We start from the raw sequence: 57,671 nt of genomic DNA, 5'->3' as shown, positions 1-57,671 counted from the left end.
TTGGCCTTGCTGGTCACCGGATTGGGGTACGGGTACACGTTGGAGATTTGCGAGGCATTCACCACCACAAATTTCACCTGGTAGTCCTGGGTACCGGCGCTGGCATTGGAGGCATCGCGGCCCTGCACGCGCAGGGTGTAGGTGCCATCCGAGAGGGGACCGTTGAGGCCGGGCTGGTATTCGAGCCGCGCTAGGCTGCCCGCCGTGTTGTCGACGGTGAAGCGCATCTGCGCCCCATTAACATCAACGGGCACGGGAGCCTGGTTATCCTTTTGCAGAAACACAGTAAAATACGACGCATTCTTAATAAGCCGCAGCCGGTCCTCATCCCGAAGCTGAATGGCAATAACCGGGCTCGGAGCCACTAGCTCGCCATCCAGGATGTGGCGGCCGTCGATGGCTACGTCCAGCGTGGGCGGCACGTTGTTGTCGCGCACCGTAAACGCATCCGTAATTAGCTCATTATTAAAGTAATACAGCTCGGGCTGCACTCGGGGGTTAACCATCACCCGCACGTAAAACTTGCCAAAGGTGCCGGTTACGTCGAGCCGCACGTTCACGGTGAGCACGCTGTCGTTGGCGGGTAGCTCGCGCGGGGCGGTGAGCGTGGCGGTTTTAACAGCCAAGCCGGTGTTTACGTTAATGAGCTGCACCTGCACTTGCAGGCGGCCGGTAAAAGCCTCCTGCGAGATGTTGTCGAACTTCACCGGGAAGGTGAGGAAGCCGGCATTAACCGCCTGGTTTTTGAGGCTGGTTGAGTCATACTTAGTCGTGGCTACCAGGTCGCGGCGCACCACGCCTTCGGGCAGGCCCTTGTAGGTGAGCAGCCACTGCTTAAGCTGCGGCGGCGTGCGGTTTACCGAGTCGCGCAGCACCAGCTGAAGCTGCATATACGGGTAGGTAGTGGCCGAGTACGCGCTCATATCCAAGTTCTTAGTCCGGATATCCGGGTTCAGCACCGTCGCCTTGTTGCTGGTATCGAGGCCCACCAGCGCCAGCCGGTAGCTGGAGGTGGGCGTTTCGGGCCGAATAACGTCGAACAGCGTGCGCCACTGCTGGGCCGGGCCGATGAGCGTGCTCGTGACGGTACCCGCCTGGCCGGGCGTGGCCAGGGCGTAGATGAGCACAACGGTCTGGCTGGCCGGCGAAGGCTGGCTGCGGTCGGGGCCGGTTTCGGCCAGGGCCAGGCCGCCAGCGGCCTTCTTCTGGGCCACCAGGGCCCAGGGCTCGCCGTTTTTGAGATTAGCTACTACCTTGCTGCCCAGCAAGGTAGCTACCTGCCGCATGGTAGCGGCCACGTTGGGGTCGGCAAAGCGCAGGCGGTTGGCGCTCACCAGGGCCACGTAGCTACCGTCGGGCACCTTGCCCAAAAAGTCGAGCAGCTCTGCCCGGCGCGTGGCGCTGTTGTTGAGGTTATCGAGCGTGTCGGCGTCTGCGGCAAAGTGATAGAACATCTGCCCGGGCTGCCCGCAGGTGGAGTAGGTGCCCGGTATCGCCACGCGCTGCAGCGAATATTGGTCAAATACCGCGAGCACCAGATTGGGGGCCTTTACGGCGCAGGTGCCAATGTTGGGCACCTGGCTGCCCGTGGCAATGCCGAAGCCGCTCACCCCAAAGGTGAAGGGGCTACCCGGCGCGCCGCCACCCGCCGTGCGCAGGGTAAGGGCCTGTTTTTGGGGCGCAAAACTCCAGCGGTTGCTGGGGGCCGCCACGGCCACGCCCGCCAGCTGGTCGCGGTTGAACTGCCCGCTGTGGCTCTGCGACCAGCCCCCACTCAGGGCAGTCGGTATCACGCGGAAAGAGCTGACCTGCCAGCCGGCATCTTCGGTGCCCACCGGGCTGGTGAAGCGCACGCGCCAGTACCACACCGTGGAGTCACGCTTGGCGAGCAGCGCCTTGGGGGGCGTCCAGCTGGCGATTACGCCCGCCGAAATGGTTTGGGCCTGCAAGCCGCCGGGGCTGTCGAACGTGGCCACCGAATCGACCTGAAAGTCGTAGCTGCGCACTGGCCCGCTGGCGTCGTTGCTTTGGGCCGTGAGGCGGGGCCGGTTGCTGGGGATAATGGCAAATTCGGTAGGCGTGAGCAGCGTAATGCCGCGCTTCAGGAAAGAATAGTTGAGCGTAGCCGTGTTGTTGGTTTCGTCCAGCTCAGCAATCTTGTTGCGGTAGTCCAGCTCCACGGTAAACTTGTTGTCGCCGCTCACATCCAGCGTGCTGGGGTTGGGGATAACAATGGCGTACGTGGTATCGCGCTGAAATGCTTGAGGGAAGGGCTTTTGCAGCTGACCCAGACTATTCAGCTGATTGTTAAATACATACGTAATCGAAGGCCGCGGGGCGGGGAAGCTGCGCGTCACCCGAATCTCGACCGAATCGCGCGTAATGCGCAGCGGGTTACTGACCCCAATATTGAGCGTAAACTGCGTAGAGGCCGCCGAAATAGCCGCGTCGGGCGCAATGGGGCTTAGCGAGAGCGTGGCGTTGCTCACCACCAGGTCGGGCTTGGCCGGGGCGTACATGCGCAGCGCCGGGTCGCCCTGCCAGATGGTACATAGCAGCTGCTCGGTGCCCTGGGGGTTTTTGGCAAAGGCAGTGCTGGGCCCCAAGCGGCGCACTACCTCGCGGCGCACCTCAGCAATGGGGCGCCCAAACCACTGGGGGTCGTTGAAAAGCAGCCGGTACGTAAGTTCCTGCGCGGGGTCGAGCAGGTTTTCATATGAGAGGCCGCTCTCGGCCATCATGCCAATCGAGCCCTTGTTGGCCGCAAATATCCAGTCGGTAGCAAAGGTGGCTGTATTAGTAAATGCATTGCCCGCCGAGCAGCCGTTATACATCATTACCGGGTACTTTTTGGCGTTGGCGTAGCCCGTGGTCGGGTCGTTGATATCGCCCAGGTTCAGGTCAAACACCGTGGTAGAGCCGTGGCCGAAATAGGTAATCAGGGCCAGACCGGCATTCAGCTCATTGGGGATGTAGCTCGTCACCGGCAGCTCATCGCCCGTGTAGGCGCGTTGCGTAGTAGCCACCTTGCCGCCGAATAGTGGCCGCTCGGCCAGGCGCTTATACGCATCGAGGTGGGCCCGAAAAGCGGGGATTTCCGTGATGGTGTGGCCGCCGCTTATGTGCTGAATGTTTTTGTGCCAAGGCTCGGGGTTGAGCTGACCAGGGTTGATTTGAGCCTCGTATTCCTGGAGCTTGGTGAGGTACACCAAAGCTTCCTGAGGTGTAATAGCCACTACCCGGCCCGTAGCCAGGGCGGGCGTGTAATTATCATGCGGCCAGTCACTCGACAGAAATATATCGGACGTAGAGCGCGTCGAAACGGGCACCAAATCCAGCCCATTTTCACCTAATATCCGTCCTAAATAACCTACACTAGCGCCCTGCCGGTTATCCGGGGCTGCATCGGGCACGGGCGTGGCCGTTACCTGGGCCCCAGGGGCAATACCTTTACCCAGCAGTAGCAGGTATTTAGACTGCGCGGCCGGCGACTTGGCGGCCAGCCACAGCGCAAAGTGGCGCAAGGCAATAACTGAGCGCTCGCCGTAGTGAAACTGGTCGTAGAGCTGCGGCGCGGTCACCATTAGTGTATCATACGCCCCACCAGCCGCAGAGGCGCGGTAATTGGCGTAGGCGCGGGCCACATTGGGTACCGTGCCCGCCGCCTGCATCAGCTTTGGGTGGGTGATGACGATGAAATTAGGCTTGGCCGGGTCGATGGCCCGGAAGGTTACCCGGCGGGCGGGCGGCGGCACCACGCCCCGCGCTTCATCGGCAAGCAGCAGGTGGCGCGCCTGCTGGGTAGTAGCGTTGGCAAACACGTAGCGCCGGCCAGTGCTGCCCAGTGTGGGGGCCGCGGTGGGCTCTACGCGCTGCACATTCCAGGGGTCTTCAATATCGAAGCCCCGTACTGTAGCCGGCAGGTTATCAACCTCATAGGTGGCTGGACCACTCAGCAGCGAGTCGTTCTGGAAGAATACTTGCTGCCGGTCAGCAAACCACACGTTTTGCTGCGGGGCCGTAACGCGCCACCATGACTGCCGGTAATAATCGGTTCCCCCCGGCGAGCTAAAGCTAGTTTCGACCTGGCCACTACTACCAATATCACTTGCAAGCAAGGAATAGCGGCCACGTGCAATGTCAAACTCGTTGTAAGCCAACACTCCCAGAGTACGGGCAGTAGCCCCCGCCGAGGGTGGAATAACCTGAATACTTGTGCGGTGCACACTGCGGAAGCCGCCTATTACCCTCGTTTCCAGGGTGGGCGCGGGCGCGCCGGGGGCCGTGGCTACCGCCCGCAGGGCCGAGTCGAGGGGCGCGTGGGTCTGGTAGTTATACCAGCCCTGAAAGAAGCCTTCCCCCTTTTCCAGCCACGGCATAAAAATGTCTTTTCCCGAAGCGCCGCCTTCGGCATAGTTGGCTACTCTGAGCACCAGCGACGACTGGATGCGCCAGCCATGAGGGGCACCACCCGCGACCACGGGCTGGGCCATACGCTTGCCGGCCCGGTTGCCCCAGGTTACAAAATAGGCCGCCGTATCGGTGTAGAAGCTGTAATGGGGGTTAGCCTGGTCGAGCGGGTTCTTGTAGAACTCCCGGTCCAGCACGCCATCGTTGCGCTGGCCGTAGAACTCCAAAAAGGTCGAGTTGTCGAGTGTGGCCGAGTTGCCGCCCTGGTACACGGCCAGCTCTTTGCCGCGCCGCCACACTTGCAGCTGCGTGGGGGCCACGCCCCCCGCGCCCAGCCGGGCCAGGTAAGCCTGGTCGAGGCGATAAAGACCATCCTTCCAGACTTTTATCTTGTAATAAGGCTGGCCCTGCACTATCCACTCGTTGCCGAAGGCACCCGACTGCGCCTGCGCGGCCGTGATGGCCAGCGCCAGCAGTACGAGCAGCAGGCCCAGCGCGCGCCCGCGCAGCGTGTACACCCAACTGCGGAGGTAATATTTATCCATAGTGTTGACAGTCAATAAGTTAGCAACTAATGCTTTGGTAACCTAGTTTATGGAGGGCAGCCCGCCGGAGCGGCTCCCCAGGCCGTAGCCCAGGCTCACGATGAGCGAGTTGGTTTGCGAGGAGTTCCCCAGCTTCTCCACGGCCAGGCGCGAGAGGGCCAGGTCGACGCGCAGGCCATTGATGGCCACGCCTGCGCCCAGGCTATACTGGCCTTTCCACTCGCTCTTGGTTAGCGGATTGGCCGCGGTAGAACCTTCAGCAAAAGTGGTTAGCTGCTGAATATTGCCCACGCCACCCCGCAAAAAGGCTAGCTTCCGGTAGTTAATCTCAACTCCCAGCCGGGGGTCTATGCTCACGGGGCGGGCCGAAATTACCGTATTGCGCTTGCCATCGGTAGTCATTTCGAGGTCGGCAGCCACTAAAGCGCCAAATTGCCCTGGGAGCGTAAACTGCCGGCCCGCGCCCAGCACCAGGCGGGGCAGCGATATCTCGGTGCTGTTGGTAGGAATGGCCTCGCCGGGTATCGTATTGGCCTTAAACTTGTCGGCGTCGATGCTCCAGGCGTTGAAGGTGGTGGTGATGTCGCGGGCCATCAGGCCCAGGCGCCAGCCGCTGTGGTTGTATTGCAGGCCCAGGTCGATGCCGAAGCCGTAGGCGTTGGCAAACGTGCCCACGTTGCGGTAGATGAGCTTGCCGCTGCCGCCCACGCTCAGGCCCGCCGGGCCCAGCTTGCGGGCATAGGAAAGCAGCAGCGCGTAGTCGGCCACCGAGAAATACGTGATTTTATCGTACTGAATATTACCGTATTCGTTGATGAGCGCCCGCGTATCGGCAATGTTATCCACGCCCGAGCGCAGCAGCGTCACGCCGATGGCGCTTTTTTCATCGAGCGGCATGGCAAAGGCGGCGTAGTCGTTCTTCACCACCCCCGAAAACAGCTCGGAGTGCATGAGCACGCCGTCGTACTTGGCTGCGATGTTGGTGAGGCCGGCGGGGTTCCAGTAGCCGGCGGTGGCATCATTGGCCAGGCTCACCTGAGTTTTGCCCATGCCCAGCGAGCGGGCACCGGCCCCCAGGTTTAGAAACTCGTTGCTGTATTTGGGAGCGCTGGTTTGGGCGCGGGCGGCGGGCGCGGCAGCCAGGCCCAGCACGGCACTTATACCCAAGACAACCGCCCAAGGGCGACAAGCGGCGGAGAGATGTAGCATAGATGAATAACAGGCCGAATAATGGTCGGGGCAGCAACGCAAGTTACTGCCGGATAGTGCGTAGTCGGCCCCGTGGCGCGAGCGCGCTGACCGCAGGAGCTTGATTCAGGCGCAGTTACAGCGTCAATATTGGATGATAGCCGGAATACGATTGCAGGATAGAAATACGAAGCCGCTCGCACTGTAGATTTTTTTTTGCAAAAGGCAACAAAAAATTTTACACCAAGTATTATGCAATACAAAGTACCTGCCGTACATTTGTACAGTTCCTCACCTACTACTAGCCCATACCGCCCATGAAACTAGAGAACACCCAGGTGCAGATGCGCAAAGGCATCCTCGAATTCTGCATTCTGGAGATAATCGGCCGCGGGGAGGCCTACGCCAGCGACATGCTGGAGGAGCTCACCGCGGCCCGCATGATAGTGGTAGAGGGCACACTGTACCCGCTGCTCACGCGCCTCAAAAACGCCGCTTTGCTCGACTACGTGTGGAAGGAATCGACCTCTGGCCCACCCCGCAAGTACTACACGCTCACCGAGGCCGGCCGCCAGTTTTTGGGCGAGCTGCGCCAGACCTGGGAAGATATGGCCGTGTCGGTGGGCATTATTCGCCAGCCCCGGCAGCCTAGCTAGGCCCTGCATTTACCGCTAAACTTTCTTTCTCCGACTTCAACCTGCCGCGCTTCGCGCCTGCGGCCCCTCCCATGAAAAAGAACATCAGCATCAACTTGCAGGGCATCATCTTTCACATCGAAGATGATGGCTACGAAGTACTTAGCCGCTACCTCCACGAGGTAAAGGCCCACTTCGCCAGCTACCAGGGCCACGAAGAAATCGTGGCCGACATTGAGGGCCGCATTGCCGAACTGTTTGCGGCCCGCCTCTCGGTGAGCAAGCAGGTCATTACCCTGGCCGATGTGGAGGAGCTTACGGCCAAGATGGGCCGCGTGAGCGACTTCGCCCCCGAGCCCGACGAAGAGGACACGGCCACCGCGGACGCGGGCAGCCCGGCCGGTGGCACTTTTGGCCCCGATGGCACTTTCGGCAAAGGGGGCCCCAACGGCCCCTTCGCCACGGGCCCGCAAACGGCCGACGGCCAGCCCCGCCGCCTATACCGCGACCTGGCGCACCGCAAGATTGCGGGCGTGTGCGCCGGCCTGGCGCAATACTTCCTGGTTAATCCGCTGGTGATTCGGCTGGCTTTCCTGGCCCTGGTGCTGCTGCCCAACCTGTTTCGCCACCGCTTCCCGTTTCCGGGCGTGGGGCTGTTCGACCGCTCATTCGACGTGTCGGGCTTTGCCGTGGTAGCCTATATTATCCTCTGGATAGTGCTGCCCAAGCGCGAAGATGCCCCCGCACCCATTGATACCCTGAGTGCTACCGGCCCCTGGGCCGGCCGCAAGCTCTTCCGCGACGTCGACTCCGGCAAGGTGGGCGGCGTGTCGGCAGGCCTGGCCGCGTACTTCCGCACCGATGTGGTGCTGGTGCGGGTGCTGTTCCTGATAGGCTTATTCCTGGGCGGCTCCACTTTCATTATCTACCTTATTCTCTGGGCCGTAGTACCCGAAGCCCGCACCGTATCCGAAAAAATGCAGATGCGCGGCGACGACGTAACGCTCTCGGGCATTGATAACAACCTGCGCAGCAATGCGACCGATGGCGATGGCCCGGCCGCGCCTAATCGCCCGCTGGGCACGTACCTCGAAAGTGCCGCCCGGCAGGCCCGGCCGGCAGTAGGCTTCATTGGCACCCTACTGCGCTGGATAGTAGGCGCGCTCCTCATTTTTTGGGGCGGCAGCTGGCTGCTGTCGGTGCTGGTGGCGCTGGGCGCGGCCCTGAGCATCATCCCCTTCACGGCCATCGAGCACACCCGCAACGGCTTTATGTTTGACGACAGCTTTGGGGCCGTGGTGCGCAACCTGCCGCCCTGGGGGGCCGTGGCCGGCGCGCTGCTAACGGGTATTCCGGGCCTGGGCCTGATGCTACTGGGCCTGCGGCTGATTTTGCGCCGCCCGGTGCTGAGCCGCACCGTAAACCTCTCACTGCTAGGCCTCTGGCTGCTGGGCGTAGTGGGCAGCGCAGCGGCAGGTTTGCAAGTAGCGCGCAATTTCCAAACCAAAGACACTTATACGACTACCGTGCGCCTCACCCCCATCCTGGGCAAAGGCATTGTGCTGGATTCGCGCAACGTGGAGGAGCATTTTCAATGGGTTGATATCAACCTGGCCCCGGCCGACAGCAACGCGACGCCCTTTGTGGAAGAGGAGTTTCAGGCCCGCGGCCGCACCGAGGAGGCCGCCCACCTCACCGCGCAGCAAACCATCAACTACAACATCACGCAGCGCGACTCGACCATCATTTTCGACCAGGGCACTACGCTCAAGGGCAGCGCGCCCTTCCGCAACCAGCGCCTGCACCTCACGCTGCACCTGCCCCTCAATAAGGTGTATCGCCTCACCCCACTCTTTATCGAGCACCTTGATGACGAGGACTTTACCAACGGGCGCCGCCCCGAGGGCGACCAGGCGCACCGTGCCCGCTTCACCCGCGAAGGCAAGTTCACCTGCCTCGACTGCCCGCGTTCGGACAACGATAATGACAGCGCCGACGAAAACGATAGCGACAACGATGAGGTCGTAAGCGTAGACGCCAATGGCACAAAAATGAACGTGCGCGTGAGCACCGACGGCGACAATGCCAGCGTGCGGGTTAGTACCACCGCACCGCAGTTCAATACCAATCCGGCCCACTACGGCTCGGGCCGCAAGACGCTCAACGGCGACGATAAATTCAGCGAAGTGGAGGTGCACGGTGCTTTCCAAGTAGTAGTGCGCCAGGGCGATAGCTACAAAGTAGAGGCCGCCGGCCGCACCGCCGACCTCGCCGACGTGCGCCTCGATGTGCAGGGCGACCGCCTGGTGGTGCGCAACCGCAACCGCAACGGCATTCTCTCGGCCCTGCGCCTCGACAATGGCCCCGTGCTGGTGCAGGTAACGCTGCCCCGCCTGCGCCACCTGCAAGTGAGCGGGGCTTGCCAGGCCGATGCCCGCGGCTTTCGCGACGAAGACCTGCGGCTCGAATCTTCCAGCGCCTCCATCGTGCACCTCGATGTGAACGTGCCCCGCCTCGACCTCGACCTGAGCAGCGCCAGCCAGGTAACCCTGAATGGCTCGGCCAAAGAGCTGACTATCGACGGCTCCAGCGCCAGCCAGGTGGAGGCCAAAGGTCTGCGCGCCAGCCGCGTAGCCCTCGACCTCAGCAGCGGCTCGCAAGCCCGGGTGCACGCCACCGACGAGCTAAAAGCCGACCTCAGCAGCGGCAGCCTCGCCCGCTACACCGGCAACCCCGGCAAGGTAGAGAAGGACCTGAGCAGTGGCAGCACGCTGGAAAAGATAAGCGATTGATTGATAATTACTTGTATCAATTACTCAGCACGTCATGCTTCCCTTCGGTCTGCATGACGTGCTGAGTAGTAGCCAGCCCGGTGGCCTAGCCACCAATCTGCTTGGCCTTGTAGCCTTCTTTAATAAGAATTTCGAGCACCTTGGCCCGAAAATCTCCTTGCACCACAATTTCCCCTTCTTTGGCGCTGCCACCCACGCCACACTTGGTTTTCAGCAGCTTACCTAGCGCTTGCAAATCCTCGTCGCGGCCCGCGAAGCCCGTAATCAGCGTCACCTGCTTGCCACCGCGCTGCTTCTTGTCGAGCTGCACGCGTAGTTGCTGCTGCTGGGGCGGCAGCGTGATGGCTTCGGCCTGCTCGTCAGACTGATAAGAAAATTCGGGGTTGGTAGAATATACCACGCCCTGCCGGCGCGACTGGTCATTTTTCATACCCGCAAAGTTCGGCACGGCCGGCTGGTTTACTTGCTGCCGTTGCGCCGGTCCGACGGCGAAGCCGGCCGACCAGTTGACGGGCGCGCCGCCTGGCTAGTCGGGCAGTTCTCGTTCACACAACAACCGGTCGGTCGGCCCCGCCGCCGGACCGGCGCACGCAGCTTAACTTAAAAATTGCATTAGGAACAACTCATAAAAGAGGCCACCGGGCTAAGTCCGGTGGCCTCTTTTACTAGGATAACTCCTTATTAAACAGCAACTTTCTCCTGATTAAGAGCGGCAACAATGCCATCCCAGAGGGCTACGCGGGCGACCATGCCCTGATGGGCTACCTCGGTGGCTTCGTGCCAGCGGGCGGCATCGGTGCCGCAGAGGTCGCGCACCATTTGGTGAGCCAGCGGCGCGTGGTGGTCCTCATCCAGCTCAATGTGGCGGTTGAGGTAGTAGATAAATGTGTCGAGCTGGCCCGGAAAGCGTTGCGCCAGGTCGTCAACCAGGTTGCGAAACATATCGGGTATCACATCCTCGCGGCCGAAAGTAAAGGCTGCCGCCACAGCGTGCGGCTGCCCACCGGCAATAACGCTAAAGGTGTGTTTCACAAACTCTTGCACGCTGGCCGGCGCATTGGCGGCGGCCAGGGCAGCGGGCACTTTGGCCCCGTCGGCCAGGGCAGCCAACAGGCGCTGGGCGGGCGCGGTGTCGGCCCCAGCTTCCTGCATGGCCCGCAGGTAGAGTTCGAAGTGGCTGGTGGGCCGGCCCTCGGGGTCCACATCGGTTTCTTCTTCCAGCACTATCTCGTTGATGAGGCGGCGGGTGGCGGGGTTGCCCTGCGGCACCCAGGGCAGCGTTACGCAGGTGAGGTCGCGCTGCAAGGATTTAAGCAGGGACATAAAATCCCAGACCGCGAATACGTGGTGCGCCATGAACACGCGCAAATCAGCCAGCGTTTGGATGCGGCGGTAAAGGGGGTGGTCCACCATGTGCTGGCGCGCCGGCTGGAGTTGGGCCTGCAATTCCTGAACAAAATCCTGAGCCATTTTTGTAGAAGTAGATGAGGGGTAGCTAACTACCGGTTTAACAAACCAACGCCCGGCGGGATTCGCCAAAGGCTAACAATATTCGCGGGCCGCTGCCTGGCACGTAGCCGGCCCAGGGCCGCAGTAGCTACACGGCCACCTCCAGCGCCAGCGGCAGCACAGCCAGCTCAAACTCGGTAGCGTGGCCCAGGTAATCGCCATCGGCGTGGTAGCCAATGGGTGCGGCAGCCCGCACCACGGCGTGCTGCGTGTGGCGGTAGGTGGCGCCACCCGTGCGAGGCAGCGTGCCCAGCGCCATACCCAGCACTACCTGCACGGCCCGCCAGGGCGGCAGCGCGTCGATGAGACACATATCGAGCAGGCCGTCCTGCAGGTTGGCCTGCGGGGCGATGTAAGCATTATTGCCATACTGCGAGGCATTGGCAAAGGCCAGCACGTAGCAGTCAGTGGCCAGCACCTGGCCATTGGTTTCGACCTGCACCGGCACCGGCTGGAAGTTGCCGTACTCGCGCAGCGTCACCCGCAGGTAAGTGCTCACCCCGCGGGTGCCGGCCTGCGCAAAGTGCTGGCTCACATGGGCATCAAACCCCAGCCCGGCCGTGCAAAAAAACGGCCGGCCGTTGATGGTGCCCACATCCATGCGGCTAAAAGTGGGCTGGCGCAGCCGCCGCAACGCGGCGGGCAAGCCCAGCGGCACCCGCAGGTGCCGGGCCAGCCCGTTGCCCGAGCCCCGCGGCACAATGCCGAGCGCGGCGCCCGGCTGGCTGAGTAGGCCCTGCCCCACCTCGTTCACGGTGCCATCGCCGCCCACGGCCACCACCACCCGGCAGCCCGCCTGCGCCGCCCCGCGGGCCAGCTCGGTGGCGTGGCCCGGCCCCTCGGTGGGTTGCAGCAGGTAATCGACTCCGGCCACGCCACCAAAATGCTGCCGCAGCAGCGCCGGAAAATCGGCCCGGCGGCCGGTGCCCGCCATGGGGTTAAAAATGAAGCAAGTACGTGGCATAACGAGCGCCCCGCCGGGTGGCGGCACCTTATCAGGAAAAACAAAAAGGCCTGCCTAGCGGGCAGGCCTTTTGCAGCTATTTAGTTATTAATCAGCCTATTGACTAGCCCACCATTTTCTCACCCAATTTCTGAATGAGGTCGGCGGTGCGGGTCGAGTAGCCGGTTTCGTTGTCGTACCAGCCCACTACTTTGGCCAGGGTACCGTTGGTCGAAGTCAGCTCCGAATCGAAGATGCACGAGTGGGGGTTGCCCACGATGTCGATGCTCACAATAGGGTCGGTGGTGTACTCCAAAATGCCTTTCATCGCGCCCTCAGCGGCCGCCTTGAGGGCGTCGTTGATTTGCTGCTTGGTGGCTTCCTTCTTCAGAATTACGGTCAGGTCGGTGAGCGAGCCGTCCGGCACGGGCACGCGCATGGCGATACCATCGAGCTTGCCCTTCAGCTGGGGCAGCACCAGGCCCACGGCCTTGGCAGCACCCGTCGAAGTGGGGATGATGCTGTAGGCAGCGGCGCGGGCGCGGCGCAGGTCTTTGTGCGGCGCATCCTGCAGGTTCTGGTCCGAAGTATAGGCGTGCACCGTGGTGATATAGCCTTTCTCGATACCAAAAACGTCGTCGAGCACCTTGGCCATGGGGGCCAGGCAGTTGGTGGTGCAGCTGGCGTTCGAGATGATGGTCTCGTCGCCGGTCAGCGTATCCTCGTTCACACCGAGTACTACGGTGGGGATATCGCCGGTGGCCGGGGCCGAAATCACGACCTTTTTGGCACCCGCCGTAATGTGCTGGCCTGCGCCAGCGGCATCCACAAAGCGGCCCGTGCTTTCGAGCACGATGTCCACGCCCATTTTGCCCCAGGGCAGCAACTTGGGGTCGCGCTCGGCGAGGGCCACAATGTGCTGGCCGTTCACGGTCAGGCTATTGTCGTCGTAGCTAACCGTGCCGTCGAAGCGGCCGTGTACCGAGTCGTACTTAAGCAGGTGGGCCAGGGTTTTATTGTCAGTCAGGTCATTGATGGCCACAATCTCCACGTTGTCGCGCCCGAGGAGCGACTTGAAGGTGAGGCGACCAATGCGACCAAAGCCGTTAATGGCGACTTTAATTTTTGCCATGATGTTGGAAAAAATAGAAAGAATGGCGGGCCACTGCCGCGGCCCAAGTGATAACGCGCTGCGAAGGTACGGGTAGCAACGGCTTCGGGAACTACCGTGCCGTTAATCGCCCGCTCTCTCCCGCTTTTTCTACCAGTCAAGCACTGCCCCCACAATTTTTCAGCCTGAAAATCAGCATGCTTTGGTATCAGAGGCACTTTTTTCCGACCCAACATTTGGTGGGAAAGCTAAAAGTCGTACCTTTGCATCATCAAAACGGAAAAACGCACCACACACACACAAAACGGTCCGTTCGTCTAGGGGTTAGGACAGTAGATTTTCATTCTACCAACAGGGGTTCGATTCCCCTACGGACTACATAAAAAGGCTCTCACAGCAATGTGAGGGCCTTTTTTCTTTATCTCTGTGGCAGTTTATGTGGCGAGTCAAGTAGCTCCTGGCTCAGCACGAGGCCCTTGGCCTGGATGGCCTGCGCCAGCAGCCCCAGCGCCCAGGCGGCGTAGTCGCTCACCTCCTCGTTGAGGATGCGCTTAAACTCAGCTTGGTATCTGTATTTGCCATGTACCCGAGATGGCAAAATGGGCTACCGGGGCGTAAGACGAAAAGAACGGCTTGCTCCCACTATCGCCTGGCTGGCTATTCATACAAATAAACATGATACTTATATTATTTATATATACTTTATTTATTATCCATTTTTACATATACAAAAAAGTACTCTACCTTGCTAGCCTAGCGGGCTTGCCTCTGCTGAGCGGCGCACAAACTACCCCTTCCTCAGCGCGTTTCTATGTGGGCGTTGGGGCTAACCTGCTCACTAACGCACCATTTAATTCAGCGGGAACTCCTAAGCTGGTTGGCCCTTCCCTAACGGCTGGCCTGAAGCTGGCACCTCGGCTGGCAGTGCAGATTAGTGCTGCCTACCAGTGGCAGCACAAGTCCTATACGTATCCCGACTATACGTATGGTTCAAGCGCAATAGGCAGCCTCGTGACGGCCGACTACCGGTACAAGTATTTCACCGTGCCCGTGCTCCTGCGCTACACGTTCACAGAGCCAGCCGAACGTCTCTATTTCGATGGCTTAGCCGGAATTACTTTCCTCCACAGCACCTTTAACTCTACTGTCACTGGCTCCTTAGGTAGCTACGGGTACTATCCTACCGATTATAGCTCCTCGTCAATAAAGGCCAATCTTACGCTAGGCCCCGCCGTGCGCTATAGCGTGGCTTCTAACGTGGAGCTGACTGCCAACGGCTTGGTAAGCGCCGTATTGGGAGATACTTACTACCGCTTTAGCGACCGCCTTTTCCTGAATGTACTCGTCGGCACGCACTATACGTTCGGCGCGCGCTAAGTCGCCCTGGCTCGCCACGGCAGCCCCCTACTCGGCGCCAGGTAGTGCGTCACTACTTCCCAGCCCACGGCTCCCAACACGGCCACCAGCGCATATACCCACCAAGGTGGGCCGCTGCTGGTGGCCGTAGCCGTTGGCCCCGGCTCCACCGCCACTGAGCCGCCGCATGTGCGCATCGGTGGTGGGGCTGCCCCCGGTGGCCACGGTCGAGGCTGGCCACGTGGTGGCGACCGCGCCCGGGGCTACGCTGTTGTTTTTAATCCTGGCCGGCAGAATGCTCGAAAGGGCCAGGTTCTGAGCTTGGTACCTGCCTCGGCCGGCGCTGGCGCGGGCTGGAGCCGGCCGGGGCGGGCACCTGGGAGGGCGGTAGTTGAGGTCGGTGGGCAGCCAACTCAGCCGCGTGAGCGAGCTAAGGCGCCGCACCTGGGCCACATCCACGGCGGGCGATGCGTCGGTGGGCGCGGGACGGGTAGCGGCACAACTCGGACAATTACCCTTAGCCACTCCGTTTTCACCCAAATGGACCGGATATTGGGGCTACCCAGCGCTTCTTGCTATTCTCAAAGAGGCTAAGATGAGGGTGGTAGCCAGCACGCCGGGGAGCAGCGTTTCGGAGGGGCAGGAGGTTGCGGCAATTTGGTTTCAGGGCTCTACGCTGCCACTTTCGCGTAGCAGCACCCGCACTTGGGTGAGCAGCGGCTGGTTTTGCGCCAGAAAGCGTGCAATCTGGTCGGGGCTGTCAATTAGCTCCACGCATTGGGGGTGCTGCACGGGCGGGTGCTCGTGGTGGCCGTGGTGCAGGGCATCGCCGCGCAGGTAGCCGGCCGTCACGTTGAAAGCAATGGCCTGCTGGATATGCAGGAGCTTGGCTGCTTTCAGCAACTGGTGGGCCAGGGGCGGGGCCAAAAAGTTGCGCCAGCCCTGCTGGCCGGCCACGGGGGTGCCGTGCTCAAAATAGAGCCGTAGCACGGTGTAAGGCACATTCGGTTGGGAGATGTAGCGCTTCATGGCTGGGTTTTACGGGTGGCGGCGCTAGCGCGGCCATGCTGGCGGTGCGCCGGGATATTGCCCAGCTGCTGGCCCTGCTCGCGGCCGAAACGCAGGTGCTTGGCGTGGCCAATAACCTGAGCCGTGTAAATACCTGTGTGCCCTGAAAACAAGTAGGCCGCCGCGCAAGCCAGCGCCAGGTACACCCCAGCGTGCGCGCCGAAAAGCTCCAGGCCCATAAACGTGCAGGCCAGCGGCGTATTGGCCGCGCCCGCAAACACACCCACGAAGCCCATGGCCGCCAGCAGCGCCACCGGCAGCGGCAGCACCAGCGCCAAAGCCGAGCCCAGCGTGGCCCCGATAAAAAACAGCGGCGTTACCTCCCCGCCCTTAAAGCCGCAGCCCAACGTGAGGGCCGTTAAGGTTAGTTTGATAAGGAAATCCTGCGGTAGGGCCGGGGCCTGAAACGAGGCCAGAATGGTGGGCACGCCCAACCCAATGTACTTGGTGGTACCCAGTGCAAAAACGGCCAGCGCTACCAGCACCCCGCCCACCACCGGCCGCAGTGGCGGGTACTGAATGCGCCTGAACCAGTGCGTAATTTGGTGGGTGAGCGTGGCAAAGCCCCGCGCCGTGAGCCCAAACACCATGCCGCAGCCCAGCGTGAGCACCAGGCCCAGCGGCGTAATAGGCAACGCGCTGAGCTGCGGGTAATGCGAGTGGCCCACGCCCCAGGCCTTGGTAACGAGGTCGGCGCACACGGCGGCCAGGAAGCTCGGCACGATGGCATCGTAGCGAATGGTGCCAATCAGAAACACTTCCAGCCCGAACACGGCCCCGGCCAGCGGCGTGCCAAACACCGAGGCAAAGCCCGCACTGATGCCGGCAATGAGCAGAATCTTGCGGTCGCGCGGGCGCAGGCCGAAGAGGCGCGTGAGCTGGTCGGCCAGCGTGCCACCCATTTGCACGGCCGTGCCCTCGCGGCCCGCTGAGCCGCCAAACAGGTGCGTGGCCAGCGTACCGAAGAGCACCAGCGGGGCCATGCGCAGCGGAATGGTGGTGCGCGGGTTGTGGATTTCGTCCAGAATCAGGTTGTTGCCCCGCACCACCCCTTGGCCCAGGTAGTGGTAGCTGGCCCCGATAACCAGGCCGCCGGCCGGCAGCAGCCAGATAATCCAGGGGTGGGCCTCGCGCCAAGCCGTAAGCCAGTCGAGCGCGAGCAGGAAGCCGGCCGAGGCCGAGCCTACCAGCATGCCCACGGCGGCGCAAATCAGCAGCCAACGGGCCAGAAACAGCAGGTGCGGGGTTTGTTCGATGGCCAGCGTGGACCAAAGAAAACGGGGAAACGCAGGACGAAAGGCCACGGGCAACAGGGAATAAAAAGCCAAAAAAAACCTACGCGCCGCAGGCTCCGAAGCCCGTAGGTAGCGTAGGAATCATCAGCTCAACTCCGAAGCGTTGGCGGTTCACGGTGGAAATCCATCACCGAACTTACGGGGCAAAGGTAGACCTTTTGCCCACAGGTTTGCCCTCTTTACGCGCCGGGCGCACGTTGGTTGGTGAGGGCTGGCCCTTGGGCAGAAAACGGGTGAGGCGCACGCCGGGCGCAGCCAGGGCGGCTAGGCGCCTGCTGCGTGGCTTCGGCGGCGGCGGGGCTGGCGTTGGTCGTACTGATGGCGCGGACTTCGTTGAGTGCGCAGGATTTACGCAGAAGGCCCTTTTTTCAGCCCCAGCGGGGTGCTATGGTACTAGTAACGTTCTGGAAATCACAACCAAAGCCTCGCAGGGGCCGAAAACAGCTCTTTGCGTAAATTCCAATAGCGCAGGGTTTTCTGGTACGACATGGGCGGGTGGGCAGGGGGATGCAACAGCGCAGGTTTACGACCTCAAATAAACCGGGCCGCCCAGAAGCCCAGAAAGGCCGCTAGCATGCCCAGCAGCAGGCTGCCGGCGGCGTAGATGGCTAGCAGCAGCAGCCCGCCGGTGCGGCCCAGCGTCACGCTCTCATAGGCGAAGGTGGAAAACGTGGTGAAGCCCCCGCAGAAGCCCGTGGTCAGGAACAGCCGCCACGAGAGCGACACGTGGGTGTGGCGCTCAAAAAAGCCCAGAAACAGGCCAATGAGCAGGCAGCCCACGACGTTGACCAGAAACGTGCCCAGCGGGAAGCCCACCGGCACGTAGCGCAGAAAATATTGCTGCACCCAGTAGCGGCTCACCGACCCGACAAAGCCCCCCAGGCCAATAAGCAACACCGAACGGTTCATGCGAACAAAATAGTAAACGAACACCAGCGCCCCCTAGCCATACGCACCGCAGCCACCGCCCGATGCCCCGGCAAAAAAAACGGGCCAGCCGCAATCCCAGCGGGCGGTAAGCCCGCGTCTGGACAACCGCTGGCGGCGGGCCGGCGGGCTAGGTGCCAAAGACGCCAACGAGAAGTAACAATATGAAAGGCTACTCTCTGGCAAAAGCAACTCGAATTTAATGGTAACATCCTGACGACTGGCGCAACGCACAAGGGCCGGGGACGTAAGAAAGGCCTCTCTCTTCACTGCTATTTTACATTACCGTTCGGGAAGGCTCTGCTTAGCTGCCTGTTGAGTATAATACCCCTGCTGGGCCTGGCCCAGCAGGCACCGCCCGCCTACCAGCCCAGTACCCACCTCCTCGATAGTAGCCAGGGCCAGCCCGCACCCGGCGTAACGGTGCGCCCGGAGAAACACGACGCTGCTAAAAAAACTGGAGCCCGGTGGCCGAGAAGCAGACCGACGCGGCCGGCCGTGTTTGAGGCCATTTGTGTTACCAGCGGCTAGGGTGGCCAGCCCCCAAATTACATTCTGTACCCTCACCCATTTGGACATTGAAATGCTTGACTTACTTATAAAAAATGCGCGACTCGACGACCACGAGGCCGGTGTGGATATTGGCATCGTGGGCGATAAGATTACGCTGCTGGAAGCCGGCATTACGGCCCCGGCCCGGGTGGTGCTGGATGCGGAGCACCAGTTTGTGTGCGCGGGCTTTTACGAAACCCACATTCACCTCGACAAGGCCTGCATTCTGGACCGCTGCTCGGTGCAGGAGGGCGGCAAGGAGGAGGCCTCCAAGGAAACGCGCAACGCCAAGAAGAATTTTACCGAGGAAGACGTGTTTGCCCGCGCCAGCCGCGTGGTAGAGATGGCCATTAAGAAGGGCACCATGGCCCTGCGCACCTTCGTCGAAACCGACCCCCGGGCCGGGATGCGCTCGTTTGAGGCGCTGAAGCGGGTGAAGGATACCTACGCGTTTGCCATCGATATTGAGCTGTGCGCCTTTGCCCAGGACGGGCTGACGCAGGAAATGGCTACCTACGACCTGCTGCGGCAGGCTTTGCAGCAGGGAGCTGACCTGGTAGGCGGCTGCCCCTACGCCGACCCCGACCCCGACCGCCACGTGGAGCTGATTTTCGACCTGGCCGAAGAATTCAACGTCAACGTCGATTTTCACCTCGACTTCGACCTTGATCCTACTCAGTCGGGCATTCCCAAAATTGCCGAGCAGACCCGGCAGCGCAACTACCAGGGCCGCGTGTCCATCGGCCACGTCAACAAGCTGAGCGCCATGCCCCCGGCCCAGCGCGCCGAGCTGGCGCAGCTGCTGCTGGAGGCCGACATTGCCCTCACTGTGCTGCCGGCCACCGACCTGCTGATGATGGGCCAGGAACATACCCACCTCATTCCCAGGGGTGTAGTAAATGCCAACGAGCTGCGCGCGCTGGGCCTCACCACTACCATTTCCAGCAACAACATCCTCAACGCGTTTACGCCCTACGGCGACGCCTCGCTGGTGCGCATGGCCAATATGTACGCCAACATTGCCCAGCTCGCTACCGATGAAGACATTCGGGCCACGTACGAGATGATAACCACCAACGCCGCCAAGCTGCTCGCCAAGCAGGGCCGCCTGCGCGTGGGCGGCCCGGCCACCTTCGTGCTGCTGGAGGCCAGCAGCGCCGTAGACGCCATCCGCACCATTGCGCAGCCGCTGCTGGGCTACAAAAACGGCCGGCCCACGTTCGCCAACCCCAAGGCCACTATCCAACCCCAATCCTGAACCGTGTCATGCCTAACATTCTTACTGACAAGGACTTGTATCACCTGGGCCACTGCCTGGCGCTGGCCACCGAAGCCCTGCAAGCGGGCGATGAACCCTTTGGCTCCATCCTGGTGGGGGCCGGGGGCGAGGTGCTGGCCCAGGCCCGCAACCGCGTTAATGAGCTGAACCACCTGGCCCACCCCGAGCTGGAACTGGCGCAGTGGGCCGCCACCCACCTGCCGCCCGCCGCGCGCGCCACCGCCACCCTCTACACTAGTGGCGAGCACTGCCCCATGTGTGCCACCGCCCACGGCTGGGTGGGCCTGGGCAAGATAGTATATCTCAGCTCAAGCTCGCAGTTAACTCAGTGGCTCAAGGAGTTGGGGGTACCCGAGGCACCCATTCGGTTTGTGCCGGTGCAGGATATTATCCGCAATGCCGAGGTAGCGGGCCCCGCCAGCGGCGAACTGCTGCAGGCAATAAGGGCCCTGCATGTAGCCTACCACACGCCGCCGCCGGGCACGGCGGACCAGCAGTAGCCGGCCGCGCAGGGCGCGGCTGCCACGCAACGCGCCGCGGGGAGTAGTGAACAAGACGGCGAGCTGTTTCTCAAACGGCTGCCCACCACCCTTGGCTGCGCTTTACGCGGACTTTGCCCCGCGCCGGATAACCTGCACGACGGGCGTGGAAACCAGCCGCGCGCGACCGCGCGCCCGCACCTTTTATAGTATGAGCCTGCTGGCTAGAGTGGTTTCCAAGCCAGGGTACAGATTGGCTGGGGCGGGCTACCGGGGTTGAGCCGGCAGCCCGCTCGTTGCTAGAATGGGCGGCGCGAACGGCGAGCGGACAGCTGGCTCAACCCCGGCAGCCCGCCCCGTACCCTGACTTGAGAAATGCGCTAAGCTTGTGGTGCTATTGCGCAATCGGGTCGTTTTGGCGTTCGCCTGCCCCTGGCAGTTGCGTTCTGGCGGGGCGCGCCCCATGTAGCCCGCCTGCCTAACATCCTACTTAAAAAAGAGGAGGACACACCGCTGCGGGGTGTTATACTCGCCCAAAAGTGGATTCAAAAAACGACCTGAAAGACTGCATTGCCCGCCCGCAAAAACCACCCGGAGTACGGGCGTTTTTTGGACTAGCTGCTTCTGCCTTGGGTAACTGCGTACTGCTTGAACTCGCCGGGGCCGCTACGGGGCTCCTGTAAATTACTGCCCGCGCGCAGTTCGTGCTGCCAGGGCTCCGTGCTAGCCCGGCGGCTACTCCTCTTGCGTGGCACGCCGAGCACCCGAGCCTGCCCGGCACAAAGTGCACCTGCTTGCTTCTTTGCGCACCTAGTCAGCATTTTAGCGCGGGGCATTTCCAACGGGCGCGAGTAGGGCCGCTATAGGCGTGGGTAAGAATGACAAAAGTCAGGATGCAAAATGATGCTGGTCAATTGGGCGGCCAGGGGGCAGGGCACACCTTTGCCTATGAGAGCCAATAAGCATTATTCCAAGGATGAGTAAAATAAAAAGACTTTGTCAGCGACCCTTGGCTTGGCCAGGTGGCGGAGCTGGTGCGGCGGCAAGCAGCCACAAAATGGCTTTGGGGCAGCCCCGGTTTTTTTAGGCCAAACATGATATTAGTCATATTTCGTCTTAAAAATTTCACTTTACTTTGTTTATCGACTTTCAGCTATTTGCAGGTTCTACCGTTTTGCTTAGTTGAAAAGGCTAGGCAGCATCTGCGCCGAACCTTGCCTACCCCTCACGCACTCATTTCTTCTTCGCATATGCGAACACCGCTATTCTGCTTCCGGTTTTTGATACCCCTGGTGTGCGCCTTGCTGGCGCAGGGCTGCATTTCGCAGCGCCAATTACCTTATTTACAGAGCACTAGCTACTCACTGGCGCAGCCGCAGGAAACGGTGGCGGCGCGGCCGGTATACCACATTCAGCCCAGCGACGTGCTCTCCATTCGGGTGCAGAGCGTGCAGCCCGAGCTCAACGACCTGTTCAACATCTCGGATGCGCGCAGCCTGGGGGCCAGCGACCCCAGCACGCTGTATCTCAACGGCTACTCGGTGAATGCGGAGGGCCAGATTAGCCTGCCCACCGTGGGTAAGCTGCAAGTGGGCGGCCTCTCGGTAGAGCAGGTGCAGGCGCTGGTGCAGCAGCGGGTAACCAGCTTTGCCAGTGGGGCCAACGTGCTGGTGAAGCTCATCAGCTTCAAGCTCACGGTGCTGGGTGAGGTGCGCACGCCGGGCCGGTACTTCGTGTACAACGGGCAGGCCAATGTGCTGGAAGCGCTGGGCCTGGCCGGCGACCTCACCGAATTTGGTAACCGCCAGAACGTCAAGCTTATCCGCCAAACCCCTAAGGGCTCGGAGGTGGTGCTGCTCGACCTCACCGACCCGGCGCTGCTGCGCTCGCCCTACTACTACCTGCTGCCCAACGACGCGCTGTACGTGGAGCCGCTGAAGGCCCGCACCAGCCGCGCCAACGCCAACAACCTGGGGATTGTGTTTGCCGGGATTTCGGCCATTGTATTGTTACTCAGCTATATCCGTCTCAACTAACGGATTTTAGCCCCTAGGTTTTTCCTTCATCGCTGCTTTTTCTTGCTGGCTTATGGCTTCCCAACCCTCCCTGACCCCACCGAGTGACGAGCTTGATTTGCACGCGCTGCTGTTTCGGATGCGGCGGCGCTGGCCGCTGTTTGCGGTGGGCCTGGCGGTGGCCGGCCTGCTGGCTTTTCTGTACCTGCGGGTAGCGCCGCCGGTATATGCCTTCCGGGCCACCATGCTGCTGGGCGACCAGGCCACGGGCTCGCGCCGGGCCCAGGAAATGATGCAGATGATGGAGGTGCCCACCAAGGGCATGAAAATGGAGGACGAGGTGGGCCTGCTCACCTCAGCGCGCATGGTGCGCGAAACCGTGAGCCGCCTGCCCTACGCGGTATCGTACTTTGTGGTGCCCGGCTCGTGGCTGAATGCCCTGCGCCCCCTGCAGGTGCGCGAGCAGCCGGCGGCGCTGGTGCCGTTTCGGGTGCAGGTGAGCCTGCGTGCCCCGCAGCTCACGGGGGTGCGCATATTTGTGACGCCCACCGGCCCCGGCCGCTACCGGGTGCAGGCCACCGCCGCCAAGGGCCAGCTCACGTACCTGCCCACCGGCGACCTGGTGCAGGAGCTGCCCGATGTGCAGCTCGACGAAACGGTGGCGGCCGGCGACTCGCTGCGCACCCCGCTGCTGCGCCTGGTGCTGACGCCGCAGCCGGGCGCTGACCAGGCCACGGCTGGCACGCGCTATTTCTTTGTGCTCAACGACTTGAATTCGGCCGCTGACCACTACGCGGGCGAGCTGTCGGTGCGGCCCATCGACCACGAGTCGCGCATTGTGGAGCTGCGCACCAAGGGCGCGGTGCCTGCCCAGGCCACCATGTTTCTGGACACCCTGATGGCCGTGTACACGGCGGCCGACCTGCGCGATAAAAACATGACGGGCCAGAAAACGGTGGCCTTTCTGGACGAGAAGATAGCCCGCCTGGCCGGCACGCGCCGGCAGGCCGCCGATGCGCTGTCCAGCTTCCGCACCTCGCGGGGCGTGGTGGATGTGGGGGCCCAGTCGTCGTCGGGCATTCAGCAGTTGAGCACCCTCGAAATGGCGCAGGCCAAGGCCCTCACCAGCCGCAAGTACTACCAGAACATGCTGCGCTACATGCACGATAACCAGGGCGCGGGCCAGCTGCTCTCGCCCAGCAGCGTGGGCGTTGAAAACCCGGTGCTCGACAACCTCATTCTGCAGCTCAACCAATTGAGCACCAAGCGGGCCGAGCTGGGCGTGAACGCCAGCGCTATTAACCCGATAGTGAAGAAGACCGACGAGGCCATTCGGGCCACCAAGGAATCGCTGGAGACGATGCTTACCAACATGAGCCAGGCCGCCGACATTGGCCTGCGCGACGTGACGGCCCAGCTAGGCCAGGTGCGCGGCCAGATGAGCCGCATGCCCGAAAATGAGCGGCAGCTGGCCGCCCTGCGCAGCGCCAACGACTTCAACGACAAGAACTACACCTTTTTGGAGGAGAAACGCAACGAGGCGACCGTGGCCCTGGCTACCAACGCCTCGGATAAGCACGTAGTGGACCGCGCCCGCCTGATGGGCGGCGGGGCCGAGGCCCCCAAGCCCCTGCTGGTGGGCCTGCTGGCGCTGCTGGCCGGGCTGGGCGGGCCGGTGGCCCTGGTACTGCTGCTCGACGTGGCCAACCGCCGCGTGCAGCGCCCCGAAGACCTGGCCCTGCTCACCACTATTCCGGTGCTGGGCCTGGTGGCGCACGGCACCACCCAGTTTAAGCCCCACTCGATGGCCAACCCCAAGGAGCCGATTACGGAGTCGTTCCGGTCCATGCGCGTGAACCTGCAATACCTGTCGGGCTCGGGCGATAAGAAGGTGCTGGGCATCACGTCGTCGGTGCCGGGCGAGGGCAAAACCTTTTGCGCCGTGAACCTGGCTACTGAGCTGGCCCTCAGCGGCCGGCGCGTGCTGCTGCTGGAGTGCGACCTGCGCCGCCCCACCGTGGCCAACTATTTCAACAAGCGCACCGGGCCCGGCCTGGCGGCCTACCTGGCGGGCCAGGCCACCCTCGACGAGGTGCGCCACCCCAGCGGCATTGAGGGCCTGGAGCTCATTTGCTGCGGCCCCGTGCCCCACAACCCCACCGTGCTGCTCGAAAGCCAGGCCATGAACACCCTCATGGAGCAGCTGCGCACCGACTACGACTACCTCGTGCTCGATACGCCCCCCATGGGCTACGTGGCCGAGTTCTTCGTGCTGATGCGCCACTTCGACGCCAGCCTCTACGTGGTGCGCCAGAACTACACCGACAAGGACATGCTGACCCAGATTGACGAGCTGTACCAGCAGCAGAAAATCGCCAACCTCTTCCTGGTGCTCAACGATGTGCACTTTGCCAAAACCTATGGCTACGGCCACAAGGCCAACGCTTACGCCTACGGCCAGTAGGCCGCCCGCCTCTCTCTATCCTTTGCTATGACGACCGGTACCCAACCCACCTCGCTGGGAGCCACGGCCCTGCGCGGTATAAAGTGGACGACTACGGCGGCCGTGCTCACGTCGGTAATGCAGGTAGGCTACACCGCCGTAATGGCTCGCCTGCTTGACCCCGCCGCCTTTGGGCTAGTGGCGCTGGCGGGCGTGGTGCTGCGCTTCGGCAGCTACTTTGCCGAAATGGGCCTGGGCCACGCCGTGGTGCAGCGCCCCCAGCTGAGCCCCAACGACTTGCGGGCGGCCTTCACGGGCTCGCTGCTGCTGGGCCTGGTGGTGGCGGCGGCGTTCTGGCTGCTGGCCCCGCTGGCGGTGCTGATACTCGACAACCCGGCGGTGGTGCCGCTGGTGCGGGCCCTGGCCCTGGGCTTCGTGATAACGTCGGTGGGCCTCACGGCCACCAGCGTGCTGCGCCGCGAAATGCGCTTCGACCTGCTGGCCAAGCTCGACGTGGTGACCTACGTGCTGGCCTACGGCGGCGTGGGCCTGGGCTGCGCCTGGGCCGGCGCGGGCGTATGGAGCCTGGTGGCGGCCACCCTGGCCCAGCAGCTCATTGCCAGCGTGGCCGCCTACACCCTGGTGCGGCACCCGGTGCGGCCGCTGCTGGGCTGGCAGCACTACGCCACGCTGGTGGGCTACGGCAGCCGGGTGTCGGCCATCAGCTTTCTGGAATTTATCAGCGGCAGCCTCGATACCCTGCTCATTGGGCGGCTGCTGGGGCCGGTGGCGCTGGGCCTCTACAACCGGGCCTACCTGCTGTTGTACCTGCCCATGTATTTTCTCACCCACAGCATTGCCAAGGTGGCGTTTCCGGCCTTTAGCCGGGTGCAGGAAAACGTGCCGCAGCTGCGCGGCATGTACCTGCGCAGCACCACGCTGGTAGCTACCCTGGTGCTGCCGCTGTGCGCGGGCGTGGCCGTGGCCGCCCCCGAAATGGTGCGGGTGCTGCTGGGGGCCAAGTGGGCCGCTTCGGTGCCGGTGCTGCAAGCGCTGTGCGTGGCCGTGCCCCTGAGCATGACGGCCATGTTTGCGGGCATTGTGGCCGATGCCCGCGCCAACCTGCACCGCAAGGTGGTGCTCAACTTGGAGGCTATCGTCATATTAGCCAGCTTGTTCTGGCTGCTGCGCGGCTACGGCATCCTGGGCGTGGCGGTGGCCCTGGGCCTGAGCGAGGCGCTGCGCACGCTGCTGTATATGCGCGTAACGCACCACGATGTGCAGGCCAGCTACGGGGCGCTGTTTGGGGTGTACCTGCCGGGGCTGCGCAACGCCGCGGTGGTGGGCGCGGGCATCTGGTTGGTTTCGGCCGGGCTGCGGCCGCTGGGCTGGCCCCCGGTGCTGGTATTTGGGCTGCAAATGCTGGCCGGGGCCGGGGCGCTGGCGGCGCTGCTGCTGGCCTGGCCGCCGCCCGAGCTGCACGCCGGCCTGTGGCAGGCGCTGCGGCGCGCCCAGGCCGCGCCGCGGCTACCCGCCTGGGCGCGCACCGGGCTGCACCGCTACGCCGCCCACCTGGGGCCGGCCGCCGGCCTGACGGCCCCGGTGCCCAACCCGGTCCTGACCGGCTCCGAAGCTTTGCTGGCCTGAGCCAGCCCCTTACTTCTCACTTCCCTTCACATGATAATCTCGACGCGCCCCCTCAAGCTGCTGCCGCTGGTGCTGGTGCTGGGCCTGGACCCCTCGGTGTGGGAGTTTTTTCTGAAGCCCGGCTCGGGCGATGACCCCGCGCTGGGCCAGCTGCAGCTGGCGCTGCTGGCCCTGGGGCTGGGGGCCGCCGTGTGGTACTGGCGCAGCATGGAGCCAGCCATGGGCCGCTTCATGCTGCTCACGGTAGCCTACCTGCTGGGGCTGATGCTGGATTCGTACGCCACGCACGGCACCTGGATTATTTACATGCACGTATTCAGCAAGGTGCTGGTACTCTTTATGCTATATGGCACCTACGGCTACTACCACCGGCGCGGCCTGCCGCCGCTGCGGCCGCTGGTGGGCCTGCTGCTGCTGCTGCTGGTAGTGAACCTGGCAACGCAGCACCCCGAGGCGCTCAGTCTCAAGGGGTTTTTGGATAATGAGCGGGGGTTTTCGGCCGACTCGGCGCTGCTGCTACTGCTGCCCACGCTGCTGTGCCTCAACTGGTTTTTGCAGCGGAGCAGCCCGTGGGCGCTGCTGGGGTTTTTCATTGGCCTCGTCCTGATAATCTTTTTGCAGCACCGCTCGGTGTGGATTGCCACGCTGGTGGCCCTGCCCATCAACCTGGTGCTGGGGCTGCGGCGCGTGCCGGGCCTGCGCATTTCGACGCAGCGCCTGGTGCTGCTGGTAGCGCTGCCGCTGGCCCTGGGCAGCGTGGCCGGGCTGGCCACGCTGCTGCAAAACCCCACGGCGGTCAAAAAGAAATTTGCCGATAACTACGAGGACCTCACCAAGGCCGATAAGCAGGGCACGGGCAGCTGGCGCGTCAAGCAAATGCAGTCGTACACGCCCCTGGTGGCCGAGCGGCCCCTGCTGGGCTGGCGCCTGGAGGGCTTCGAGGTGCCCATGCAGTTCTACGACCCCTCGTCGGACCAGCCCATGTGGCGCGATGGCACGGGGCACCACTTCCACAGCTTTTACCTCGACCGCATGTTTTACTTTGGCTGGCTGGGCGTGCTGCTGGTAGTAACGCCGCTGTGCATGCAGGTAATCAGGCGCCTGGCCAACCCCGCCCCGCTCACGGCCGAAACCGCCGCCCTCATCAGCCTGCTGGGCGGCTGCCTGGTATTTGGCCTGTCCTACGACTGGCCTCTCACCATTTACCCGGTGTGGGGGCTGCTGCTGGCCAGCGCCACGCCGCCGGCCCCCGTGCCCGCCGCACCCGCCCCGCGGCCTGCCTATGAGCCCGAACCGCTCCTTGCCCTTTCCCGTTAAGTAGTTGATTGTTAATATATTAACTATAAACTACTTAAATCATCTGTCATTGCGAGCGCAGCGCGGTAATCGCCCCAGAACGATACCCGAACGACTCGTTCGGGGGCGATTGCCGCGCTACGCTCGCAATGAACAGACTACTTTTTGCAAGTTCTGGGTTAACAGTAAATTATTCATAATTACCTATTAATCAGGTATAAAGTCAACCGCTCATCACGCCCTATTTCTGCTATGAAACCACTAAATATTCTCTGGCTGGCGGCGCACCCGCACCCGCGCGCCAACGAGGCGGGCGCCCCATGGGTGGTCAGCCTTATTCGCCAGCTGGCGGCCCGGCCCGCCGAGGTGGCCCTCACGGTGCTGGGCGTGGCTACCGGCCTGCCCGTGCCCGTAGAGCACTACGAGGAGCAGGGCGTGCGCTACATCTACCTCAACACGCCCGAGCGGCGCGAGGATATCCGCACGCTGTTTCGCCGCCGCGTGGCTTTGCTGCGCGCCTACGTGCAGGCCCACGGCCCGGCCTACGACCTCATTCATGTGCACGGCTGCGAGTCGCAGCTGCACGTGGCTACGGCGGGGCTGGCCATGCCGGTGCTGCTGTCGATGCAGGGCATTGTGTGGGAAAACCTGAAGCTGCTGCCCGAAATCAGCCCCATCCGGCGGTTTTTGTGGCTGCTGGCCAGCTACTACGAGCTGCGCTACCTGCCCCAGGTGCGCGACACCTCGTGCCGCACCACCTGGGATGCGGCCATGAGCCGGCGCTTTAACCCCGCCTGCCGCGTGCACCACAACTGGGAGATGATTCGGCCGGCGTTTTTTGAGCTCGACTGCGCCGCCACGCCCGGCCCCGAGCCGGGGCGGCCCCACCTGCTATTTGTGGGCGGCTCGCAAACCATGAAGGGCTACCGCCAGGTGCTGGAGGCCTTCGACCTCATTCGGCAGCAGGTGCCGGCCAAGCTCACCATTGTGGGCCAGACCGAGCCCGAGGTGGTGCAGCAACACATTAAGCGTAAGAAGCTTACGGCCATTGGCCCCGATGACCTGGAGCTGCGGGGCATGCAAAACACGGCCGCCCTGCAAGCCCTCATGCAGGAGTCGTTTTGCCTGCTGCACCCCTCCTACCTCGATAATAGCCCCAACACCGTGTGCGAGGCCCAGGTGGCGGGCCTGCCCGTGGTGGTAACGCTGGTGGGCGGCGTGGGCTCGCTGGTAACGCACGAGCGCACGGGCCTGGGCGCCCGCCTCGACCCGCGCGACATTGCCGACCAGGTGCTGCGCCTGTGCCGCGACGAGCCCCTGCGCCAGCGCCTGAGCCGCCAGGCCATGCGCGTGGCCCGCGCCCGCCACGACCCCGCCACCATTACGCAGCGCACCCTGGATATTTACCGCACTATGCTGGCCCGCGAGCGGCTGCCCGAGGGCGCGGAGATAGTGGTGGCGGCCGCGGAATTACAGACGGCAGAAGTGGCCTTATCCGTAGCGGCGGTGCCGCAGCTGCCATGAGCGCGGCCCGCCCCCCGCAGCCCGCGCCGCCGGTGCTGCTGCTGGTATTCAACCGGCCCGATACTACGCGGCAGGTGCTGGCGGCCATTCGGCGGGCGCGCCCGGCCCGCCTCTACGTGGCGGCCGACGGCCCCCGCCCCGGCCACCCCACCGATGCCGCCACCTGCGCGGCCACCCGCCAGCTGGTGCTCGACGGCATCGACTGGCCCTGCCAGGTGCAAACGCTGTTTCAGGACCAAAACCTGAACTGCGGCCTGGGCCCGGCCACGGCCATCAGCTGGTTTTTTGCGCACGAGCCCGAAGGCATTATTCTGGAAGATGACTGCGTGCCGGCCCCCAGCTTCTTCGGCTTTTGCCACGAGCTGCTGGCCCGCTACCGCCACGATGCCCGCGTGATGCACATTGGGGGTAATAATTTCAGCGCCGAGGGCCAGCAGCCGCCCCCGCCCGGCGCGCCCGCCTACTACTTTTCGGCGCAGGTAAACAGCTGGGGCTGGGCCACTTGGCGGCGGGCCTGGGCGCTGTTCGATTTCGACCTCACCAGCTTTGAGGCCGTGCGGGCCAGCGGGGCGCTGGGCCGGGCCTACAGCTCGGGGCTGGAGGCGCGCTACCGCCTGGGCAAGATAGCCGGGGTGCGCGCCCTGCCCGCCCCCGCCCACGTGTGGGACTACCAGTGGCACTTTGCAGTGGCTGCCAACTCGGGCCTGTGCATTGTGCCGGCTACCAACCTGGTGGGCAACATTGGCTTTGGCGACCACGCCACCCACACCCACAACGCCCACGACGAGCTGGCCGCCGTGCCCACCCACGAGCTGGCGTTTCCGCTCACCCACCCCCGCCACGTGCTGCGCGACCAGCGCCGCGACGCGCATTTTTTTCAGCAGTTTATGCTGAGCCGGGTCAAAAGCAAGCTCGGCCGCTGGCTGCCGGGGCTGCGGGCCGGCCCGCCGGCCCCGCCGGCGCCCGCCACTTTTTCCTCGCCACTTCTTACCCCTGAGCTACGATGAACATTCTCCTCTCGGCCTTCGCCTGCAACCCCGAGCAGGGTGGCGAAGGCGGCAACGCCTTTCACTGGGCCTGGGAATACGCCAGCACCGGGCAAAACGTGTGGTGCTTCACCGACCCCGAAAACCAGCCCGCCATAGCGACTTACCTGGCCCGCCACGCCACCGAGCCGGCCGCCCAGCGCCTGCACTTTCACTACCTGGCGGTGCCCGCGCTGGTGCAGTTTCTGTACCGCTGGCAGTTTGGAGTGTACCTGCACTATATGGTATGGCAGTTTCTGGCCTGGCGGCGGGCGCGGCCCCTGCAGCAGCAGGTGGGCTTCGATTTGGTGCACCACGTGTCGTACAGCAGCCTCAAGATGGGGTCGTGGCTGTGGCGGCTGGGCCGGCCCACGGTATATGGCCCGGTGGGCGGCGCCCAGAAGGCCCCGATAGCGTTCCGGCAGTACGTGCCCGATTGGTTTCGCACCGAAACCCTGCGCTCGGCCTTCACCTGGGTGCTCACGCATTTCGATTTCAACCTGCGCCAAAACCTGCGCAATACCACGCTGGTGCTGGCTTCTAATGATGAGTCGGCCGACCTGGCCCGCCACCTTGGGGCCAAGCAGGTGCAGCTGTTTCTGGATACCGGCCTGCCCGAAAAATTTCACGGCGCCGAGCTGCCCGTGCGCACGCCCGGCCCCGTGCTGCGCCTGCTGTGGGTGGGCCGCCTCTACCCCAACAAGGCCCTGCCCCTGGTGCTCGATGCCCTGCAGCAGGTAGACCCGCAGGTGCGCTGGCACCTCACCGTGCTCGGCGATGGGCCCCTGCGCGACCGCGTGCCCGGCTGGCTGGCCCAGTACCAGGTGGCCGACCGCGTAACCTGGCGCGGCGGCGTGCCGTGGCTCGAAGTGCGCGAAATGATGGAAACCCACGACGTATTTATGTTCGCCAGCCTGCGCGACTCCTTTGCCTCGCAGTTTATGGAGGCCATGGCCACTGGCCTGCCCATCATCACCCTCAACCACCAGGGCGCGCGCACCTTCATTCCGGCCGCGGCCGCCATTAAGGTGCCGGTCGAGAGCCCGGCCGCTACCAGCGCCGGCCTGGCCCGCGCCGTGGAGCACCTCTACCACCACCCCGCCGAGCGCCTGCGCATGGGCGAGGCCAGCTACGCCTTTGCCTGCGCCCAAACCTGGCCCGCCCGCGTGCAGCGCCTGCTGGCCCTGCTCGCCGATACGGGCGTGGTGGCCGGCGGGCAGCCGACCGCGCCGACCCGCGCCGACCATGTTGCCACGCAACTAGTTACCGGATAAGTAGTTAACTGCATTGAACTGCCCTGCGCGCGGGGCACCTCACGGGGCCCCGCGCAAATCTTCCCATCTCATGCTCTACATCGTTATTCCCGTTTTCAACCGGTGGGCGTTCACCCGCGACTGCCTGCTCTCGCTGCGGCAGCAAACCACCGCGGCGTTCCGCACCATTGTGGTCGATGATGGCTCGACCGACGGCACGGCCGCGGCGCTGGCCCGCGAGTTTGGGGAGGTGCTGGTAGAAACCGGCGACGGCAACCTGTTCTGGACGGCCGGCGTGAACCTGGGCATCCGGCGGGCCCTGGCCGAGGGGGCCACCCAGGTCATGACCCTCAATAACGACCTGGTGGCCGAGCCCGATTTTGTGGCCCAGATGCTGACCGCCGCCGCCCACCACCCCACCGCCGTGCTCGGGGCCCTGGAGCTGGACCTGGCCACCGGCGAGCCCGTGTACGGCGGCGAGCGGTTTGACTGGCTGCTGCACCGCCGCCACGATTTACTGCGCGAGCTGCCGCCCGCCGCCCGCCACGGCCTGCACCCCGTGTCGTACCTGCCGGGCCGGGGGCTGCTCATTCCGCGGGCGGTGCTGGAGCGCATCGGGCTGTTTGACGAAAAGCGCCTGCCCCACTACCTGGCCGACTACGACTACACCAGCGTGGCGCGCCGCCACGGCTTTCCGGTGCTCTGCAACTACGAGGCCCGCCTGCGCACCTACCCCGACGAAAGCGGCCAGGAACAAACGCGCCGCGTGCGCAGCCTGCGCGGCTACTACCAGCACCTGTTTGGCATTCGGGGCGGCGGCAACCTGCGCAATTTCACCCACTTCGCCCTCAAAAACTGCCCCCGGCCCTACGTACCCCTGTGCCTGCTCAACGGCTACACCCGCCGCCTGGTGGGCTATTTTTTGCACTAGCTGGCGCGCGGCTTTTTATATAAAGTGCTCATTATGAATAACTTGTTACTCACCGTAGCGCCGGCCGCGCCACCCGCGCCCGCGCCGGCCGCGCCCGGCGGCCCGCCGCGCAAGGTGCTGCACATTTTGCACGCGCTGCGTTTTAGCGGGGCCGAGATTATGCTGCGGGTAGCCGCCGCCGACTTTCGGGCGCAGGGGCTGGAGCTGCACATTCTCAGCGACTCGCCCCCGGCCGCCAGCGACTACGCCGCCACCCTGGAGGCGGCCGGCTACACCGTGCACTACCTGCCCTACGCCGCGGGCCAGCGGCCCGATATGCCCGCCCTGCGCCGATTTTTGCGCCAGCACCGCTTTGCCGTGGTGCACAACCACACCGAGCAGGATTTTTTCTGGTATGGCCTGGCGGCGCGGCAGGCGGGGGTGCCGCGCTTCGTACACACGGTGCACAACAACTTCAATTTCAAGGGCTTGGTGCGGGCCAAGCGGGCCACGCTGCGGCTGCTGGCGCGCCGGCTGCTGGGAGTGCGGTTCGTGGCCATTGGCGCGGCGGTGCAGGCCACCGAGCGGCGCGTGTGCTTCAACCCCACCACCCTGGTACCCAACTGGACGGATACAACGCGGTTTTTTCCGGCCCGCTCGGCCGCCGAGCGCACCCAGGCGCGCCAAGCCCTGGGGCTGGCCCCCGGGCAGCTGGTGCTGGTGTCGGTGGGTAGCTGCATCGAAAGCAAAAACCACCACGCCATTTTCACGGCCCTGAGCCTGCTGCCGCCCACCGTGGCGGCCCGCGTGGTGTACCTGCACGTGGGCGACGGCCACCTGCACGCCGCCGAGCAGGCCTACGCCGCCACCCTGAACCTGCGGGCCGAAGTGCGGTTTCTGGGCCAGCTGCAGGATATCCGCAGCGTGCTCATTGCCAGCGACATCTACCTGATGACGTCGCACTTCGAGGGCCTCAGCATCTCGCTGCTCGAAGCCCAGCAGTGCGCTGTGCCGGCGGTGGCCTACGACGCGCCGGGCCTGCGCGAGCTGGTGCGCGACCACCACACCGGCCGCCTCGTGGCCCCGCAGCCCGGCGCGTTGGCTACGGCCCTGGCCGAGTTGGCCGCGGCCCCCCAGCTGCGGGCGCAGCTGGGCCAGGCCGGCTACCAGCAGGCCCAGCAACAGTTCAGCTTAACGCGGTCGCTGCGGCGGCTGCTGGCCCTTTATGCACCCGGCCAGTACGCCGAAGGGAGTAGTTAGTAGGCTGTTTTTTAAGGTAGTTAGCAAAAAAAAACTGTTTTTTCGCGGTAGCCAAAAATTAGCCTCTCGGTAGCGAGAGGCTAATTTTTGGCTTTTGAATTTACAATGACTCTTCTTAAAGTTCAATCGCGATTTTCTAATAGAGTTGTCAGATTTGTAGGGGCCGAGTATATTTGTAGTGGCCTCACGCAGAGGCTTTATGTTTTTTTGTTGTTTAAGGCAGCAGGCACGCTGTTCCGTTTGCTGCAGACCAAATTATTTCATACAGATTTTATTTGGTCTGCAACTATCAAAAAAGTGCCGCCGGTGTTGTTGGATGAGAGGAGAGAAATGAGTTTACCACGGCAATAGCCTCACTAATTCAAGGGTTTACCTAGGTTCAGCTAGCTGGCCTGCCTATTACTCACCCAGGTTGCTCCTGCGTGCGGATGGCTACTTTACACCTAATTTTCAAGAATGACAATAAGTTTATTTAACTAGTTTTAGCCGCATTCAAAAATAGGGTTAAACTACTTTTTATTTTTTCTGCTCACTAGTGGGATTACTAAAATCATTAAAAATTCATCTTAACGGATACTTGATTCTTATCGGAATAATGCAAAAAAAGTCATTTACCATTGCCGTGCCGGCTGCGTATGCAACGCGCCTTATCGGCACCCAGCTCACGGGCTGGCTACTCATGGTGCTACTGCTACTTAATGCGGCCTGCGGGCAAGCCCAGGTTCCCGGCGTAACGTTTTCGGAGCCCCTGATTATTACCAAGGGGGGTACCTACACCGGCAATTATAAGAGTACCAACTCGGTGGTACCGGCCGTTTCTATCCGGACTACGGAACCGGTAATTTTGCAAAACTGCACCCTGGTGGGACCGGGCGAGCTGATTTATGCCGACCGCACGGGCACCGACCTCACCGTGCGCGAGTGCCGGGGCTACGGCACCACCCCCACCATCGACAACAAGCAGAAAGGGGAGTTCCTGTATATGCTGCGGGGCAAAAACCTGGTGATGGAGCACAACTACCTGGAGCAAACCAAGGGCGTGACGCTGGACCGCTGGGTGGGCGATGGCTCGGCGAGCCAGACCATCCGGATGCGCTACAACCAGGTCGTTAACCTCGATGCGCGCACCCGCAACGGCAGTACCAACTCGGGCTGCTTTGCGCTGTTCAACACTGTGCAGCACCTGGCCAACGTGGACATCAGCTGGAACCAGGTGGTTTCGGAGCCCAACAAAAGCTCATCGGGCGACATCATCAACCTGTTTTCGAGCAGCGGCACCGAGAGCAGCCCCATCCGTATTCACGACAACTACTTACAGGGCTCGTACCCGGTGGTAGCTACCTCGGGCGATTTTTCGGGCTCGGGCTTTACCACCGACGGCGACGGCAACACGGCGGCCACCTGCACCCGCTTTTTCCGGCTCGACCACAACCAGTTTGTCAGCAACTGCAACGGGGCCATTAACCTGCCCGTGGGGCGCAATGGCGAGATAGACCATAACCGCGTGGTAATGAGCGCATATTTGCCCAACGGCAGCAAGTTGGTGGCCGTGTATGCCGGCATCTACCCGTCTAACTTCTACCGCAAGCTGCCGCGGGAGGCCTTTGGCGACTTCTCGATTCACGACAACGTGGTGGGCTACGTATCGCACGGGCCCAACAAGCCCTACCCCAACCGCTTCGACATCGCGGACGACAACAAGAGCTTCAACCAGCAGTTCAACATCACGTTTGGCAACAACACCAGCCTGCCCAACCCCATCACCTACCAAACGGAGCAAAACGAGCTGGTGCTGTGGCAGCAAAAGCTGCAGGAAAATAACGTGACGCCGGGCCTCACCTCCGGCACGAAGCCTACCATAGCGGCCCCGGCCCCCGCCCCGGAACCGGCCCCGGAACCAACTCCCGCCCCCGCCCCCGCCCCCGCCCCAGGCTCGGGCCAGAAGTTTTTCCGGGCCTTCAACATTAATGGCAATGCCACCACCATCGACGGCAACAGCTGGAACGCCGGTGCCGGCACGGGCCTGCGCGTGAGCGGGGCCAGTACGTTTGCCAACCAGGGCGTAGCCCTGACCCCGGCCGCCGATGCCAGCCGGGCCGCCATGCTGCGCTCCAGCGCCTACGGCAACAACGTGGTGCTAACCGCATCCAGCGTGCCCAACGACAGCTACCTGGTGTACCTGCACGTGTGGGAAGACAACGATGCTGAAACGTTTAACGTGTTGGTAAACGGCAAGGTGGCGCAGGCCAGCTACAACAGCGGCGCGGCTGGCCACTGGGACCGCCTCGGCCCCTACCCGGCCACCGCCACCAATGGCACGCTCACCGTGGGCACCAGCGGCGGCACCGCCAACGTGTCGGGCCTTGAGCTGTGGACCGCCGGCGGCAGCACCGCTACCGCGCCGGCCCCCGTGCCCACCCCCCCCACCACCGAGCCCACCACCACCAGCTTCTACCGGGCCATCAACCTGAACGGCAGCGCCGCCACCATCGACGGCAACCCCTGGGAGGGCTCTTCGGCCCCCAGCTACTCGGCCAATGGCAGCGCGTATAGCCTGCAAAGCCAGGGCCTTGCGCCCAGCACCGATGCCAACCGGGCCACCATGCTGCGCTCGTGCCAGTACGGCAACAACCTCAGCTTTCAGCTGACCAACGTGCCCAGCGGTACCTACCTGGTATCGGCCTACGTGTGGGAAGACAACTTCTCCGAAACCTATAGCCTGGCCCTGAACGGCCAGACGGTGGCCAGCAACCTCAAAACCGGCGCGGCCGGTGCCTGGGCCAAGGTAGGCCCCTACCCGGTTACCGTCAGCAATGGCACCATTAAGCTCACTGGCAGCGGCGGCACCGTCAACCTGTCGGGCGTGGAGGTGTGGCAGCAAGCCAGCAGCGCCAGCCTGGCCAGCACCCTGAGCAGCAGCGCCGTAGCTGCCCATAGTGCCGTAGCTACCGCCCCGGCCAGCCTCTACCCCAATCCGCTCGGCAGCGGCCAGTCGCGGGTGCAGGTAGAAGCCACCGTGGCCCAGGCCGAGCAAGTAGTGGTGCAAGTGCTCTCGCACATGGGCACGCTGCTGCGCCAGGCCACGCTCAACTTCCCGGCCGGCCTGTCGAGCCAGCTGCTGGAGGTGGGCGACTTGGCCCCCGGCACCTACGTGGTGCGTTTTGCCAGCGGCTCGCTGCAAGGCAAAACCATTGGCTTGCTCAAAAGCGAGTAGCCGCCTGCTACCGCCTGTTTACCGAGCGCTTTTGGAAGGAATTAAAAATGAAGGATTAAAAATTTAATTACCAGTTTCTTAGCTGCTAATTTTTAATCCTTCATTTTTAATTCCCCCCAAAGGCGTTGTCAAAAAGGCCTGCTCCCAACTGGGGGCAGGCCTTTTTGGCGTGGCGCCCGGCTGAGAAATTTGCGCGGCGCGGCTAGTTGGCGGGAAGTGAGGAAAATCAATGTGGCGGGCCCGGGGGCCGCCTACTTTTAGCTCGCCAAGGGCCGCTAGTTAGCCCTGGCACTCTGCGGGTTGCGGCCTGTGCTGCTTTTTTCAACCCCGCCCTCCCATTCTCACTCTTTGGCTATGCTACAACGAATACAACGCCGCGCCGGCCGCATACTGCGCGAACTGGTGCCCCACAACCTGCACTACCGCCCGGTGGGTGTGCACGCCGAAAGCCAGCCCCTGGCCGCCCGCGCCGGCAGCGGGGCCGCCTACCACGAGATAATGCCCGCCCACACCTCGCGGCTCGCCTTCTCGGCCGAGTTCTACGACCTGTGCGTGCCCTACGAGAAGCCCGCCCGCGAGGAAGCCACGCCGCCCGCCTTCGTGCTCACGCTGGCGCAGGGCCGCGTGTATGCCGACAATTACGACAGCGTGGCCGTGATAGCCGCCGACGGCCGGCTGGTGGGCGATGCCTCTTTTCAGTTTGCCAAAAAGGTCTGGAACCTGATTCGGCCCGAGGACAACAACATTTTTCGGCAGCGGTATTTTTTGCCGCCCGTGCCGGTGGCCGGCACCGTGTGCAGCCTGCTGAGCGGCGGCGGCGCGGCCATGGGCAACTACTCGCACTGGCTACTCGACTCGCTGCCCCGCCTGCACTTGGTGCGCGAAGCGGGCCTCTGGCAATCAATTGATTACTTCCTGGTGTACGACCGTCACAACCGCTTTGTGCAGGAAACCATGGGCCTGCTGGGCGTGGCCCCCGAGCGCCTGCTCGACGTGCAAACCCACCGCCACCTGCTGGCCGACCGGCTGGTGGTGCCCTCGGCCGTGCGCGGGCGCGGGCGGCACTTCCCGCGCTGGACCTTCGACTTTATGCGCACGGCCTACCTGGCGGCCGCCGCCCGGGTAACGCGGCAGTTTAGCCCGCTCGTGTACATCAGCCGGCGCGATGCCGCCGTGCGCCGCGTGCGCAACGAGGCCGAGGTAGAGGCCCTGCTGCACCCGCTGGGCTTCGCCACCTACGCCCTGAGCGACCTGAGCTTTGCCGAGAAAGTAGCCCTGTTTGCCCAGGCCCGCGTGCTGGTGTCGCCGGTGGGGGCCGGGCTGGCCAATATCGGCTTTTGCGCGCCCGGCACCACGCTGGTCGAGCTGCTGCCCTACCACTTTGTGGTGGCCGATTTTCTGGAAATGTCGGCCCGCCTCGACATGCACCACTACCCGCTGGTGAGCGCCGGCACGGGCGACGGGGCCGGGGCCGGGGCCGACCGCCTCGGCGACCTCACCGTGGACGTGCCGGCCCTGGCCCAGCTGCTGGCCACGGCGCGCGCGCAGGCTCCGGCACTGACAGAGGCAAGTTAGTTTTCTATTAATTATTTAGTAGTCAGTATTTTACCTAAAAATGCCCAACGTCTTACTTTCCGTCGTAACCTGGAACAGCGCCGACTCGATCGAGGCCTGCCTGCGCTCGGCCCTGGCCCAGACCTATACCGACTTTGAGCTGTGGGTGGTCGATAACGCCTCGGCCGACGATACCCGCGCCCGCGTGCAGGCGCTGGCCGCCACCGATGCCCGCCTGCGCCTGCACGCGCTGCCCACCAACACCGGCTTTTGCGGGGGCCACAACTATGCCCTCGACCGCACCGCCACCGAGCTGGTGCTGCTGGTGAACCCCGACGTGGAAATGGCCCCCGACTACCTGGCGCGCGCCGTGGCCGCCATGCACCAGCACCCGCGCATTGGCACGGTGTGCGGCCTGCTGCTGCAAACCACCGAGCCCGACCCGCGCATCGACAGCGCCGGTATGCTGCGGCGCACGGGCGGGCGCTTTGGCCTGCGCCTGCACGGCCAGCGCCTGAGCGAGGCCGGCCCTCTGGCCCGCACCGACGTGGCCGGGGCCGACGGCGCGCTGCCCCTGCTGCGCCGCCTCTGCATCGACGACCTGCGGGTGGAGGGCGCGTTTTTCGACCCCCGTTTTTTTGCCCACAAGGAGGATTGGGACGTGGCTTGGCGCAGCCAGCTCTACGGCTGGCGCACGGTGTTTGAGCCCGCCTGCCGGGCGCTGCACCCGCGCCAGTTTTTGCCGGCCAGCCTGGCCGTGCGGCGGCGGCTGGGCGGTGCCCTCAAGGCCGACGCCGTGAAAAACCAGTGGCTGCTGCTAGTGAAGAACACGCCCGCCCGCCAGGTGCCGGCCATGCTGGTGCAGGCCCTGCCCCGGCAGGTGTTCATTATTTTCTACCTGATGCTGTTTGAGCGCACCTCGCTGAAGGCGCTTAGCTACGTGTGGCAGCACCGGCACGGCCTGCTGGCCAGCCGCCGGCTGGTGCAGGCGCGGGCTACGCGCCCTCCCACAGCAGCGTTTGAAGACAGCCCGCACCTACCCGCACCGCGGGCCGCTGCGCCCGCGCCGGCCGCGCTGCCCCGCACGGGCTGGCGGCCCGCGCTGGCACCGCCGCCGCTGCTCAGCATTTGCGTGCCCACTTACCACCGGCCGGGGCTGCTGGCCCGGGCGTTGCGCTCGCTGGGCCCGCTGCCGCCCGAGGTAGAGGTGCTGGTGTCGGACAACTCAACGGCCAACGACCTGGGCGGGCGCGTGGCGCGCCTGGGGCTGCGCCGCCAGCCGGCCGGGCAGTGGCGCTACTACCGCAACGCGCCCGGCAGCACCGCCGCCGACAACTTCGCGGCCTGCATCCGGCGGGCGCGGGGCCACTACCTGTACCATTTGCACGACGACGATTTTCTGCGGCCCGGCGGCCTGGCGCGGCTGGTAGCCGAGTTGCGCACCAGCCGCGGCCAGCACGAGGTGCTGCTCTTCGGCGTCGATGTGGTGGATGCGCGCAAGCGCGTGCTGCGCCGCCAGTACCCCAGCCACCGGCGCTGGCTGGCCCCGGTGCAGGCGCTCACGCGGGTGCTCACCGATTCGTCGTGGGTGCGCATTCCGGCGCTGGTGGCCAGCCGCGCCGCCTACCTGGCCACCCCGCCCGACCCCGCCCAGGAAGACACCGACGATACGGACCTGTGGGCCCGGTTTTTTGGCCAGTGGGGCGTGCTGCTGGTGCCCGGCTGCATTGCCGCCTATACTGTGCACGAGGGGGCGCTCACCACCAGCATGTTCAACGAACACACGGTGGAGCTGCTGCTGCGCATTTTTACCAAAGCCCAGGCCCAGGGGCTGCTGCCGGCCCCGCGCCTGCGGCAGGCCCAGGCGCAGTTTTTCAACCAGTTTGTGCTGGCGGGGGCCTACCGCTCGCTGCGTCGGCACGACGCGGCCACCGCCCGCCGCGTACTCAAGCTCCTGAAGCTGCCCGCTTTGCAGGGCCTGCCGGTGGCGCTGCGCTGGCTACCCATAAAACTGGTATTCAATGCCATTACCTGGGTCGCAGCGCTGGCGCTAGCCACAGAAGCGGCCACCCTGGCCGAGAGCTTGTAGCCGGCGGCTAGGCGCGTCAGGTAGTGCTGCTACGCAGATGGCGCGGGGCTCTACCCTGTGCCATCCGCCCATCCGCGTACTAAGCTTTGCTGCTGAATCAGTTATGCGCCCGAAATACCGGTTTCACGGGGCGGCCCAGCAGGTAGCCGCCGATGCCGTCTTCGAGGGCGCGGCGATACACGCCGAGGGCGGCGTGCACGCGGTCCACGGTGTCGTCTACCACGGCGTCGGTGTGGGCGTAGCTGATAACGAAGGAGGGCAGCAGCAGACCGCGGCGCAGGGTTTCCTGCAAAAACAGGGTGCGGAAGGCTTGGGAAGGCTGCCCGTCGGCGTCGCGGGTGCCGTAGGCCAGGCAGCAGGCGGGGCCCAGCACCCGGAAGTGCTCGCCCACCCCTTGGTCGTGGGCGGCGCGCTCCAGGCCCCGGCGCAGGCGCTCGCCCTGGGCGTGCAGGTGCGCCACTACGGGCTCGTTGGCGTAGGTGCGCATGACGGCGCGGGCGGCGGCCAGGGCGTGGGTTTCGGCCCCGTAAGTAGTTGAGAGTAAGAACACGCGCTCGTGCGGGTGGTGCAGGCCGCCGCGCTCCATAAGCTCGCGGCGGCCGCTGAGGGCGGCCAGGGCCAAGCCGTTGGCCAGGGCCTTGCCCCAGGTGCTGAGGTCGGGGCGCACGCCGTAGCGGCCCTGCGCGCCCTGGTTGTGCCAGCGAAAGCCAGTGATAATCTCATCAAATACCAGCACGCTGCCCTCGCGGTCGCACAGCCGGCGCAGGCCTTCCAGAAAGCCGGGGGCGGGCGGCACGTCCTTCTCTACTTCCAGCAGCAGGCAGGCCACCTGGCCGGGGTGGGCGGCAAAGAGGGCCTCTGCGCTGGCCAGGTCGTTGTAGCGGAAGCCCACGGTGAGGGCCCGCACGGCCGCCGGCACGCCCGCCGCCATGGGCGTGGCCCCGATAAACCAGTCGTCGGTCGAGAAAAAAGGGTGGTCCTGGCACACGGCGGCCAGCGGCCGGCCGGTGTAGGCGCGGGCCAGCTTCACGGCGGCCGTGGTGGCGTCGGAGCCGTTTTTGGCAAATTTTACCATGTCGCCGGCCTGGGTGAAGGCCAGGAATTCTTCGGCCGTTTCGAGCTCCAGGCGGGTGGGGCGGCCCAGGTTGGTGCCCAGGCTCAGCTGCTGCTGGGCGGCCGCCACCACGGGCGGAAAGGCGTGCCCCAGCGTAACGGCCCGCAGCCCCATGCCATACTCAACGAACTCATTATCATCGACATCCCACACGCGGCAGCCGTGGCCGCGCACCAGGCAGGGAGCCATAAACTCCGGAAACTGGTCATCGCCCTTGGCGTAGGTGTGCGCCCCGCCGGGGATGGCCGCGTGCAGCCTTGCCTGCAACGCCCGGGAGCCAGTAAAGCTGGCGGGCGTGAGCAGTGCCGGGGCGGCGGGCGGAGCCGGTACATCGGGCTCTTTCAGTAAGGTGTCCATAAGAATCAGCTTCGTTGTTTGGTACCTGCTTGAGGGGGTAGTTGTCGCCCTCAATCGGGCAGCAGCTCCAGCAAATCGGTGCCTTGCAGGGCAATGGCAGCCTGGTGCACCTGCGCAAAAGGCAGGCCCGCCCGCTCGGCAATGTGAAGCAGGGTATGCTGGCCGTCGGAGAGGTTGAGCACCCAGAGCAGGGCCATTTGCCAGGCGGCACCGTCGAGGCCGCCGCCCACGTTTTTGTAGAGGCCGCGGCGGCCCAGCTGGGGCTCGCCGTAGGGGCTGCGGCTGCGGTAGCGGCGGTTGGCATCGAGCACGGCCAGCAGCTCCTGCACCAGGTCCAGGGACTCGGCCAGCTGGTCGGGGCGCACAAAATCGAGGTTGTCGGCCGAGGTGTGGTACTCGGCAAACTCGCCAAACGGGGCGCGCGAGAAGCAGCCCACCGGCAGGTTGAAGCCCGGCGAGCAGTACTGGCGCTCGTCGTAGCCGTAGGGCGAAAACGGCCGCACCGCGTGCGGCACCCCGGCCTGCGCCAGCACCAGCGCCGCCGCCTGGTCGACCACCGCATTGCCGCGGCGCGACTGCTTGTAGGTGAACGCCCCCGGCCCGCCCAGCAGCGTGAGCACCAGCCCGTGCCGCACCCGCCCCACGGTGTCGAAGTGGCGGCTGAGCCAGGTGAGCGAGCCAATGGTGCCGGGCACAAACACGAAGCGGTAGCTGTAGCGGCGCGGCTCGCGGGCCAGGTGCCGCGCCAGGTACGTAGCCACGGCCACGCCCGAGAGGTTGTCATTAGCCAGCGCGGGGTGGCAGATGTGGCACGAGAGCAGGATTTCGTCCTCCGTTTCGCCGGGCAGCAGCAGCTCGCCGTAGGTGAGCGCGCCGGGGGCCAGCGTGCTGTCGATGCACACCTCGTAGGTATCGTCGGTGAGGGCCAGGCGCGCGGTGTGGGCCAGGCAGAAGCCCCAGGCCTCGGCGTAGTAGGCGGTGCGGTACGGGATGAGGCCGGGCTGCTCGGGCAGCGAGTGCAGGTGCTCCTCCAGCTCGGCGCGCGTTACCCAGCGGCGCACGGGCACGCTGTAGCCCACCAGGTGCAGGTTATTCGCCTCAAAATCAATTACTTTCTCGCCGCGCTGGTTTTTCACCCAGGCCTCGCGGATGTTCCACTCGCGGGGCACCGTCCAGTCGAGCACGGGCGTGCCGGTGGGCACCTCGTGCACCTGCAAGCCGGGCAGGTACTCGCCCAAAATGGCCAGCGTCTGGCGCACGCCGTCGCCGGTGATGCTGCGGCAAATGGGAAACAGCCGCCGCACCAGCGCGTGCAGCTGCTCGCCGGGCCCCATGGGTGGGTGTGCGGCAGGCAGTGCAAGGGCAGGGAGAGCGGTGGGGAGCATGGGGTTAGTTGGAATATTGGGGAGGGCAGTGGTCGTTCTGGCGGGCACCTCACCCCCCGGAACGATTAATCTACTTCAAATCAACATTTTACGCACGTAAAACCCCTCCGCGTACCGGCAGTCGCCGCCGGCTTGCATGGCGCGCAGCCGGGCCAGCGCCCCAAAGGTTTCGGCGTCGAACCAGTGCTTGCCGGCCTGGCTGGGGTAGCCGGCCAGCAGCAGCGCCACCTTGCGGGCCAGCTCGGCGGCAGTGAGGGCCACCAGGCAGGCCGGGTTGCCCAGGTCACCGTCGTACTTCGGAATCTCGTATTCCCAGATAAGGTGGTTGCGAAATGTGTTCCAGGTCAGCTCCGACACCAGGCGGTGGTCCTGGTGCAGGTCGTGCTGGTAATGGGTCAGGATGAGGTTGGGGGCAAAGTCCTTGAGGGCTTCAAAGTCGGCTTTTATGGCCTCGTAGTGCTGGGCCAGGCGGCCGTCGGGGTAGCGGTGCACGGTAATTTCGGCCTGGGGCGGGGTGGGCGCGGCGACCAGAAACTGAGCGGCGCAGGCTTCGGCCTCTTGGGCGCGGGCGGAGGTGGCGGCCAGCACCACCCAGCGCACGGCCTGCACCTGGCCGGCGGCCAGCAGGCGCAGCAGCGTGCCGCCGGCCCCTATCTCAATGTCGTCGCAGTGCGCGCCTAGGCACAGCACGCGCAGGCCCTGGGCAGGCAGGCCAAGCTTTAGCATTAGGCTAACGTCTTATTAGTTAGTATTTTATGAGTAAACTCTGCTTGCGCTGAACCGACTACTAAGCCCCGGTTCGCCGGCGCGAGCCGGCCGACCGGTTGTGGTTAAGGGGAGCAGGCTAAGGCGCAAGTAACCAGTTGTTTTTGAGGGTATTAGGCAACCGGTTATCGTTGAAACCGGCAGGATTGCGCAACGACAACCGGTCGGCCGGTTCGCGCCGGCGGACCGGGGCTTACTCCCTCAGGCATACACGCACACCTCCGGGATGGGCACCACAAACTGCCCGCCCCAGGTGCGGATAACGGCCATTTGCTCCATTATTTCCTCGCGCAGGTTCCAGGGCAGAATGAGCAGGTAGTCGGGCCGGGTTTTGAGGATGCGGTCGGGGTGGTAGATGGGCAGGCGGGTGCCGGGCAGGAAATTGCCCTGCTTGTGGGGGTTCAAATCGACGGTATAGTCCACAAAATCAGTGCGGATGCCGCAGTAGTTGAGCAGCGTGTTGCCCTTGCCGGGCGCGCCGTAGCCCACCACCGTTTTGCCGGCGCGCTTGGCCCCAATCAAAAATTCGAGCAGCTTGCGCTTGGTTTCCTTGGCACAGGCCGCAAAATCGAGGTAAAAATCGAGGTCGCACACCCCCGCCGCCACCTCGCAGGTGCGCAGGGCGGGCACGGCGGGCGTCACGGCCAGGGCAGGGTCGGCGCAGTCGGCGTGGCGGGCATAAATGCGCAGTGAGCCGCCGTGGGTGGGCAGCTCCTCCACGTCGAACAGCGTGAGGCCGTGGTGGGCAAAAATGTGGCCCACCGTCCAGAACGACAAGTAGCTGAAGTGCTCGTGGTAGATGGTATCAAACTGATTACCAGTTACTAACCGCAGCAGGTGCGGAAACTCCATGGTAAGCACCCCGCCCGGCTTGAGAATAGCGGCCAGCCCAGCCACGAAGTCGTTGATGTCGGGCACGTGGGCCAGCACGTTATTGCCGATGAGCAAGTCGGCCTGGCCGCAGCTCTCGGCCACTTCCTGGGCCGTAGCCAGGCCAAAAAACTGGCTGAGGGTGTTGATGCCCTTCTGGCGGGCGGCGTTGGCCACGTTTTCGGCCGGCTCGATGCCCAGCACCGGAATGCCCTGCTCCACAAAGTTCTGGAGCAGGTAGCCGTCGTTGCTGGCTACCTCCACCACCAGGTGCTCGGGGCCGAGGCCAAAGCGCGCCGTCACCAGCTCGGTGTAGTACCGGGCGTGGCGCAGCCAGGAAGGCGAGTAGGATGAGAAGTAGGCGTAGTCGCTCGGAAAGAGGTCGGCCGGGGCAATCAGGTCCTGCACCTGCACCAGCAGGCACGAGAGGCACACGTAGGCGTGCAGGTCGTAGAAGGCCTCGGCGCGGTTGAAGTCTTCGGGCCGCACGTGGTCCTGGCACAGCGGCGAGGGGCCCAGGTCAACGAACGTCACGTGCAGCGGCGTGCCGCAAAACCGGCAGGGGCCAGCCGTGGGGGCCGGGAACACGCTGGGCAGCGCCAGCCCCGACGGGCCCAAACTACTAATCGGCCGCTCGGCCACCGGGTGGCCAGGGGCAGCCGGCGTTAACGTGTTTCTCATAGCAGTGAGAAGGAAGATTAGGGAGAAACGGAAAAGTATTCAAGGCAAATGAATTTCTCATTAATGCGGTTTCCAGGCGGGCATACTTAGCTGAAAAGCAAAAGTTAATAGTTAAAATACAGACCAATAGAACTTTAACTCTTCACTTTTACCTCTCTTAAAACAAGTGCCCTACGGTGAAATACGCGCCAACAAGCTTATGCGCTGTGCACGGCCACCGACTGGCGCTGCTGGGCGGGGGCGGGAGTGCCAAAGTAGGCGTCTTGCTCGCGGCGCAGCTTATCCACGAGGCGGCCCTCGGGCAGCAGCACGTCGTCGTAGGTCAGCACCTGGTCTTTGGGCACGTCGTGGCGCAGCACGCAGCCCTCGGCCACGCCAATGGGCAGCAGGTTTTGCTGGCGGGCCAGGGGAAAGTTTTCGGCCAGGCCGTAGGTCATGTAGTGGCCAATGCCGTCGAGCACGTCGCCGGCGTGCAGCCCGATTTTGGCGGCCGTTACCACCTCCACGCGCGGGGCGCCGGCGGGGGCCAGGCAGGCATCGTGAAAGAGCACGGCCCGCGCCACCGAAGTGGGCGTTTCGAAGTGGCAGAGGTGGTAGGGCGTGTAGAAGCAGTAGAGCGGCCCCGGCCCCAGCTTATACAGCTTGAGGTAGTGCTGCTGCGCGGGGTCGTCGTGGGTGCCCAGAATGAACACGCCGGGGCCGGGCTCGGCGCCCACCACGTAGTCCACAATGCCGGGGCCACCGCTCAGCAGCAGCTCCTGCGGGTACCACTCGGCGGCCTTGCTGATGGGCGTGCCCGGGGCCACGGTGGGGCCCAGCATACCGCGCTGGGCCACCTCCATGCCCAGGGCATTGGCAATGACGGCCTGCTCGAAGCTGATTTTGCTGCCATCGGCAAAGCTGGTAACCATGCTCGGGTTCTGGCCCCACTGCCGGGCAAAGCCTTCCTGGGTGGTGGGGTTGCGGTAGGGGTCGTGCAGGCCCTTGATGTTGCCGCACAGCACGGGCTTCACGCCCAGGCCCAGCACGAAGCGCGCCAGGTTGAGCGTCACGCCCGGCTGGTCGCCGTCGCTCACGGTGTACACCACCCCGGCGCGGTCGGCGTGCACTTTCAAAATAGCGCCCACCGTGCCATCGAGTTCGGCGTTGAGCAGCACCACGTGCTTGCCGTGCCGAATGGCCTCCAGCACCACGTGCGCGCCGTGCTCCACGGCCCCGGTCACCTCAATAATGACGTCGATGCCCCCGGCGCGGCTCAGCAGCAGGGCATCATCGGTGATGGCGGGCTGGCCCAGCTCAATGCAGCGCTCCAGAGCGGCCACCGACGATACCTCGCGCGCGCCCAGCTCGCCCGCCTCGCTGTAGGCGCGGCGGGCCTGGGCCACCGTGCGGTTGGCAATGGCGGCCAGCACCATGCCCGGCACGTAGCGGCATATTTGCAGGGCCACACCGCGGCCCATAAACCCCGCCCCCACCATGCCCACCCGAATTGGCCGGCCCGCGGCCTGGCGCGCCTTTAGCGCAGTATCAACAAGTATCATTTCAATTAGCAGTTAACTGGTTAAGTAGTCGTTCTGATGGGCGCCCCGTTTGCGCCGATGCGCGCTCACCGCGCGTTGCGCACTGCCAGCTGCTCCTCGAAAGAGGGGTGCACCTGGTCTTTGGCCGACACGAGCCGGGGCTCGGCGGGCCAGGCAATAGCCAGGGCGGGGTCGTTCCAGCACAGGCCGTGCTCGGCGCCGGGCGCGTACCTGGCCGATACCTGGTAGGCGGCGTCGGTGTTGGGCTCCAGGGTAAGAAAGCCGTGGGCAAAGCGCTCGGGCACAAATAGTTGCCGGAAGTTATCGGCGGTGAGCTCCACTCCCACCCACTGGCCATAGGTGGGCGACTCGGCCCGCAGGTCCACTATCACGTCATAGAGAGCGCCGCGGGTGCAGCGTACCAGCTTGCTTTCGGCGTGGGGCGGCAGCTGGTAGTGCATGCCGCGCAGGGTGCCCTGGGTGGGGTTGCTCGACAGGTTGGCTTGCAGCGGGGGCAGGTAAATGCCGTGCGCCGCAAACTCATCCTCGCACCACGAGCGCGCAAAAAACCCGCGCTCGTCGGTGCGGCGCTCCAAGTCGATAATGAAGGCTCCCGCCAGCTTGGTTTCGGTAAAAATCATGCTTAAACAGTTATTAATTAGCTATTTATCAAAAGTAATTTGTCGCGGCCGGCGCGGAGCTTCGTTCAACGAGCGGGCCAGAGGCCCGCGAATACCCGGCACGGGCCAGAGCCCCGCGCCATCCGCGGTTCCCGAACCCTTGCATCACGCCAGGCTCATGGTGGCTACCTCGGTGGGGGCCGCTACCTGGGCCGCGGGGGCGGCCCAGGTGAGGTCTTCGGTTAGCTCGCCCTGGTCGCGCAGGGTGGCCAGCGTGCGCAGGCGCATGAGGTGCGAGGTGCGGAAAGCCGCGTCGCGGAAGCCCGTGGCCACCAGCTGCATTTGCAGTTCGGCAATGGTGGCGGCCAGCGTGTGCTGGGGCTGGTGGTCGGGGGCTAGCTGCCGGTATAGGCTGAAATCGACGCGGTACGAGCGGCGGTCGGGCGCGGCGGCGGGGTTCACGCCCACCTGGGTGCCGGGCAGGGCCACGGCCACGGCGGCGGCCAGGGCCAGCACGCGGTAGTTCCAGGTGTCGGAACCGGTGTTGATGGCCAGGAACTGGCCGCCGTGGGTGGCCGGCCGCCCAATGGCCCACTCGATGGCGCGGGCCATGTCGCGCACATGAATGAGGGGCCGCCAAGGCATGCCGTCGCTGAGAATACTGATTTCGCCGCTGGCCACGGCGCTGGCCACGAAGTCGTTGAGCACCAGGTCGAGGCGCAGGCGGTCGCTCCAGCCGCAGGCGGTGGCAAAGCGCAGGCAGGTTACCACAAAGTCGGCATCGGCCAGGGGGGCCAGGTCGCGCTCGCTGGCCACCTTCGAGCGGGCGTAGGCCGTGAGCGGGTTCAGGGCCGAGTCCTCGGTTTTGGCATCGTTGCCGCCCTCGCCATAAATGCTGCACGAGCTGGCAAACACGAAGCTGCGCACGCCGGCCGCCTTGGCCTGCCGGGCCAGCACCACGCCGGCGCGGTGGTTGATGGCCATCGTCACGTCCTCGTACAGGTTGCCCATGGGGTCGTTGGAAATGGCGGCTAGGTGCACCACGGCCGTTACGCCGGCCAGCAGCGCCGCGGGCACCGCCCGCACGTCGCCAAACACCTGGCGGTCGAGCCGCGACTCGGGCAGGCGGCCGTTGCCGGTGAGGCACTGGGCAAAGAAGCCCAGGTCGTAGCCAATCAGTTCGGCCCCCGGAAACGTGCGGCGCAGGTGCTGTACCACGCCCGGCCCCACGTAGCCCATGTTGCCGGTAATGAGGATGCGATGAGACATGTTTTGTTACTTAAAAAGTAAGAATTGAAAATTAAAAATCTGGGGCCAGGCAACCAGCTCGTGCAATTTTAGCTAGCCGCTGTCAATCAAAAAATCATGCCTTACAAATCAAAATTCAGGACCAAAAAAGCTGACTGACGGATACGCAGATTCAGCCTTCCTCCCTCCCGATTTTTTAATTCTTAATTCTTGATTTTTAAGTAAAAAACCCCGTTTTAGTCGACTAATTGCAGCGCCACGGGCAGGGTGCGCGGCGGGGTTTCGGGGGCGGGGGCAGCGGCGGCTGGCACGGGCTTAGGCTGCCAGGCGGGCGGCGCGGCCCATACTTTCCAGGGGGCTTTGCCCGATTGCCAGAGTTCTTCGAGCAAGGTGCGGTCGCGCAGGGTATCCATGGGCTGCCAGAAGCCTTCGTGGCGGTAGGCGGCCAGCTGGCCTTCGGCGGCGAGGCGCTCCAGGGGGCCGCGCTCCCAGGTGGTGTCATCGCCGTCGAGGTGGTCAAACACGCTGGGCTCCAGCACGAAAAAGCCGCCGTTTATCCAGGGCGTGTCGCCGCCCTCGGGCTTTTCGGTGAAGCTGTTCACGCGCTGGTCGGCCTCGGTGAGGTTGAAGGCCCCGAAGCGGCCCGGCTGGCGCACGGCCGTGAGCGTGGCCTGCGCGCCCTGCTGGTGGTGGTAATGAATGCTGGCCTGAATGTCGATATCGCTCACGCCATCGCCGTAGGTGAAGCAGAAGGTTTGCTCATCGAGGTACTCGCGCACGCGCCGCAGGCGGCCGCCCGACATGGTTTCGAGGCCGGTATCGACCAGGGTCACGGTCCAGGGCTCGGCGTGGGTGTGGTGCAGCTTCATCTGCTGGCGGTCGAGGCAGAAGGTAACGTCCGAATTTTGCAGGAAATAGTCGGCGAAATACTGCTTTATCAGGTGCCCCTTGTACCCGCAGCAAATCACGAAATCGGTAATGCCGTGGTGGGCGTAGGTCTTCATGATGTGCCACAGAATGGGCCGGCCGCCGATTTCGACCATGGGCTTGGGCCGAATGCCGCTTTCCTCACTGATGCGGGTGCCGTAGCCCCCGGCTAGTATCACTGCTTTCATACGCTGTTGGGTTGGGAGAGAGAGTTGTTGTTGTTTTTGCAGATGGTCTTTTTTGAATGAAGAATTAAAAAGAACGTCCTGCTGGAAGCACTAGAGCATCTTTACCGTTTTGCTGAGCGGCTCGGATAACGTGGCAGACTTGCTTCGACAAGCGGACGCCAGATGAGCAGGACGTTCTTTTCAATTCTTCCTTTTTAATTTTTAATTCCTGATTTCCTGCCCAGCGCGGCCCGCACCAGCAGGTACACAAACCAGGAGTTGGTGACGAGGTAGCGGCGGGCCAGGCGGCGGGGCTCCTGCCAGAGGCGGTAGGCCCACTCCAGCCACAGGCGGCGGGCCCAGGCCGGCAGGCGGGGCTCCAGGCCCGCATACACCGGAAAGGCTTGCCCCACGCCCAGCATGCACGCCCGAATGCGGCCCTGGTGGGCGGCCATCCACTGCTCTTGCCGCGGGCAGCCCAGGGCCACAAACAGCAGGTCGGGGTCGGCGGCGTTGATGGCGGCGGCATCGGCGGCTTCCTCGGCCGGGGTGAGGGGCCGGAAGGGCGGCGCGTGCGCCCCCGCTATGCGCAGGGCCGGCAGCTCGCGGGCGGCGCGGGCCACCATGGCCGCCAGCACCGCCGGCGTAGTGCCGTAGAAGTACACCGACTGCCCGCGGGCGGCGGCGGCTTCGAGCAGGGCGGGCAGCAAATCCATGCCCGCCACCCGCGCCTGGCGCTGGCCGCCCAGCCAGCCCACGGCCGCCGCCACGGGGCTGCCATCGGGCGTGACGATGGCCGCCCCCGCCAGCACCGGCCGGAAGGCCGGGTGCCGGTGGGCCTCCACCAGCATGTGCACGTTGGCGCAGCACACGTAGGCCGAGGAGCGCGCCGCCCCCAGCCGCAAAATGGTATCGACAAAATCGGGCATAGTGCCCGTCGAGATGGGGGCGTTCAGCACCGGGCGCTTGGGGAGGGTTGCTTCCATTTAGCTACTGGCTATTATCTACTGATTATCAAGTAGTTAAATGAATTATATAAACCGCCCGTCCTTGCGAGCGCAACGCAGTGGCGCGCGCAAGGACAAACGCTCTGCGGAAGCCTCAAAAGGCGTCTTTTTCGCCGCGCACCATGTTGAGCACGGTTTGGCCAATAATCTGGAGGTCGAGGCCAAACGACCAGCGCTCCATGTACTTAAGGTCGTATTCGACGCGGCGCTCCATGGCCTGGGGGGCGCGGGTTTCGCCGCGGCAGCCGTTTACCTGGGCGTAGCCCGTGATGCCGGGCATCACGGTGTGGCGCTGCGAATAGGTGCGAATGTGCTTGGAGTATTCTTCCAGCTGCGACATCATATTGGGCCGCGGCCCTACCACCGACATATGCCCGAGCAGCACGTTGAAGAATTGGGGCAGCTCATCGAGGTTGTATTTGCGCAGGTAGCGGCCCACCCGCGTAATGCGGGGGTCGGTGCGGGAGGCTTGCAGCTCGGCGCGGCCGTGGTCGCGGCGCATGGTGCGCAGCTTGTAGCACGGAAACAGCTGGTTGCGCCAGCCCGGCCGCATTTGCTTGAAAAACACGGGCCCCGGCGAGTCGAGCTTGATGAGCAGCGCCAGCGGCAGCAGCAGCACCGGAAACAGCAACCCAATGACTAGCAGCGAGAACACAATATCGAACCCGCGCTTGAGCACCTGGTTGGCGTAGATACCCAGCGGCTCGTGCCGCACCGTGAGAATGGGCAAGCGGTCGTGAAAGAGCACATCCACGGCCCGGCCCACCGTGCCCGAGTAGTCGGGCACAATGCGAAACGACAGGAAGTTGTCGGCCGCGAAGCTCGCCAGGTCCTCAATGAGGGCGTACTGGTGGAAGGGCAGGGCAAAATAGAGCTCGTCGAGCGGCGTGTTGCGGCAGTAGTCCTTGAGGTCGGCCACGGTGCCGCGCACCAGCGGGCGCAGCGCAGCCGGCACCACCTCGCCCTCGGCCACAAAAAAGCCCTTGAACGAGTCGCCGCTGGTGAGGCGGCCCGTGAGCAGGTGGTAGAGCTGCTGGCCGCTGGCCCCAGTGCCCACTATCACGAAGCGGCTGTGGGGCTTGGCCACGTACTGCCGGTAGGCGCGGTAGCCAAAGGCCAGCACAAACCGGCCCAGCACAATGCCATCAATGGCCAGCACATACACCACCAGCAGGTACGAAAACGGCAGCAGCGGCACTTGCAGCACCACCGCCCCCAGCAGCAGCAGGCCGGCGTGCAGGGCGAAGGTATAGAGCAGGTGGCCCAGCTTTTCGGAGTAGCTCATCAGCCGGTCGAGCCGGTAGATGTTGGCGAACTGGCGCGACAAAATGCCCCAGAGCAGGGCAAAGATGACGAACAGAAACGGCGAGTACTCTACCGGCGGCACCAGGCCCATGTATGAGTGGTCGGCCAGCCGAAAAGCCAAAAAAATGAATACGGTATCCAACGCCGGCAAAATCACCTGCGACGTGTCCGTATAACGTTCGTAACTTTTCATAACTTCCTGAGGGTAAGTTTTTTATTTCATAGAATAGGTAGTTGGCGTAGCGTAGGGATAAACTGATGGGTAGTGGACGGTAATCGGGTGGCGGCGCGGGCCGCCAGGCTATAAACCAAGGCAGGCTTGCAATAGAAACCGGCGATTCGGGCAGCAGATGCGCGCCGCCTCAGCCCACCCAGGGCACCCGGCCAACCTGCGCTACAGGCTACTTATTCAGGGGCGATTACTTGCTTGCCAGTTCAATAAAGCCCTATTTACCAGGGCATGTACTTCGCTACAAAGGTTCCTCGGGCAGCGGGGCGGCCATATGATAAAAGTCATCTTAAAAATTGATATTGCACAACTCAGCCCCCTCCACAGCAAAGCCCCGCTACCCCTCGTTAGCTGAGGAGATAGCGGGGCTTTACTAGCGAGCAATACGCTATGCTACTGATTCTTAACCTGAAAGCCGCGCAGCCGCAGCGAGTTGGTGAGCACCGACACCGCGCTGAGCGCCATGGCCCCCGCCGCCAGCATGGGCGATAGCAGCCACCCCATGAACGGCTCCAGCAGCCCGGCCGCAATGGGAATACCCAACGCGTTGTGGATGAAGGCGAAGAACAGGTTTTGCCGGATGGTGCGCATGGTGCTGCGCGAGAGCATATGGCCGTGGCCACGCCCCGCAGGTCGGGCCGCAGCAGGGTAATGGCGGCGGCCTCCCTGGCCACGTCGGCGCCAGTGGCCAGGGCCTGGCCCACGTCGGCGCGGGCCAGGGCGGGCGCATCGTTGAGGCCGTCGCCCACCATGGCCACGGTGCGCCCCTCGGCTTGCAGCTCCTGCACCTTACCGGCCTTGCCGGCGGGCAGCCCCTCGGCAAAGTAGCGCGTGATGCCCACCTGGGCGGCCACGGCGGCGGCCGTTTGGGGGTTGTCGCCGGTCATCATCATCACTTCCAGCCCCAGGGCTTGCAGCTGCCGAATGGCCGCCACCGAGGTAGCGCGGATGGTATCGGCCACGCCGATAACGGCGGCGGGCTGCCAGCTGCGCCGGCGGACCGCAGCGCGCACATCGGGCAAATCTTACACTTCTGCTTCCGAATCCTGTAAACCCGGGCCCGGCGGGCGGACGTATCTTTACAGCGTTGGCCCCGGCCCCACTTTCCGTACCCTCGTTTGAAACGCTTCGTTAGCCTGTTTCTGCTTTTGAGCTATTTGCTGTCCAGCCCCGGGCTGGTGTACAGTATGCACTTCTGCGGCCAAAGCCTGGCGGAGGTTTCCGTAGCGAGCGAGGCGCATTGCTGCTGCCCGGCGCCCAAAAAGCCCGCCGGCTGCTGCCACAACCAAAAGGTGAGCAGCACCATCAAGGACGTCAAGCTGACCACCGCGCAGTTTAAGCTGCAAGCGCCGGCCGCCGGGCTCGTGCCGCCCGTGCTGCGCCTGGCCTACCGGCTGCCTGCCCCCACCTACCCGGCCGACGCGCCGGCCGCGCCGCGGGCGGCTGCCGCCGCCCCGCCGCCCGAGTGCCCCGCCTACGTGCGCGGGCACGCCTTTTTAGTTTAGTCTCTGGATGTTGCCTTGCTCCCCCGGCCGGTTGGCCGCGGGGCTTTCGTGCGTGCGGTTTTTTAGCTGTCAGCCAGTAGCTGCCAGCTGATAGCTTTCTCCAAACGGGTCCGGGCTACCCCGCGCGCTTTTCTTCAATTACCAGGTGAAGAAGCTGTTAGCTACCAGCTAACAGCTAGCTGCTGACAGCTAAAGACATGATTGAGCAACTTATTTCCTTCTCGCTGCGCAACCGCGTGCTCGTGCTGCTGCTAGCGGCGGTACTGCTGGTGTGGGGCATTTTTTCGGTGCGGGCCAGCAAGCTCGATGCCATCCCAGACTTGTCGGAAAACCAGGTCATTGTGTTCACCGAGTGGGCTGGCCGTGGGCCCCAAATTATTGAGGACCAGGTAACCTACCCGCTCGTGACCAACCTGCAAGGGCTAGCGCAGGTGCGGGCCGTGCGCGCGGCTTCCATGTTTGGGATGAGCTTCGTGTACGTCATTTTTAATGACAATACCGATATCTACTGGGCCCGCGAGCGGGTGCTGGAGCGGCTCAACTTTGCCCAGCGGCTGCTGCCGGCCGGCCTCACCCCCACCCTGGGCCCCGATGGCACGGGCGTGGGCCACGTGCTCTGGTACACGCTGCACGCCCCCAAGCTGGACCTGGGCGAGCAGCGCGCGCTGCAAGACTGGTACGTGAAGTTTGGCCTCCAAACCGTGCCTGGCGTGAGCGAGGTGGCCAGCTTCGGCGGCTTCCAGCCCGAGTACCAGGTGACGGTGGACCCCACCAAGCTCACCTATTATAACGTGAGCCTGCCGCAGGTGCTGGCCGCCGTGCGCAGCAACAACAACGAGGCCGGCGGGCGCAAGTTTGAGCAGTCGGGCGTGGGCTACATCATCAAAACGAACGGCTATATTCAGGACGTAGCCACCCTCGAAAACGTGCCGGTGCTCACCCGCCCCGGCGGCGTGCCGCTGCGCCTGCGCGACCTCGGCACCGTGCAGATGACGGGCGAAAGCCGCCTCGGCATCTTCGACCGCAACGGCGAGGGCGAGGCCGTGGGCGGCATCGTGGTGATGCGCTACGGCGAAAATGCCGACGACGTCATCACCCGCGTGAAGGCCAAAATGACCGAGGTAGCCAAGGGCCTGCCCGCCGGCGTGTCGTTTGACATCGTGTACGACCGCAGCGGCCTCATCGAAGAGTCGGTGGCCAACATCAAGCACACGCTGCTGGAGGAAATGGCCGTGGTGTCGCTGGTGGTGCTGGTGTTCCTGTTTCACTGGCGCAGCGCGCTCAGCATCCTGCTCCAGATTCCGATTACCATCGCCGCCAGCTTCATCCTGCTGAACGCGTTCGGCATTTCCTCTAACATTATGTCCCTCACCGGGATAGCCCTGGCTATTGGGGTCATTGTCGATAACGGCATTGTGATGGCCGAGAATGCGTACCGCAACCTGGCGCTGCACCAGGCAGCCGAGGAAGCGGCGGCATCTGACGGGCAAGCAGCTCCTACTGAATTAAATAAGAACGTCATGCTGACGAAGGAGGCATCTCTACCACGAGGGTAATCCAATCGGCGCTAACGGGGCGCCTCACCCCCCGGCCCCCTCTCTGAAGGAGAGGGGGCCGGGGGGTGAGGCCCCATCAGAACGACCTATAAAAACCCATTCCCATGACTAACGACGAGCGCCTCGCCATCATCGAGAAATCCAGCAAGCAGGTGTCGCGGGGGATATTTTTCTCCACGATTATTATCGTAGCATCCTTTCTGCCCGTGTTTTTACTGACTGGGCAGGAGGGCAAGCTGTTTCACCCGCTAGCCTATACCAAAACGTTTATTCTGCTCATTGACGCGGTGCTGGCCGTGACGCTAGCGCCGGTGCTGTTGTCCTTTTTTATGAAGGGCAAGTTCAAAACTGAGGAGCAAAACCCCATCAACCGGGGGCTGGAGCGGGTGTACGCGCCGCTCATCAACTGGTGCCTCACGTGGCGCAAAACCACCATCGGCATCAACCTGGCGCTGCTGGCCGTGAGCATTCCGCTGCTGCTGAGCCTGGGCACCGAGTTTATGCCGCCGCTCGATGAGGGCTCCATCCTGTTCATGCCCATCACCCAGCCCGACGTGTCGAACACGGAGGTAAAGCGCATTTTGCAGGTGCAGGACAAAATCATCATGCAGGTGCCCGAGGTGAAGGGCGTGCTGGGCAAGGCCGGCCGCGCCAGCACCGCCACCGACAACGCCCCGCTGAGCATGATTGAAACCATCATTCAGCTCAAGCCCCGCGCCGAGTGGCGGCCGGGCCTGACCAAGGCCAAGCTGATTGAGGAGCTGAATGGCAAGCTGCAAATACCGGGCGTGGTGAATGGCTGGACGCAGCCCATTATCAACCGCATCAACATGCTGAGCACTGGCATTCGCACCGATGTGGGCGTGAAAGTGTATGGCCAGCAGCTCGATACGATTTATAACGTGTCGCAGCGGGTGCGGGCGGCGCTGGGCGGCGTGCCCGGCGTGCAGGACCTCTACGTGGACCCCATCACGGGCGGCAAGTACTTGCAAATCGACCTGCGGCGCGACCAGCTGGCCCGCTACGGCCTGAGCGTGGACCAGGTAAACGAGGTGGTGGAAACCGCCATCGGCGGGGCGCCCGTGGCCAGCACCGTGGAGGGCCGGCGGCGCTTCGCCATCGGCGTGCGCCTGGCCGAGGACTACCGCAACAGCCTGCCCGCCATGGGCCGCATTCCCATCCAAACCACCGCCTACGGGCCGGTGCCGCTCTCGGCCGTGGCCACGCTGCGCTTCGAAAATGGCCCGCCCATGATTAACTCCGAAAACGCCCAACTACGTGGCGCCGTGCTGTTTAACGTGCGGGGCCGCGACCTGGGCAGCACCGTGCAGGAAGCCATGCAAAAGGTGCAGGCCATGCAGGGCAAGCTGCCGGCCGGCTACTACCTGGAGTGGAGCGGGCAGTACGAAAACCTGATTAGCTCGCAGCGCACGCTGCTCTTCATCCTGCCCATCGTGCTGGTCGTCATTTTTGGGTGCCTGTATTTCGCGTTTCATTCGGTGCGTGAGGCGCTGCTGAGCCTGGTCACCATCCCGTTTGCGCTCATCGGCGGGGCGTACCTGGTATATTTCTACGGCGTGCACTTGTCGGTAGCGGTGGCCGTGGGCTTCATCGCCCTCTTCGGCCTGGCCGTGGAAACGGGCGTTATTATGGTCATCTACCTCAACGACGCCATGCAGCAGCTAGTGGCCCGCAAGGGCAACTCCAGCGCCACCATCACCAAGGAAGACCTGCGCGAGGCCGTGTTCAACGGCGCGGCCAAGCGCCTGCGCCCCAAGCTGATGACGGTTTCGGTGGCGCTGTTCGGGCTGGTGCCGGTGCTGTGGGCCACCGGCACGGGCTCCGACGTGATGCTGCCCATCGTGCTGCCCATGATTGGGGGCGTGTTCACGTCTTCAACTCATATTCTGCTGGTTACGCCGCTGATTTTCTTGATGACCAAGGAGTATGAGCTGCGCAAGTTTGGCAAGCTGGATGTGCTGGCGGTGGGGCATTGAGTAATAGGCGGCACGAGCGGGGCGCCTCACCCCCCGGCCCCCTCGCCTGGACAGCCCCCCACCCCCCGGCCCCCCCCCCCCACCCCCACCCGGGGGGGG

Annotated in this window: 43 protein-coding genes, 1 tRNA gene and 1 riboswitch (1 of these 45 running past the window's edge); of the genes, 22 read left to right on the top strand and 22 right to left on the bottom strand. The window is 63.9% G+C overall.

The features are described 5' to 3' along the window. Window positions 1-4,955, bottom strand: the 5' portion of a protein-coding gene (gene porU2 / locus QMK33_RS18820) for a putative type IX secretion system sortase PorU2 (RefSeq protein WP_283566165.1). Its footprint begins 298 nt before the window's first position; the window shows 4,955 of its 5,253 coding nt (coding positions 1-4,955); the start codon lies at window positions 4,953-4,955; its stop codon lies off the left edge, out of view. A 42-nt stretch (window positions 4,956-4,997) separates the two neighbouring features. After that, window positions 4,998-6,164: a putative type IX sorting system protein PorV2 gene (locus QMK33_RS18815; RefSeq protein WP_283566164.1), complete on the bottom strand. Its 1,167-nt coding sequence runs from the start codon at window positions 6,162-6,164 to the stop codon at window positions 4,998-5,000. A 296-nt stretch (window positions 6,165-6,460) separates the two neighbouring features. Between QMK33_RS18815 and QMK33_RS18810 the strand changes: the two genes are divergently transcribed. Both QMK33_RS18810 and QMK33_RS18805 read left to right on the top strand, forming a co-directional pair. Beyond that, window positions 6,461-6,799, top strand: a complete 339-nt coding sequence (locus QMK33_RS18810; protein WP_283566163.1) for a PadR family transcriptional regulator — start codon at window positions 6,461-6,463, stop codon at window positions 6,797-6,799. A gap of 71 nt (window positions 6,800-6,870) precedes the next feature. Beyond that, a complete protein-coding gene (locus QMK33_RS18805; RefSeq protein ID WP_283566162.1) occupies window positions 6,871-9,570 on the top strand; it encodes a GIN domain-containing protein in 2,700 nt (899 codons plus the stop codon). A gap of 85 nt (window positions 9,571-9,655) precedes the next feature. Here the strand turns inward: QMK33_RS18805 and QMK33_RS18800 are convergent, their stop codons facing one another. From QMK33_RS18800 to gap, 4 genes are all read right to left on the bottom strand, one after another. After that, window positions 9,656-10,000: a translation initiation factor gene (locus QMK33_RS18800; RefSeq protein ID WP_283566161.1), complete on the bottom strand. Its 345-nt coding sequence runs from the start codon at window positions 9,998-10,000 to the stop codon at window positions 9,656-9,658. Between the two features lie 251 nt (window positions 10,001-10,251). Further along, window positions 10,252-11,040 carry a DUF3050 domain-containing protein gene (locus QMK33_RS18795; protein WP_283566160.1) on the bottom strand — a complete coding sequence of 263 codons (789 nt, stop codon included), beginning with the start codon at window positions 11,038-11,040 and terminating at the stop codon, window positions 10,252-10,254. A gap of 127 nt (window positions 11,041-11,167) precedes the next feature. Beyond that, entirely contained in the window at window positions 11,168-12,043 is an 876-nt protein-coding gene (locus QMK33_RS18790; protein ID WP_283566159.1) for a diacylglycerol/lipid kinase family protein, read from the bottom strand. 103 nt (window positions 12,044-12,146) lie between these two features. Next, window positions 12,147-13,154, bottom strand: a complete 1,008-nt coding sequence (gene gap / locus QMK33_RS18785) for a type I glyceraldehyde-3-phosphate dehydrogenase (protein WP_283566158.1) — start codon at window positions 13,152-13,154, stop codon at window positions 12,147-12,149. Between the two features lie 285 nt (window positions 13,155-13,439). On the opposite strand from gap, the gene QMK33_RS18780 reads away from it, so the two are divergent. Next, window positions 13,440-13,511: transfer RNA gene (locus QMK33_RS18780), tRNA-Glu, on the top strand. Window positions 13,512-13,551: 40 nt separating this feature from the next. On the opposite strand, the gene QMK33_RS18775 is transcribed toward QMK33_RS18780, so the two are convergent. After that, window positions 13,552-13,731: a hypothetical protein gene (locus QMK33_RS18775; RefSeq protein ID WP_283566157.1), complete on the bottom strand. Its 180-nt coding sequence runs from the start codon at window positions 13,729-13,731 to the stop codon at window positions 13,552-13,554. A gap of 77 nt (window positions 13,732-13,808) precedes the next feature. Here QMK33_RS18775 and QMK33_RS18770 point away from each other — a divergent pair, with 77 nt between their 5' ends. Beyond that, window positions 13,809-14,510 (top strand): outer membrane beta-barrel protein, encoded by a 702-nt coding sequence (locus QMK33_RS18770; RefSeq protein ID WP_283566156.1) that lies wholly within the window; start codon window positions 13,809-13,811, stop codon window positions 14,508-14,510. 27 nt (window positions 14,511-14,537) lie between these two features. Here the strand turns inward: QMK33_RS18770 and QMK33_RS18765 are convergent, their stop codons facing one another. From QMK33_RS18765 to crcB, 4 genes are all read right to left on the bottom strand, one after another. Further along, entirely contained in the window at window positions 14,538-15,014 is a 477-nt protein-coding gene (locus QMK33_RS18765) for a hypothetical protein (RefSeq protein WP_283566155.1), read from the bottom strand. A 138-nt stretch (window positions 15,015-15,152) separates the two neighbouring features. Next, a complete protein-coding gene (locus tag QMK33_RS18760; protein ID WP_283566154.1) occupies window positions 15,153-15,518 on the bottom strand; it encodes a DUF190 domain-containing protein in 366 nt (121 codons plus the stop codon). Beyond that, on the bottom strand, window positions 15,515-16,885 hold the full coding sequence (locus QMK33_RS18755; protein ID WP_349361786.1) for a voltage-gated chloride channel family protein: 1,371 nt from the start codon (window positions 16,883-16,885) through the stop codon (window positions 15,515-15,517). The genes QMK33_RS18760 and QMK33_RS18755 overlap by 4 nt, the downstream gene beginning before the upstream one ends. 35 nt (window positions 16,886-16,920) lie before the next feature. Next, window positions 16,921-16,993, bottom strand: a riboswitch (Fluoride riboswitch). Window positions 16,994-17,383: 390 nt separating this feature from the next. Next, window positions 17,384-17,761 (bottom strand): fluoride efflux transporter CrcB, encoded by a 378-nt coding sequence (gene crcB / locus QMK33_RS18750; RefSeq protein WP_283566153.1) that lies wholly within the window; start codon window positions 17,759-17,761, stop codon window positions 17,384-17,386. Between the two features lie 601 nt (window positions 17,762-18,362). Between crcB and QMK33_RS18745 the strand changes: the two genes are divergently transcribed. The 15 genes from QMK33_RS18745 to QMK33_RS18675 all read left to right on the top strand — a co-directional run bounded on the left by QMK33_RS18745 (window position 18,363) and on the right by QMK33_RS18675 (window position 40,319). Further along, window positions 18,363-19,589 carry an amidohydrolase family protein gene (locus QMK33_RS18745; protein WP_283566152.1) on the top strand — a complete coding sequence of 409 codons (1,227 nt, stop codon included), beginning with the start codon at window positions 18,363-18,365 and terminating at the stop codon, window positions 19,587-19,589. Between the two features lie 8 nt (window positions 19,590-19,597). Further along, entirely contained in the window at window positions 19,598-20,110 is a 513-nt protein-coding gene (locus tag QMK33_RS18740; protein ID WP_283566151.1) for a nucleoside deaminase, read from the top strand. Between the two features lie 1,229 nt (window positions 20,111-21,339). After that, window positions 21,340-22,125: a polysaccharide biosynthesis/export family protein gene (locus QMK33_RS18735; RefSeq protein ID WP_283566150.1), complete on the top strand. Its 786-nt coding sequence runs from the start codon at window positions 21,340-21,342 to the stop codon at window positions 22,123-22,125. Between the two features lie 52 nt (window positions 22,126-22,177). Further along, window positions 22,178-24,568: a polysaccharide biosynthesis tyrosine autokinase gene (locus QMK33_RS18730; protein ID WP_283566149.1), complete on the top strand. Its 2,391-nt coding sequence runs from the start codon at window positions 22,178-22,180 to the stop codon at window positions 24,566-24,568. Window positions 24,569-24,595: 27 nt separating this feature from the next. Further along, window positions 24,596-26,194, top strand: a complete 1,599-nt coding sequence (locus QMK33_RS18725; RefSeq protein WP_283566148.1) for a lipopolysaccharide biosynthesis protein — start codon at window positions 24,596-24,598, stop codon at window positions 26,192-26,194. 30 nt (window positions 26,195-26,224) lie between these two features. Next, complete coding sequence (locus QMK33_RS18720; RefSeq protein ID WP_283566147.1) at window positions 26,225-27,511, top strand: O-antigen ligase family protein; 1,287 nt, start codon at window positions 26,225-26,227, stop codon at window positions 27,509-27,511. 231 nt (window positions 27,512-27,742) lie between these two features. Beyond that, complete coding sequence (locus QMK33_RS18715) at window positions 27,743-29,014, top strand: glycosyltransferase family 4 protein (RefSeq protein ID WP_283566146.1); 1,272 nt, start codon at window positions 27,743-27,745, stop codon at window positions 29,012-29,014. Beyond that, window positions 29,011-30,021, top strand: a complete 1,011-nt coding sequence (locus QMK33_RS18710) for a nucleotide-diphospho-sugar transferase (protein WP_283566145.1) — start codon at window positions 29,011-29,013, stop codon at window positions 30,019-30,021. The genes QMK33_RS18715 and QMK33_RS18710 overlap by 4 nt, the downstream gene beginning before the upstream one ends. Then, a complete protein-coding gene (locus QMK33_RS18705) occupies window positions 30,018-31,313 on the top strand; it encodes a glycosyltransferase family 4 protein (protein WP_283566144.1) in 1,296 nt (431 codons plus the stop codon). Before QMK33_RS18710 ends, QMK33_RS18705 begins: the two co-directional genes overlap by 4 nt. Before the next feature lie 70 nt (window positions 31,314-31,383). Beyond that, complete coding sequence (locus QMK33_RS18700; protein WP_283566143.1) at window positions 31,384-32,223, top strand: glycosyltransferase family 2 protein; 840 nt, start codon at window positions 31,384-31,386, stop codon at window positions 32,221-32,223. A 33-nt stretch (window positions 32,224-32,256) separates the two neighbouring features. Further along, window positions 32,257-33,462: a glycosyltransferase gene (locus QMK33_RS18695; RefSeq protein WP_283566142.1), complete on the top strand. Its 1,206-nt coding sequence runs from the start codon at window positions 32,257-32,259 to the stop codon at window positions 33,460-33,462. 87 nt (window positions 33,463-33,549) lie between these two features. Continuing rightward, window positions 33,550-33,813, top strand: a complete 264-nt coding sequence (locus QMK33_RS18690) for a hypothetical protein (protein WP_283566141.1) — start codon at window positions 33,550-33,552, stop codon at window positions 33,811-33,813. A gap of 244 nt (window positions 33,814-34,057) precedes the next feature. Continuing rightward, window positions 34,058-36,676 (top strand): T9SS type A sorting domain-containing protein, encoded by a 2,619-nt coding sequence (locus QMK33_RS18685; protein ID WP_283566140.1) that lies wholly within the window; start codon window positions 34,058-34,060, stop codon window positions 36,674-36,676. A 354-nt stretch (window positions 36,677-37,030) separates the two neighbouring features. Continuing rightward, on the top strand, window positions 37,031-38,251 hold the full coding sequence (locus QMK33_RS18680; protein WP_283566139.1) for a glycosyltransferase family 61 protein: 1,221 nt from the start codon (window positions 37,031-37,033) through the stop codon (window positions 38,249-38,251). Between the two features lie 40 nt (window positions 38,252-38,291). After that, the gene (locus QMK33_RS18675; RefSeq protein ID WP_283566138.1) at window positions 38,292-40,319 is read left to right on the top strand and encodes a glycosyltransferase family 2 protein; all 2,028 of its coding nucleotides are present in this window, start codon (window positions 38,292-38,294) and stop codon (window positions 40,317-40,319) included. Window positions 40,320-40,416: 97 nt separating this feature from the next. Here QMK33_RS18675 and QMK33_RS18670 read toward each other — a convergent pair whose 3' ends face one another. The 11 genes from QMK33_RS18670 to QMK33_RS18620 all read right to left on the bottom strand — a co-directional run bounded on the left by QMK33_RS18670 (window position 40,417) and on the right by QMK33_RS18620 (window position 53,527). Further along, window positions 40,417-41,790, bottom strand: a complete 1,374-nt coding sequence (locus QMK33_RS18670; protein ID WP_283566137.1) for a glutamate-1-semialdehyde 2,1-aminomutase — start codon at window positions 41,788-41,790, stop codon at window positions 40,417-40,419. Between the two features lie 50 nt (window positions 41,791-41,840). Beyond that, on the bottom strand, window positions 41,841-43,175 hold the full coding sequence (locus QMK33_RS18665; protein ID WP_283566136.1) for a DUF4910 domain-containing protein: 1,335 nt from the start codon (window positions 43,173-43,175) through the stop codon (window positions 41,841-41,843). Window positions 43,176-43,250: 75 nt separating this feature from the next. Then, a complete protein-coding gene (locus QMK33_RS18660) occupies window positions 43,251-43,901 on the bottom strand; it encodes a PIG-L deacetylase family protein (protein WP_283566135.1) in 651 nt (216 codons plus the stop codon). A gap of 240 nt (window positions 43,902-44,141) precedes the next feature. Further along, window positions 44,142-45,491, bottom strand: coding sequence for a class I SAM-dependent methyltransferase (locus tag QMK33_RS18655; RefSeq protein WP_283566134.1), 1,350 nt, complete (start codon window positions 45,489-45,491; stop codon window positions 44,142-44,144). Between the two features lie 197 nt (window positions 45,492-45,688). Then, complete coding sequence (locus QMK33_RS18650; protein WP_283566133.1) at window positions 45,689-47,032, bottom strand: NAD(P)H-dependent oxidoreductase; 1,344 nt, start codon at window positions 47,030-47,032, stop codon at window positions 45,689-45,691. A 65-nt stretch (window positions 47,033-47,097) separates the two neighbouring features. Continuing rightward, window positions 47,098-47,652, bottom strand: coding sequence for a dTDP-4-dehydrorhamnose 3,5-epimerase (gene rfbC / locus QMK33_RS18645; RefSeq protein WP_283566132.1), 555 nt, complete (start codon window positions 47,650-47,652; stop codon window positions 47,098-47,100). Window positions 47,653-47,796: 144 nt separating this feature from the next. Continuing rightward, window positions 47,797-48,900 carry an NAD-dependent epimerase/dehydratase family protein gene (locus tag QMK33_RS18640; protein ID WP_283566131.1) on the bottom strand — a complete coding sequence of 368 codons (1,104 nt, stop codon included), beginning with the start codon at window positions 48,898-48,900 and terminating at the stop codon, window positions 47,797-47,799. A gap of 215 nt (window positions 48,901-49,115) precedes the next feature. Next, window positions 49,116-49,994 (bottom strand): glucose-1-phosphate cytidylyltransferase, encoded by an 879-nt coding sequence (gene rfbF, locus QMK33_RS18635; RefSeq protein ID WP_283566130.1) that lies wholly within the window; start codon window positions 49,992-49,994, stop codon window positions 49,116-49,118. 194 nt (window positions 49,995-50,188) lie between these two features. Next, window positions 50,189-50,959, bottom strand: a complete 771-nt coding sequence (locus QMK33_RS18630) for a WecB/TagA/CpsF family glycosyltransferase (RefSeq protein ID WP_283566129.1) — start codon at window positions 50,957-50,959, stop codon at window positions 50,189-50,191. Between the two features lie 115 nt (window positions 50,960-51,074). Next, the gene (locus QMK33_RS18625) at window positions 51,075-52,478 is read right to left on the bottom strand and encodes an exopolysaccharide biosynthesis polyprenyl glycosylphosphotransferase (RefSeq protein WP_283566128.1); all 1,404 of its coding nucleotides are present in this window, start codon (window positions 52,476-52,478) and stop codon (window positions 51,075-51,077) included. Between the two features lie 383 nt (window positions 52,479-52,861). After that, entirely contained in the window at window positions 52,862-53,527 is a 666-nt protein-coding gene (locus tag QMK33_RS18620) for an HAD-IC family P-type ATPase (protein WP_283566127.1), read from the bottom strand. 105 nt (window positions 53,528-53,632) lie between these two features. Between QMK33_RS18620 and QMK33_RS18615 the strand changes: the two genes are divergently transcribed. The 3 genes from QMK33_RS18615 to QMK33_RS18605 all read left to right on the top strand — a co-directional run bounded on the left by QMK33_RS18615 (window position 53,633) and on the right by QMK33_RS18605 (window position 57,572). Next, window positions 53,633-54,019 carry an HYC_CC_PP family protein gene (locus QMK33_RS18615; RefSeq protein ID WP_283566126.1) on the top strand — a complete coding sequence of 129 codons (387 nt, stop codon included), beginning with the start codon at window positions 53,633-53,635 and terminating at the stop codon, window positions 54,017-54,019. A gap of 197 nt (window positions 54,020-54,216) precedes the next feature. Further along, entirely contained in the window at window positions 54,217-55,575 is a 1,359-nt protein-coding gene (locus tag QMK33_RS18610) for an efflux RND transporter permease subunit (RefSeq protein ID WP_283566125.1), read from the top strand. Between the two features lie 104 nt (window positions 55,576-55,679). Beyond that, window positions 55,680-57,572: an efflux RND transporter permease subunit gene (locus QMK33_RS18605; protein ID WP_283566124.1), complete on the top strand. Its 1,893-nt coding sequence runs from the start codon at window positions 55,680-55,682 to the stop codon at window positions 57,570-57,572. Window positions 57,573-57,671 lie beyond the last annotated feature (99 nt).

It is taken from the genome of Hymenobacter sp. H14-R3 (genome assembly GCF_030063445.1).
Taxonomy (GTDB): Bacteria; Bacteroidota; Bacteroidia; order Cytophagales; family Hymenobacteraceae; genus Hymenobacter.
The sequence above is the reverse complement of the archived record's forward strand: the minus strand, read 5'-3'. Positions and strand labels throughout refer to the sequence as shown.

Coding starts and splice junctions, on each gene's coding strand:
- QMK33_RS18815 (WP_283566164.1), bottom strand. CDS start 6,164: ATGCTACATCTCTCCGCCGCTTGTCGCCCTTGGGCGGTTGTCTTGGGT.
- QMK33_RS18810 (WP_283566163.1), top strand. CDS start 6,461: ATGAAACTAGAGAACACCCAGGTGCAGATGCGCAAAGGCATCCTCGAA.
- QMK33_RS18805 (WP_283566162.1), top strand. CDS start 6,871: ATGAAAAAGAACATCAGCATCAACTTGCAGGGCATCATCTTTCACATC.
- QMK33_RS18800 (WP_283566161.1), bottom strand. CDS start 10,000: ATGAAAAATGACCAGTCGCGCCGGCAGGGCGTGGTATATTCTACCAAC.
- QMK33_RS18795 (WP_283566160.1), bottom strand. CDS start 11,040: ATGGCTCAGGATTTTGTTCAGGAATTGCAGGCCCAACTCCAGCCGGCG.
- QMK33_RS18790 (WP_283566159.1), bottom strand. CDS start 12,043: ATGCCACGTACTTGCTTCATTTTTAACCCCATGGCGGGCACCGGCCGC.
- gap (WP_283566158.1), bottom strand. CDS start 13,154: ATGGCAAAAATTAAAGTCGCCATTAACGGCTTTGGTCGCATTGGTCGC.
- QMK33_RS18770 (WP_283566156.1), top strand. CDS start 13,809: ATGATACTTATATTATTTATATATACTTTATTTATTATCCATTTTTAC.
- QMK33_RS18760 (WP_283566154.1), bottom strand. CDS start 15,518: ATGAAGCGCTACATCTCCCAACCGAATGTGCCTTACACCGTGCTACGG.
- crcB (WP_283566153.1), bottom strand. CDS start 17,761: ATGAACCGTTCGGTGTTGCTTATTGGCCTGGGGGGCTTTGTCGGGTCG.
- QMK33_RS18745 (WP_283566152.1), top strand. CDS start 18,363: ATGCTTGACTTACTTATAAAAAATGCGCGACTCGACGACCACGAGGCC.
- QMK33_RS18740 (WP_283566151.1), top strand. CDS start 19,598: ATGCCTAACATTCTTACTGACAAGGACTTGTATCACCTGGGCCACTGC.
- QMK33_RS18735 (WP_283566150.1), top strand. CDS start 21,340: ATGCGAACACCGCTATTCTGCTTCCGGTTTTTGATACCCCTGGTGTGC.
- QMK33_RS18730 (WP_283566149.1), top strand. CDS start 22,178: ATGGCTTCCCAACCCTCCCTGACCCCACCGAGTGACGAGCTTGATTTG.
- QMK33_RS18725 (WP_283566148.1), top strand. CDS start 24,596: ATGACGACCGGTACCCAACCCACCTCGCTGGGAGCCACGGCCCTGCGC.
- QMK33_RS18720 (WP_283566147.1), top strand. CDS start 26,225: ATGATAATCTCGACGCGCCCCCTCAAGCTGCTGCCGCTGGTGCTGGTG.
- QMK33_RS18715 (WP_283566146.1), top strand. CDS start 27,743: ATGAAACCACTAAATATTCTCTGGCTGGCGGCGCACCCGCACCCGCGC.
- QMK33_RS18710 (WP_283566145.1), top strand. CDS start 29,011: ATGAGCGCGGCCCGCCCCCCGCAGCCCGCGCCGCCGGTGCTGCTGCTG.
- QMK33_RS18705 (WP_283566144.1), top strand. CDS start 30,018: ATGAACATTCTCCTCTCGGCCTTCGCCTGCAACCCCGAGCAGGGTGGC.
- QMK33_RS18700 (WP_283566143.1), top strand. CDS start 31,384: ATGCTCTACATCGTTATTCCCGTTTTCAACCGGTGGGCGTTCACCCGC.
- QMK33_RS18695 (WP_283566142.1), top strand. CDS start 32,257: ATGAATAACTTGTTACTCACCGTAGCGCCGGCCGCGCCACCCGCGCCC.
- QMK33_RS18685 (WP_283566140.1), top strand. CDS start 34,058: ATGCAAAAAAAGTCATTTACCATTGCCGTGCCGGCTGCGTATGCAACG.
- QMK33_RS18680 (WP_283566139.1), top strand. CDS start 37,031: ATGCTACAACGAATACAACGCCGCGCCGGCCGCATACTGCGCGAACTG.
- QMK33_RS18675 (WP_283566138.1), top strand. CDS start 38,292: ATGCCCAACGTCTTACTTTCCGTCGTAACCTGGAACAGCGCCGACTCG.
- QMK33_RS18670 (WP_283566137.1), bottom strand. CDS start 41,790: ATGGACACCTTACTGAAAGAGCCCGATGTACCGGCTCCGCCCGCCGCC.
- QMK33_RS18665 (WP_283566136.1), bottom strand. CDS start 43,175: ATGCTCCCCACCGCTCTCCCTGCCCTTGCACTGCCTGCCGCACACCCA.
- QMK33_RS18660 (WP_283566135.1), bottom strand. CDS start 43,901: ATGCTAAAGCTTGGCCTGCCTGCCCAGGGCCTGCGCGTGCTGTGCCTA.
- QMK33_RS18655 (WP_283566134.1), bottom strand. CDS start 45,491: ATGAGAAACACGTTAACGCCGGCTGCCCCTGGCCACCCGGTGGCCGAG.
- QMK33_RS18650 (WP_283566133.1), bottom strand. CDS start 47,032: ATGATACTTGTTGATACTGCGCTAAAGGCGCGCCAGGCCGCGGGCCGG.
- rfbC (WP_283566132.1), bottom strand. CDS start 47,652: ATGATTTTTACCGAAACCAAGCTGGCGGGAGCCTTCATTATCGACTTG.
- QMK33_RS18640 (WP_283566131.1), bottom strand. CDS start 48,900: ATGTCTCATCGCATCCTCATTACCGGCAACATGGGCTACGTGGGGCCG.
- rfbF (WP_283566130.1), bottom strand. CDS start 49,994: ATGAAAGCAGTGATACTAGCCGGGGGCTACGGCACCCGCATCAGTGAG.
- QMK33_RS18630 (WP_283566129.1), bottom strand. CDS start 50,959: ATGGAAGCAACCCTCCCCAAGCGCCCGGTGCTGAACGCCCCCATCTCG.
- QMK33_RS18625 (WP_283566128.1), bottom strand. CDS start 52,478: ATGAAAAGTTACGAACGTTATACGGACACGTCGCAGGTGATTTTGCCG.
- QMK33_RS18610 (WP_283566125.1), top strand. CDS start 54,217: ATGATTGAGCAACTTATTTCCTTCTCGCTGCGCAACCGCGTGCTCGTG.
- QMK33_RS18605 (WP_283566124.1), top strand. CDS start 55,680: ATGACTAACGACGAGCGCCTCGCCATCATCGAGAAATCCAGCAAGCAG.